We start from the raw sequence: 57,671 nt of genomic DNA on the forward strand, positions 1-57,671 counted from the left end.
GATTTCCTCCGCATACCGGCCCGGCGTGTTTGCGCTCGGCGCATGGGAAAAAGGCCATCCTACGAATACGACACGCTAAGTCGGGAATGGTGAGAGATACCGATACGTATTATGAATACAAAACACCTATTTATAAATTTATTGCTTATGAAAACAATTTTACGAGGAATTAGTATGAGGTTGTCGCTCATTGCGATGGTCTTATGTTTATGCGCCGCATGGCCGGGGCATGGACTGGCTTGGGGTATGGTCGGGTCGGCGGATCCGGCAGAAGGGGAGGTACGGTTTTACGCTCATCCGTATCCTGTATCTTATGGTTTTATCAGTAAATGGAATCCGGTAGCTGCTGAGTACATAGATTTTAGTGCCGAACATTTCACGGAAGGCATGGTCATGCGCGTGCAATTGGCGAACACGGCGAATCCGGACGGGGTAGTGTTCCGTTTCGGGGAAGAGTCCGAACCTGCGCAGGCGTTAGACAATGGCGGTTTTTGGGTGCCGGATGAGAATTTGTCTAAAAATGGAGATGATGCCCATCTTCATTTTAGAATGTACAGCTCGGAGGAGTGTACGGTGAAGTATACCGTAAGCGTATACCCGTCGCAAGACTTGACTGCGAATCCTTTGGCCTCCTCTACGCATGAGGTGCGATATCTGATGGAAGATAAGAGCCCTCGCATGGAAAGTCTGTCGCGTACATCCGGCGATCTGAACGAGGATATCCCTTTTGCGATCAACGTGACGAAGGCGGGTTTCCTGCAGGGGCAACACGCTAGGATGAAAATTTATCTGTATGGTCCTTCTGAAGGCTTGACTCTTTCCGGGCAGAACCTAAGTAAAGAGACTAGTCCATATAATGAGTCCAGATACGTATTAGATATCCCTTCCTTCTCCGCTACGCAATTCACGTTGATGGCTCACGCCACGGAGGAATGGAACGGAACGGTTCAAGTGGATATTTGTGATGCGGACGACAATAGGATAGTATATGGCGGCCAAGCACCGTTCGTTTTTCCGGCCAATAACTCACAGGACGATATCGCCGCTTTGAAAGCGATCGCCGAGGCCAATCCGCTGAACTCGGACTTGCGGAACTTCATCTCCAACAAGGATTACTTGAAAGACAGGGGATCGAACGATGGTTACAACGTGGGCGTGACATGGAACACCGAGTCCACGAGCCGGGTGAAAAGTTTCTTCATTAATGATGGAAGAACCCGTACGATCACTTCCATGGATGTATCGGCGTTGTCCGGGTTAGAGCAGTTGGACTTGCAGAATACCCGGTTGAAATCCTTGGATTTGTCCACTTTGACAAAACTTCGGAGCTTGAGTTTGTATGGTAATGATTCGCTTGCTTGGTTTACGGTGAAGCTCCCAAGCCCGTTACCGGAGAATTTCTGGATTGGTGGTAACACCACGATTATGGCCGGTACACCGGTAGACGATTATAACGCTTATGCCGCGAAGGGCGAGGAGATCGATCTATCCGCTTACGCTTCGGTGGGTGGCGTGAAATCGGTATATCAATGGTACCTTATTGATCGGGCTACTGGTGAACAGACGGAAGCAACCATGCTGGCGGTATCCGGCAAGGAAGGGGCTTTCGTATTTACCGGGAAGCCGGGTGAATATTATATGTGCGAGATTACCAATCCGAATTACGGAAATTGGAGGATGAATACGGTGCAGATCAAGGTAGCCCGTAACTCGGACAGCTACTCCCCTGCGGACATCGCCGGATTGAAGAAGTTGGCTGCCGATAACCCGAATATCACCCAATTAAAGGAGTTCGTGGACAGCAAGGGCTGGGAACGCGAGAATTGGAACTCGTATCAAGACGTGATTCGTACGGACTGGAGCACGGACGAGGTCGGTCGGTTGACACATCTAGCTATTGAGTTTGATTGGAACTCGAAGGATACGATCTCCCAACTGGACCTAAGCGCCTTCACCGAGTTGAAGTATCTCGAGTGCGAGCGTTTCATGAATATAGAGAAGCTGGATCTATCGAAGAATACGAAGCTGGAGCACCTGCATGTATATAGTAAGAATCTGGAGTCTCTTGACCTATCTAAATGTCCGGAACTGCAATATTTCGGATTTGGCACGCGATACAGGGGCGAGGGATCTTACCAAAAAACGAGGTTGGCGAGACTGAACTTGACTGGTTGCTCGAAGTTGACGGAGCTTTACCTAGAGCATTTATCTTTGACTTCGTTGGATATCTCTTCCTTTAAGCGATTAAATAGGCTGACCATCGAGTATTGCCCAGACTTAAAGGTACAAGGTTTCGATAAGGCTACGAGCTTGACCTATTTGGCCTTGCCGCATACGAAGCAGTTCGCCGATCTGATAAAGAACCTACCGGCGTTTATCCGTCATCTATATTTGCAAGATACGGAGTATGAGCTTCCTTCCGCGCATGTGGGAAAGAATCTGGAGTCGTTGGGATTGCCGGGATATGTGAAGAGTCTCGATCTGGCTCAGTACCCGAACTTGAGTAACTTGAATGCGGATGGATCTCTTTTGAGATATTCTACGGTAAAGAATTATCGGCAGATAAATTATAACGGTTGGGGGCACATAACGCTTACTTCCCCCTCGCATCCGGAGAGTATAGAATGGTTCGAGAACGGCGATACGATCGACCTCTCCTCGGAGGCTGTGATCGATGGCATAGAGACCGTATTCCTATGGGTAAACGCCAAATATGGGATAGAGGAGAAAGAGGCATTGAAGCCGGTACCAAACCGTCCGGGCGTATTCGTGCTGGACAGCAAGGAGGAAAAGTATGGAGACTACTATTGTAAGCTGATGAACCCGAAGTTCTGTAGAATCACGGAGATCAATGTACGTGACGGCTGGCAGATCGAGACCTCACGCATCCATGTGGAAACCACCGTCCCCCAAGTATTCGCCGAGAGCGATGTGGCTACCTTGGCACGTATCGTAGACGCTTCCAACAACAAGGAGCTGAGCGAGTGGTGGAGCAGCGGCGCATGGCAGACGAACGAGAACTCACAGTATGCGCAAGTGATCTGGAACGACGAGAACCCTCGACGTTTAGTGAAATTATATATGTATCAGATGGGCAATAGCTTCACGAAGGAAGTAGATCTGTCCGCCTTGGATAAGCTGCAAGAGCTATCGCTTTACGGCAACCGGGTAGAGAAACTAACCTTGCCGAAGAATAGCACGGTATTGAGCTCCTTGATGCTTGCCGGCAATACGCCGCTTTCTACCTTGATCGTCTCCATGTATCCCGCGTTGGAGTATCTGGATGTATCCAATACCGGCTTGAAGGCTTGCGATGTTTCCAATAATAAGAATTTGAGGGGGTTGTTCTTGAGCTGGACGGAGATAAAGCCGATAGAGGAGACTTGCCCGGAGATCGCCGCCTTATTGCAGACATATGGTGTTCCCAAGACTACTACCTCGATTGATTTGGATAGGTTCCCGGCTTTGAAGGCATTGCATACCTCCGGATCGGCTCTGGAGTTCAGCGGCGTACAGAACCCGAGACAGTTGGAATCCGCTGAAGGTGATGTGTTGCTTGCGGTAGGCAAGGCTCGTCTAGGTGGTTTCAGCCTTTATGGTGAGAAGATCGACCTGTCGGCTCAAGCCACGGTAGCGGGTACTGTCTCAGATTATATCTGGGCCGTGAATAACGATACGATAGATTTCAAGGATAACCAATATACGATAGCGGAGGAATTGATGCCGAATGACCTAGTGGTGGTTTCCGTGACGAATCCTTTATTCCCGGGCTGGAGAATAAGATATGTAACGACCGTCTACACCTGCGACGGCGACGCGAACCTCGACAAGTCCGTGAACGTGCAAGACGTGACCGCTACGGTAAGCTACATCTTGGAGGACAAGGATAACATGATCCCCAACTTCGGTTTTGCCGAGGCGGATGTGAACTATAATAATAATGTAGAGATCGCTGACGTAATTGGTATCGTCAACCTCATCCACGGCAAGCCGGTTACCAAGGCCGGTGCACTGCGTTCTGAGTCCGAGGTTCCCGTACAAATGGAGCTCGACGCTGACAACTTCTTGACGATGAATAGCCAAGTACCGGTAGCCGGTATCTATCTGGAGTTGGTGGGAGTCATCGACGAGATCCCGTTACTGGGCGACGCTGCTAAGTTCCTGCAGGCTTCCAGCTTGAACGGGGATACCTTGCGGGTGATCGGTTATAGCTTGGATGGCCGCACGATTCCTTCGGGCAAGAGCCGTATCCTGCGTATGCCGGCGGGCGTTACCTTGGTAGGAGCCTCCTTCTCCGATGCGAAGGCCAACAGCTTGAGGTCTGGTGGCGATGCGATCGTGACTTCCAACGCCCCGATCGAGGCGATCAGCCAATTGGCAGCCGTGTCCAATTATCCGAACCCGTTCCGTGGCAGCACGACCTTCCGTTATCAGTTGACGGAGGCGGCCAAATCCGTGACGATCCACGTATTCTCTGCGAATGGCGCTTTGGCCGTGGTATTGAACGGTCTGCCCGGCGAAGTGGGCGATAACCAATATTCGGCGGCTCTTACCTTACCGGCGGGCGTTTACTATTACCGCTTGACGGCAAAGACAGGCCATGGTGTGAAGGCAAGTAATACTAACATCTTTATCTGTAAGTAAATTATGAAAGTGAATCATATAAAACAATTATTCGTAGCCCTCTCCCTGCTGTTATCGGCGGGAACGGCTACTGCCGCCCAGTGGAAATTGGCGAAGACGAACCTGAACGCCGCTGGCAGTAAGGATACGCTCACGCTGGAGGTATCCGGCAATTCCTTTAGTTTTTCTTCCTTCCAGGTGGATTTCACCTTGTCCGAGGGTATCTTGCTAGATGGAACCCCGATCCTCGGCGAGTTGGCAAATGATCATGCTCTTACGTGGAGTAAGCAAAGTGACGGCAGCTTCCGTTGCGTGGTATACAGTGCAGGAAACAAGGATATGAAAGCCCCGGAAGGCCCTGTGCTCCGTATCCCGGTAGTGCTGGCGGCCTCTTTTGAGGGAGGAAAGTTCACGGCGAAAAACGGACTCTTGTCTAACAAGGCCTCCAATGGGCAGTCGGTGAAGGACTTGAGTGGAGCGACCCTTACAGCGTATAAGGAAAGAGCCCATCTGGTGGTGAACGTATCGGGCCAAGAGCAAGTGGTCAACCCGGCTATAGCCGCAGGATTGAGCTATACGACCATCCCGGAGGATAAGACGCTTACGGTCGCTTATTTTAAGGATGATTCTTGTAAAATAGCGGCTACCGACAATGACCGCAAGGAAGAGGGTATCCTGTATGTCAAGCTATCCTATGCGGGTGACACTGACTACGCTGAGTTCGAGGAGGTCTATGTCATGAGTCTGACGAGCAAGATCGCTATTGACGCAAGTAAAATCACGAAGCCGCAAACGACAGGTATCAAGGAGGGGCAATTGCTTTCAACTTCTTTACTGTCCGGTGGTAGCGTAAAGGATGAAGATGGATATACGATTGCCGGTACCTTCGTTTGGACGAACGGGAATGCGGTGATGCCGGCCGGGAAGCAAAGCTGTTCCGTCACTTTCTATCCGGATAACTCCTCTTATTACAATACAGCGGAGGTGTCTGTGGAGGTTGAGGTAACCCCTACGTATCTAGTCACCGCTACAGGGACAACAGGAGGTACCGTAAACGTATTGGGCAAGACCGAGGATGACGTGTACGTGAAGGGTCAAGAGATCTCCTTGGTAGCCCTGTCTCTGCCCAATTATAAGTTCGAGAGTTGGTCGGTAACGGGCGCGAGCGAGACCTTGCCGGCGAATGATTCCATCTTTGTTAAGGCGGATAATAATAAGACCTATACGGCGAACTTCTCCCCGATCATGCGTGCGGTAACGATCAATCATGTAGGCAACGGCAGTCTCTCGGTTACGGCCGAAGGTGCGAAGGTTGCGTCTGGAGCTTTCTTGCGACAAGGTACGATCTTGCAAATCGTGGCTACACCGGACGTGAACTCCCAGTTGGAATCATTGACTATAAACAAGAAGCCTCTAGAGGGTAACAAGGTGACGCTTACAGCGGATTTGGAGGTCAATGCCGCATTCAAGCCAAAAGAGGGGGCACTTGTCTCCATCGATAAAGATGTGGCGAACGGCTCTATCTTATTATATAAGGAAGACGGCAGTTTGATCGCTTACGGTTCTTCCGTTCCTGTTGGTACGAAGCTACGTGCGGTTGCGCTTCCGGATGCCGGGTATAGCTTGGATGGCAGTGTCACCTTATCGGGCGTGACCGGCCCTACGAACGACCTGTGGACCGTGACAGGCGATGTTACGGCAAAAGCTGCTTTCGGTGCGAAGAAATACATGGTGAAGGCCTCTGCCGTAAGCAGCAACCCGACTCAGACCGCTTCCGGTACGATCACGTTGGAGCCATCCGGAGAACAACCTTATGGTACGGAGGTTCGTATAGCGAGTGCCGAGGGACAGAACGGAGCGAGACTGCTTACCATCTTGGCGAACGGTAAGGAAATATCTCAAAATGATGTCTTGACCGTAACCGGCGACCTGACGGTGACAGCTGTATTCGATCCTCGGGTAAATATCGAGAAGACATACATCCTTTGGCCGTATCAAGAATACTACTACAGTGGCGTATCCCGCAACTTCGTGCCTTTCGCTTCGCAGACTTACGCTGGTTTCTCTTTTGAGGTCTTATATAAGAACACTAAGGGTGAGAAGACTGCTAAGGCAATCGATGCGGACAATTATACGGTCTTGTTGCATCGCGAAGAGGATGGTTTGTATAATGAGTTCAAAGGGGAGTATAAGGATGGCTTAGTGATCCATAAGTCCAAGGTCTCGGTAACGGAAGCGCCTACGAACGGAGGTAATCCGAAGACTCGCCCGGCAGAGGTGGACATCACAAGCACAACTACCAATGGCGTGACAAAATACGTGATTGAGCCTAACAGCGATGCGGCTAAAAAGAATTACGAAGGCACGGTTTACTATCATTCTACGAAAGATCCGGTAAACTTATCCTTTGGTGAGTCTATCCTACGTGCGGGAGGGGAACCGGTATCACCGATGGGCTACGTACGTGTCACTAATGGCGGTATGCCATACGACGCAACGGATGGTAAGGTTTCTATCCCCGCCGGTATAACGGTGACGCTGGAAGCTGTGCCTGCGGAAGGCGCTAAGTTCTCTCATTGGTCTGATATTGAGTCTAACCCTGTTGACGCAAAGAAGAACCCTCGGGAATATGTGGTAGCGGAAGGCTCTACGGGGGTTACTCCTGAATTTGTCGGCAAGGATAAACTAGAGTTCAAGTTAGCTCAAACCTCCTCCGTATATAACGGTGCGGCTCAACTCGTATCCGTGACAGGTACGGGCAACGAGGCTTGCCAGATCACGTTCTTCTTTGACGAGGCCTGTACGCAACCGGCTGTCTTGAAGAATGTCGATAAGTATTATGTACGTGTTTATCGTTCAGCTGATGCGAAGTATAAAGAATATACTGAAGTATTCCCCTATGCGATAGAACAAGCCGAACCTGCGATTACGAAGTGGCCGGATGCTTCCGATATCTTGCTCGGTCATACACTGGCCGAATCAATTCTACAAGGTGGAAATCCCGGTATCGTAGCCGGAACATTCGCTTGGAGCAAGCCGGAAACAGCGCCTACGGCCACCGGTCAGCAAGAGGTTACCTTTACGCCGACCGATCCGAATTACAAGCCGGTTAGTAGCAAGATAGAGGTGAAGGTTGTTTCCGCTACTTTCTTGGATCCGGTTACTCCTCCTGTAGACCCCGTAGATCCGGAGAATCCAGACAAGCCGGACCAACCGGATACGCCAACCGGCATCGAGTCCATCGAGGAAGGCATGAGCCTGTATACAGCCAATCAATCTATCTTCGTGAATATGCCTCAGCAGGTAGCCTTGAAGGTAGTCGATGTGTCCGGCATCGTTCTTTACGAAGGTTCGATTCTTGGCAAGGCTGAGATCCCGGTAGGGCATGCCGGAGTCTACTTCGTCCGCTGCGAGGCCTTCGGCGATTCGTTTGTACGGAAAGTCGTGGTTCGCTGATTCTGCCACTGCCCATCGTAAGGTGCTTATGATGGGCATTGTAAACACCTTATACTGCCCATCGTAACAACCTTACGATGGGTAGTGTTATTTCGTAAGGTATACGATCGTTTGGCTTACGGTTTATAATAAATAATAAGTAAAAAACTTCGGATTATATTTGCTGGTCTCGAAAAAGGCCGTATCTTTGCAACGTTGAAACAAAAACAATAAAGACAAGAACAATGACACGCAACTTGCAAAATAGTCTCATTATTTCTCTAAACATTATTCTACTCTGGGAACGGGATAGGAAGTGAGACTGTATGCTTTGCGAGCATTACGATATATGAAAGAGCCTTTCTCACTTCCTTGTGAGAGAGGCTTTTTTAGTTAGTATAGGATATTAGTAAATTAAGAATATAAGATTATGTCAGACAGATTATTTATTTTCGACACCACCTTACGTGATGGTGAACAGGTTCCGGGATGCCAGTTGAATACAGTGGAAAAGATTCAAGTAGCTAAGGCGTTGGAACAGCTAGGTGTTGATGTGATCGAGGCTGGTTTCCCTGTCTCCAGTCCTGGGGATTTTAAGAGTGTGGTTGAGATCTCAAAGGCCGTGACTTGGCCGACCATCTGTGCCTTGACCCGTGCGGTGGAGAAAGATATCGACGTGGCAGCTGAGGCGTTGAAATTCGCTAAGCGAGGACGTATTCATACGGGTATCGGTACTTCTGATTCTCATATCAAATACAAGTTTAACTCCACGAGAGAGGAGATTATAGAGCGTGCGATCGCCGCCACGAAATACGCTAAAAAGTACGTGGAGGACGTAGAATTCTACTGTGAGGATGCCGGGCGTACGGATAATGAATATCTAGCCCGTGTCGTGGAGGCCGTGATCAAGGCCGGGGCTACCGTAGTGAATATCCCGGATACGACAGGATATTGCTTGCCGGATGAGTACGGGGCGAAGATTAAGTATCTGATGGAACATGTGGATGGCGTACATAACGCGATCTTGTCCACCCATTGCCATAATGACTTGGGCATGGCTACCGCGAATACCGTACAAGGCGTGTTGAACGGAGCCCGTCAGGTGGAGGTAACCATAAACGGCATCGGTGAGCGTGCGGGTAACACGTCATTGGAAGAAGTCGCCATGGTTTTCAAGAGCCATAAAGAACGTGATATCATCACCAATATCACGACGAATAAGATCTATAGTACGAGCCGTATGGTTTCTAGCTTGATGAATATGCCGGTACAACCGAATAAGGCTATTGTCGGACGTAATGCGTTCGCTCACTCCTCCGGTATCCATCAAGATGGCGTTTTGAAGAATGCGCAAACCTACGAGATCATCGATCCGAAGGATGTGGGTATTGATGATAATGCGATCGTATTGACTGCTCGTAGCGGTCGTGCGGCGTTGAAGCATCGCCTGCATGTTTTAGGTGTGGATCTGGAGCAGGAGAAATTGGACAAGGTGTACGATGAGTTCTTGAAACTGGCCGATCGTAAGAAAGATATTAATGATGATGATGTTTTGATGTTGGTCGGGAAGGATCGTACGGCCACCCACCGTATTAAATTGGAATATTTACAGGTAACTAGTGGTGTTGGAGTACAATCAGTCGCAAGTATTTGTTTAAATTTGTCGGGAGTAAGAAGATATGAGGCCGCAGCTGGTAACGGTCCGGTTGACGCGGGTATCAAGGCGGTGAAAAAAGCCATTAGTAATAGTGACATGACGATTCAGGAATTCTTGATCCAAGCCATTAATAAAGGTAGCGATGATACGGGCAAGGTGCATATGCAGGTAGAGTATAACGGGGCTACCTATTATGGGTTCTCTGCGAATACCGATATTATCGCTGCTTCCGTGGAGGCTTTCGTGGACGCCATCAATAAGTTTATAGTAGACTAAAAATAGACAAGACAATGAGCAAGACATTATTTGAGAAAATCTGGGACAAACACGTGGTGGACACGTTGCCCGACGGAACCATACAATTGTATATCGACCGTCTGTATTGTCATGAGGTGACTAGCCCGCAGGCTTTCGCCGGATTACGTGTACGTGGATTGAAGCCCTTCCGTCCTGCGCAAATCACTTGTATGCCGGACCACAATATCCCGACATTGAACCAAGATAAGCCTATCGAGGACCCTATATCCAAGAATCAAGTGGATACCTTGGAAGAGAACGCGAAGTATTTCGGCTTGACGTATTACGGTCTTCAACATCCGAAGAATGGTATCATCCATGTGGTAGGTCCGGAGACAGGCTTGACGCAGCCGGGTATGACGATCGTTTGTGGCGACTCCCATACTTCTACGCACGGTGCCATGGGCGCTATCGCCTTCGGTATCGGTACGAGCGAGGTGGAGATGACCTTGGCTACCCAATGTATCATGCAGCGTAAGCCGAAAACGATGCGTATCACGATCGATGGTGTACGCAAACCGGGCGTTACGGCGAAGGACTTTGCTTTATACATTATTAGTAAGATGAGTACCAGCGGTGCTACGGGCTATTTCGTAGAGTACGCTGGCGAGGCGATTCGTAATACGACCATGGAGGAACGTCTGACGATCTGTAACCTTTCTATCGAGATGGGTGCCCGTGGCGGTATGATCGCTCCGGATGATGTTACTTTCGATTATTTGAAAGACCGTGAGTTTGCCCCAAGAGGCGAGGAATGGGAGCGGAAGGTGAGCGAGTGGCGTCAGCTATATAGTGATCCGGACGCTAAGTTCGATAAGGAGATCGTTTTTCACGCCGAGGATATCGACCCGATGGTTACGTACGGTACGAACCCGGGCATGGGTATGAGTATCAGCAAAGATATCCCCTCCTTAGAAAGCGTGCCCGAGGCAGGCCGTATTTCTTATAAGAAGTCTTTGGATTATATGGGCTTCAAGGCAGGCGAGTCTATGTTGGGTAAGAAAGTGGATTATGTCTTTTTAGGTAGCTGTACGAATGGCCGTATCGAGGATTTCCGTGCTTTCGCCTCTTTGGTGAAAGGAAAGAAGAAAGCGGATGATGTAACGGTTTGGCTGGTTCCCGGCAGTTGGCAGGTAGAGCGGGAGATTCGTGCCGAGGGGATCGACAAGGTTTTGGCCGAGGCCGGCTTCGTCCTTCGTCAACCGGGATGTTCCGCTTGTCTGGCGATGAATGAGGATAAGGTTCCGGCGGGTAAATATGCGGTCTCCACTTCCAACCGTAATTTCGAGGGCCGCCAAGGACCGGGTGCGCGCACCATCTTAGCGGGGCCGCTTGTGGCCGCCGCCGCCGCTGTGACAGGTAAGATCACGGACCCGAGAGAACTGATGTAAAGACTAATCTAATAAAGTAGCATAAGATGAAAACAAAATTCAATATAATCACAAGCACTTGCGTACCTCTTCCTTTAGAGAACGTGGATACCGACCAGATTATCCCAGCCCGCTTTCTGAAAGCGACTACCAAAGAAGGGTTCGGCGAGAACTTATTCCGGGATTGGCGATATGATAAGGAAGGTAATAAGATCGAATCATTCGTCTTGAACGATCCTACGTATAGCGGAAAGATATTGGTAGCGGGAAAGAACTTCGGTTCCGGTTCCAGCCGTGAGCATGCGGCTTGGGCGATCGCCGATTACGGTTTCCGTGTCGTGGTCTCCAGTTTCTTCGCCGATATCCATAAAAACAACGAGTTGAACAACTTCGTGCTGCCGGTTGTTGTGACTGAAGAGTTCCTCGCTGAATTGTTCGATTCGATTTACAAGGACCCGAAAACTGAGGTCGAGGTAAATCTACCGGAGCAAACGATCACGAACAAGGCTACGGGCAAAAGCGAGCATTTCGAGATCAACGCCTATAAAAAGGATTGCCTGATCAACGGATTGGACGATATCGACTATTTACTGGCAAATAAATCAAAGATAGAAGCCTTCGAGGCAGCACGCTGATTATGATAGAAATAATGGATACAACCCTCAGAGATGGGGAGCAAACTTCGGGCGTCTCCTTCGCCGCTCACGAGAAGCTTAGCATAGCGCAAGTGCTGCTGAACGACTTAGGCGTGAACCGGGTGGAGATCGCCTCCGCCCGTGTGTCGGACGGAGAGTTTGAGGCCGTGAAGCGTGTAGCCGCTTGGGCCGCCCGTTCCGGAAACCTAGACAAATTGGAGGTCTTGGGTTTCGTGGATGGTACGGTCTCTCTCGACTGGATTGAATCCGCAGGTTGCCGTGTCGTGAACTTGCTTTGCAAGGGCTCTTATAAGCATGTCACCGAACAGCTTCGAAAGACTCCCGAGCAACACGTTGACGATATTCGTACGGTCGTATTGGAAGCGGCGAAACGGAAGATCGACGTGAATATCTATTTGGAGGACTGGTCGAACGGTATCAAGCATTCCCCGGATTACGTATTCTTGGTAATCGATGCGTTGAAAGGACTTCCGATCTGCCGTTTCATGCTCCCGGATACCTTGGGAGTCTTGAATCCCGGAAATACCTACGAGTATTGCAAGATGATGGTGGACCGTTACCCTGATTTACGGTTTGACTTCCATGCGCATAACGACTATGATCTTGCCGTAGCGAATGTATATTCCGCCATCCGTGCGGGTATCAAGGGAATCCATACGACCGTGAACGGTTTGGGAGAGCGTGCGGGTAATGCTCCATTGAGCAGCGTCCTTGCCGTCATCAAGGATCAGTTGGGAGAGGAGACGAACTTGAGGGAGGAAAAGATAAACAAGGCCAGTCGTTTGGTCGAGACCTATTCGGGGGTGCATATCCCGCCCAATAAGCCGATTATCGGAGAGCATGTGTTTACGCAATGCGCCGGTGTCCATGCGGACGGTGATAGCAAGAACAACCTGTATTGCAACGACCTGCTTCCTGAGCGTTTCGGACGGGTTCGCGAGTACGCCTTGGGCAAGACCTCCGGAAAAGCGAATATCCGCAAGAATCTGGAAGCGCTCGGTATCGACATGGATGAGGGCTCGATGCGTAAGGTTACGGAACGGATCATTGAGTTAGGGGATAAGAAAGAAATGGTTACCCCGGAGGATCTTCCTTATATTATCAGCGATGTGCTTCATCATGATAATGCGCTGGAGGATCAGAAAATACGGATCTTGAACTATTCCTTATCCTTGGCCCAAGGGCTGAAACCGGTGGCTACCTTGAAGATCGAGATCAATGGCGAGGCTTACGAGGAATCGGCTTCCGGTGATGGCCAATACGACGCTTTCGTTCGTGCCCTACGCCGGATTTATTCCCGTTTGAACCGCCCGTTCCCGATGTTGACGAACTATTCGGTATCCATCCCGCCGGGAGGACGTACGGATGCGTTCGTGCAGACGGTCATCAGCTGGAATTATGCCGGGGTCGATTTCAAGACTCGTGGTCTGGACGCTGATCAGACTGAGGCGGCGATCAAGGCGACATTGAAGATGCTGAACAAGATAGAGGATTAATAATTAAAAAGGTAAAGGGTATGAAAAAGTTGACTATCGCGCTTGTAGCGCACGACAATCGTAAGGCGGAAATGGTAGAATGGGCGGTACATAACGCTGAGTTCTTGTCTCACCACCATATTGTTTGTACGGGTACGACCGGAAATTTGGTTCGTAAAGCTCTCGAGGAAAAAGGGGTGAACGCGGATATTGCTTGCATGCATTCCGGTCCGATGGGAGGCGATGCTGAGATTGCCGCTATGGTTGTCCGTAAGGAGATCGATTTGGCGGTCTTTTTGATAGACGACTTGAATCCGCAACCGCACGAGGCCGACATCCAGATGTTGCTTCGCCAGTGCCGTGTTCATAACGTACCTATCGCTTGTAACCGTTATAGCGCCGACTTGATGATTACAAGTACCCTGTGGGATGATGACACGTATTTCCCCACGGAGCCTAAGTATGTACATTTTAACAGAGAATAATAACAAACATTTACGATGAAACTGAATATAGCAGTACTTCCCGGAGACGGGATCGGACCAGAGATTTCCGTGCAAGGCGTGGAAGTAATGAGTGCCGTTTGTGAGAAATTCGGACATGAGGTTCACTATGAGTATGCCCTTTGTGGCGCTGACGCGATCGATAAGGTAGGCGATCCTTTCCCGGAGGAGACCTATCGGATTTGTAAGGATGCCGACGCTGTTCTTTTCTCGGCCGTGGGCGATCCTAAGTTTGATAATGATCCGACAGCGAAAGTACGTCCGGAGCAAGGTCTTTTGGCGATGCGTAAGAAGTTGGGCCTGTTCGCTAATATCCGTCCGGTGCAGACCTTCAAATGCCTATTGCATAAATCGCCGTTGCGTGCCGAATTGGTGGATGGCGCGGATTTCTTATGTATCCGTGAGTTGACCGGTGGTATGTATTTCGGTGAGAAATATCAAGACAACGATAAGGCATACGATACGAATATGTATACCCGCCCGGAAATCGAGCGTATCTTGAAAGTGGGCTTCGAGTATGCGATGAAACGGAATAAGCACCTGACGGTTGTTGACAAGGCGAACGTACTTGCCTCTTCCCGTCTATGGCGCCAGATCGCTCAAGAGATGGCTCCTAGCTATCCGGAAGTAACGACAGACTATATGTATGTGGACAACGCCGCTATGCGTATGATCCAAGAGCCGAAATTCTTCGACGTGATGGTAACCGAGAATACGTTTGGTGATATCTTGACGGATGAGGGTTCTTGCATCAGCGGCTCTATGGGCTTGCTGCCTTCCGCTTCTACCGGAGAGAGCACACCGGTTTTCGAGCCGATTCATGGCTCTTGGCCGCAGGCGAAAGGGCTGAATATTGCGAACCCCTTGGCGCAAATTCTTTCAGTAGCGATGTTATTCGAGTATTTCGACCTCAAAGAAGAGGGAGCCTTGATCCGTGAAGCCGTAGACGCTTCCCTCGATGCGAATGTCCGTACGCCGGAAATCCAAGTGGAAGGTGGAGCGAAATATGGAACGAAAGAAGTGGGTAGTTGGGTTGTCAATTATATCACGGAAAAGTAGTATAAATGGGCCGATTTCGCACCAGTAGTGGCGCAGGCTCACACGTATAGTGGCATCGGCTCACGCAAGTAGTGGCGTAGGCCAATACCACTACTCGCGTGAGCCGATGCCACTATACGTATAAAAACAGCCTTAACGAGCCATCTTCATCAACTCGTCGATAGTCGTTTTATCATATCCCATATCCTCAGCTTTCTTGAAGTCTAAGGCGGCCGATGCCTTCTCATATTGGGCGAGTTTTACTTTGCCTCGCAATACATATAAAGCGGCTGTCGGGGTACTTTCCACGAAAATGCGATTGATATCGGCCATAGCCCGGGCGTTCTTGCCCATCATGAAGTATAGATCGGCACGGCCCTCGTATAAGATCCATTCGCGGGGCATCTCGTTGATCAAGTAATTAAAGATGCGTTCGCTCTCATCGTAATTCCCCCGTAGCTTCTCGAGAATCGCATGTCCCAGACGTCCTTTCACGGATTTCTCGTTTACTTCCAGTATCTTATCGAAATCCTGCTCGGCCAACAGATAGTTCTTATGTTGCAAATGAAGCATCGCCCTGCAATATAACGCCTCTTGATGATGGGGGTTCAAGATTAACAGGGCATTGTAATCGTTCGTCGCTTTTTCGATCTCACCCATTTCCGTATATAAGCCGGCACGATTTTCCAGTATGGCCTCATTATTCGGATGGCGGCTTAGGGCGGCGGTATAGGAGAGAAGGGCATCTTCCAGTTTCCCTTGTCTACGCTGTATCGTCCCGAGATTCATGAGCAAGGCATAGTTATTGGGGTTGCCCGGTTCAAGGCGCATGGCGGCTCGTAGGCTCTCTTCGGCGGAGACTAAGTCGTTCTTGTCCAAGAAGTCAAAACTTTTCTCGACAAACTTCTCGTATGTCTGAGCGTGGCCATAGCCTATTGAAAGGAAAAGGGCGGCGAGTATCGCAAGGATTTTCATGCTGTCGTATTTAACGTGTTATTTGATTGATGCAAAGCTACGTAATTATTTCATGGTTTTACCAGATTAAAAAAACTTTATACCTTTGCTACATTTCATAATATTTTTGGAAGATCAGATTGTTATATAATTAATAGATTAACTAAAATAGAAGAGATATGGTATTATTAGCAGCTGCAGAAGCGAGTTCTAAATTAGAGGAAGCTATCAGATCCTTGGTTGAGCATGGCTCCCAATTGGGTTTTACGATTATTAAAGCCCTTATTGTCTTTTTGGTGGGACGATTGGTTATAAACTTACTAAATAAACTGGTTCGGAAGATATTGAGCAAACGGGATATCGATCCTTCTGTCAAGACTTTTGTGGGTAGTTTGGTGAATGTCAGTTTAACCATTTTATTGATTATTTCAGTCGTAGGGGCGTTAGGCGTTCAAACTACGTCGTTTGCCGCCTTGTTGGCTTCCGCCGGTGTCGCTGTCGGTATGGCATTGAGCGGTAACCTGTCAAACTTTGCCGGTGGATTGATCATCCTTCTTTTCAAGCCTTATAAGGTGGGTGATTATATTGAGGCGCAGGGCGTTGGCGGTACCGTGAAAGAGGTCCAGATGTTCCATACCGTATTAGGTACGGTTGATAATAAGGTCATTTATATACCGAACGGCTCTTTGAGCAGTGGCGTTGTGACTAATTTCAGTAACCAGACGACTCGCCGTGTAGACTGGACCTTTGGCGTGGAATACGGCAGCGATTATGAGAAAGTAAAGCAAGTGATAGAGTCTGTATTAGCGAAGGATTCCCGCATCTTGTCCGAGCCGGCCGCTCCGTTTATCGCCTTGACAGCCTTGGCGGACAGCAGCGTAAACGTGGTGGTACGTGTTTGGGTAAATAGTTCAGACTATTGGGGCGTGTATTTCGATATTAACAAGAATATCTACGCGACCTTCAATGAGGTAGGTATCGGTTTCCCATTCCCGCAACTAACCGTACACCAAGCGAAGGATTGAAGTTCGTGATAATCTATGACTTGTCCTTAAAAGGAATCTTTTTGTTCAAAAATCTTTGAGTTTCGTTAGATGAGCGGTTATTTTATAGATGGTTGAACAAAAAGATTTATCTTTGTGAATCGCAAATTAGAGATTAGACACAGAGTGTATATGATATTACGGAACTTTATTTTATTACTTTAGTATTTTTATTTGATTATATTTAAGTAGAATGATTTAAGGCTCATCCTTATATAGATTAAGGGTGGGCCTCGTTTTTTATAGTAGTGTGTAGAGATTCCACACTCTCGTGGGGAAATTTTCCACATTCCACGGTTTGTTCCACACTTTGGCAACCGAATGATTGATTCTTCGCTTTTGGTTAATTGTCGGATTTACAACTTGTTATTCTCTTGTCGTTTTTTAGGGTGAGTTTTGGCACGGAGATTGCACTCTATACTGCGAATTTATGATGTAAGAGAAAAAAGGTTTAGGTATTTAGGTTTTTAAGGTATGAAAAAGATTGTTTACGGGGCTATTGTCGCTTTATGTGGCTTATTTATTGCCCCTGATGTAGAAGCGCAAGCCGGGATGGCCGGTAGCGCTAAGGAAACAGTGGCACAGGATAAATTTTATCCGATCGAGGTAACTGATATGCCCCAAGTATTGCGTGATGCGGTAAATACTTCCTATGAGGGATGTATGGTGAAATCAGTTGAGGTGTCAAACAATAGCACGTTTGTGAAGTATAAGGTAGTATTACTTTCCAGAAATGGTAAGATATATAAGGTTTATTTCGATGACAGAGGTCATGTCGTAAAAGAACATGCTTATTTCGAGTAAGCCTGTGAAGATATTTATTGAGTAGATTAGATTTCCAGCCGTTTTGCCTGTGAAGGTGGAGCGGTTTTTCTCCAAAATATATAGTTTCATGATATTACTATATAAATACACTGTTTACATTTTTAGTAGTATAGTCGTCCTGTTCGTGAGAATAGGACGATTTTTGTTATAAGACGCTAAATCGATTGTTAATCTCATACGCCCTCAAAACCTTTTCTAAACAACCCCTGTTTAGACTGTGATTAATAAATAAAATCTATTTGATTATGGACAAAAAATGTACTCTTATTGCTGCGGCCCTGATGGTTGCGGGCGTATTCTCGGCTAATGCTCAGTCGAGTACGACCGTTCCGGAGGCTCAGTGGAAAGCCGGTAACTATTATTATTTAAAGACAGGTTCTTCCGTTTTGTCTTTAAGTGGTGAGAAAGCCGACTCAGTAATTGTTAAAACTTTGGCGTCAGACGCTACCAAAGCCGCTATTGATTCTGCCTTGTGGCAAATCACGAATGCGGGTACGACTCCTGCTGGTCCTGTGTATCAATTCAAGAACAAGAAGACACAGGCCGTTTTGTCGTTTGCGGCTTCATCTACGGCAAAGCCTGTTATCACATCGGGCGTGAATCAGTGGACATTCTCTGACGCTGCCGGTGGTAGCGCTATTCAGGCTTATTACGGAAACAATCAAATCTTGGCGTTGGATGTAGCTGGGACAGACTTGAGCTTAGGTTCTTCTGCTTCTTCTACGAAATTTACCGTAGAGGCTCCTAGCGACGCTATGTATTTGAGCGCAAGTGAGCTAGGGGATGGTTTCCAAGTCTTTCAATTGACGTTTGGAGGAAATTATCAAGGAAATATCTTCGAGGGTAAGAACTTGATAGCGAAGAATACGGCGGCTCCCGCTACAGGCGCTATTGCGAACGCTAAATATGTGACCTTGCAAATCCAAGGTGACCAAGTATTTAGTGATGGTAAAGCAAAATACTTAGGTGTCGATACATTGAAGAATGTGATCGCCGGTGCTACCGGTGTATATGGGGCTAAGTTTACGGCTGACTCCACCTATGACGCTAGTGGCTTGCATACACTGGGTAACGCTGATTTCCAGAAATTCTATTTCACGATCAACTTGAAGAACGATGCTTTGGCTATGTATGCCGCTGCCGCTCCGACCGTGAACGCAAGTCCGATGAGCTCCGTTCCGAACGTACGTGTCGTATATGCCAGCGTGATCGAGACGAAAGCCTTGACCGTATCTGACTTGCAGTCGGGTTCTACTCAACCTGCTCAAGGAGCCGCTCCTGTTATTACCGTAACGAAGGGAACTCCTTCTACGATCGCTACAGGTACAGGCGTATACTTCTTGAAGAGTGCGAGCAAGGGCGATAAGGGCGGACAATACGCTGTCGCTTACGATAAGAGTGCCGCTTCCGATAAGTTGGTAACCGCGGCAGGTTTCAAACCTTCTATTTATCAACCGAAGGGACAATGGTATATCAAGGAAAACAACGGGATGTATTCGGTTGTAGACCGTAATACGAATACGACTATTATTTCTAACGAGGAGATCTTCGCCGTTCAAGGTATGGCCAATACCTATACATTTGGGGGTAGCACCGATTCTATTACGGTGGAATATCAAGCGAATGTGGATTTAAAGGATAAGTTCTTGGGTACTCGTCACTTCTCTGCGGAGGAACTCGCTGATAATGGTTATGTATTGAACTTAATCTCCGGTACTCCGGGTGTAGACGATCTGTATGCGTTTACTTCTGATTCCGTATTGATGATTAAATCCGGTGACGCAGCGAACGCAGCCGCTCTTCGTATCGTGGTTAGCCAAGATTCCGTACAGAATGTAACGGATGGTTTAGGTGCCCGTGCTTTAGGTGATACCTTGTATCATGCGACTTATATGTTGAAAGAACGTTTCAGCAATGATTTGGTTGCCAGCGAGAATGGCGGACCGTTGAAATTATCTGATTATACCGCTCCGTTGGAATTCGTATTCAATACGGCTACGACCGGTGGCAAATACCAGATGGCTACAAGGGTAGGTGCGACCACTCAATATGTCTTTATGAACGTGAATACGGCGAACCTGATCCTTTCCGATAAGGTTAACTACTTCGACTTTGTCGCTGTAGAGGCTCCAGAGTACGCTTCTATCGACAATTCTCACAAGCGTTTCGGTACGAATGGTAAGTTCTTGACGATGAATCCGCTGAATTTCTTCGCCGAAGTGAAGAACGAAGGCCAAGATATCTTGAAGTCAACTTATGAGACTGACAACTTCTCTTTGTGGGTTCAAGAAGCCGATACCGTGATCGCTGGTAAACCGTTGTATTTCATCACGACATCGATCTATACGCCGGAGACAACTACCAAAGCTGTTTCTCCTCGCTACTATATGGTATCCTTGCGGGATTCTAACGAGACATTCGTTAGCAATGGCGCTACTTACTACCGTGTAGGCTTCAGCGATAAAGCGAATATCGTTCCGTTTTTGGATAACAACGCTTTGTTTGCCTTCAAGACAACTCAGGATGGTGGTTACTTATTGGAGAACCAGAAAGAGCTGAATCGCACCGTGGCCGCAGGCGAGTTGAAGACTCCTTATGTAGGTGTGGTAAACAATGTTGTGGTAATGTCTAATGTTGGCGTTCCATTCACGATCGAGAATGCTCCGACCCCGGTTTCCAACGAACAATTGGAAGAGGTTGCCAGCTTCACGGTAATCGCTGGCGAGGCTAGCGTTACGGTCTTGAACGCGGCAGGCAAGACGGTTACATTGTCTAACATCTTAGGTCAGACCACCGCTTCCGCTATCGCTTCTTCAGATAACTTCGTGATGCCGGCATCGAAAGGTATCGTGGTAGTTTCCGTTGATGGCGAGACCGCCCAGAAGGTCGTCGTTAAATGATGAATAACTGATAGTGGATATCAGTTTGTATACTAACACCGGGATTCCTACTGTATGGTAGGGGTCCCGGTGCTTTGTTTATAGGTAGGCCATTTGTATGGAGGGATTCTACTCCTCCAGTTTATTCTTTAGATAAGCGATCTTCTTCTCTGATTTCTCTTTCAAGGTGTTCATGCTCTTGATATCGCTTAATACGGTGGCGAGGTTGAAGGTGTTGACGATCGCTTTCTTGTCGGCGTCCGCCATATATATAATGTAAGGCTTGCCTCCTGTGTATTCCACCTTGATCCGCTCTTTCTCGTTATCGTAGATGAACTTGACGGCATCGACGCAGTGCTCCCCCTTGTAGGTCACTACCTCCGTGGTGCTTCCCATATCCTTGAAGCGGTAATTCAGTCCGCCGTCGTACGGGATGGAAGCGGTCTCGGCGAATTGGCCGTCTTTCAGGCTCAGCTTGATTCCCGTATGCTCGATGGGGCGTCCGCCGTAATATACGCTGGCCAGATACATCTCGCCCTCCTCGTTCACGCCGCAACGTACGTAACAACGTTGCACGTTGCGCTCGATCGTCTGCTGTTTCCAGATATAATTGCCGATTTCCTCGTAAACGGAATCCTTCTCGAAAGCGAAGCCTTTCTTCAATCCCTCTACTTCCTCCAGCTTGATCGGGAGTAAGCTGTCGCAGAAAGCGATGTTTCGCTCCGCCTCCTTTACTTCTACTTGGCGCATAAGCGTTAATCCCTGCTTCAGTACCTTTACTTCCTTGGGATAGAGCGCCCGGATACTGTCTATCTCGTTCTTCGCCCCGAAAAACTCGTTATTCTCGTACATGGCCCGGGCCTTGTCCAAACGGGCCTGAGCCGCTTTCTCGTCTCCGTTACAGCCCGTTAAAATGGCGGCAATGAGCGTTATACAGATCGCTAACTTTTTCATATCTTTCTCGTTCAATGTATTTGATACCGCAAAAGTACATGAAATTTGATTATCTTTGCGCTCTTTATTGGATTTGGAATACATAAATATGTATATAAACGAGGAAGAGATAGTAAATCATATATCCGCGAAGCCTTTCCATTTGATATCGGAGGCGGCGGAAGAGCTAGGTGTTGAGGTATATGTAATAGGCGGATATGTGCGGGATATTTTCTTGAACCGCCCATCCAAGGATATAGACGTGGTAGCGGTTGGCAGCGGTATCGAGTTGGCCAAACGAGTGGCCAAAAAGATCGGGCGTGGCGCTTATCTTTCCGTCTTCAAGAATTTCGGGACGGCGCAGGTGAAAGCCGGCGATCTGGAGCTGGAATTCGTGGGGGCGAGGAAAGAATCCTACAGCCATGACAGCCGTAAGCCTGTCGTGGAAGACGGCACCTTGGAGGATGACCAGAACCGCCGCGATTTCACGATCAACGCCTTGGCCCTTTGCCTGAACAAGGAGCGTTACGGAGAATTGGTCGATCCCTTCGGCGGGTTGGAGGATATGGACGAGCTTACGATCCGTACGCCTTTAGACCCGGATGTTACTTTCAGCGATGATCCGCTCCGGATGATGCGTGCGATTCGTTTCGCCACTCAATTAGGTTTCTTTATCGATCCCGATACCTTCGACGCCATCATCCGTAACCGGGAACGTATCTCCATTATCTCCAAGGAACGTATCGTGGACGAGTTGAACAAGATCGTCCTCTCGCCAAAGCCCTCTATCGGTTTCGACTTGCTGGATAAATGCGGACTGTTGCCATTGATTTTCCCCGAGCTTTGCGCCTTGAAGGGCGTGGAGACCAAGGAGGGGATCGGGCATAAGGATAATTTCGCCCATACCTTGATGGTGCTGGATCGTTTGAGCAAGACTTCCGATAATCTATGGCTGCGTTGGAGCGCCCTCTTCCACGATATCGCCAAGCCTGCCACGAAGCGTTTCGACCCTCGCTTGGGATGGACGTTCCATAATCATAATTTTATCGGCGAGCGGATGATCCCCGGTATTTTCAGGAAGATGAAACTCCCGATGAATGAGAAGATGAAGTACGTGCAGAAGATGGTAAGCCTGCATATGCGTCCGATCGCCTTGTCGGACGATGAGGTGACGGATTCGGCGATCCGCCGTCTGCTGTTTGACGCGGGAGATGATATCGACGATTTGATGAAACTGTGCGAGGCCGATATCACGAGCAAGAACCCGGAGAAGGTTCGCCGTTTCTTGAACAACTTCCGTAAGGTGCGCGAGAAGCTGGCCGATATAGAGGAAAAAGACCGTGTCCGTAACTTCCAGCCTCCGGTATCCGGCGAGGAGATCATGGAGACGTTTGGCTTGGCTCCCTCCAAGCCTGTCGGCGTGCTGAAAGAGGCGATCAAGAACGCCATCCTCGACGGCGTGATCCCGAACGAGTATGAGGCGGCCCGTCAATTCCTTATACAACGTGCGGAGAAGATGGGGCTGACGCCGATTCTGTGATCCGGGATAGTCCAAGGCCCAGTCTTACAGTTGGCACAGTCCCCTGTACGAAGTACTGCGGTACTTCCTAGAGGGTACTGTAGTACTTCGTACAGAGTACTACGGTACTTCGTGCACAGTACACTATCTAAGAATTTAATCGCTCTACCGTTTTCACGCCGTTTACCGCCTTGATCTTTTTCGTCAGCAAGTTTAATGCGGTCGTATCTCTTACCAATACGGTAAAGTTACCTTGGAATAATCCGTCTACCGAGTTGATGTTTAAGGAGCGAAGCGTGACGTTCGATTCCTTTCCGATCACGGAGGTGATGTTGGTGACGATCGCTATATCGTCCCGTCCGATCACCCGCAACGTAACCGTATAGCCATTGTCTCCCTTGCCGCTCCATTTCGCGCGGATGATCCGGTAACCGAAGCGGCTGAACATCTCTTGGGCGTTCGGGCAATCCATGCGGTGTATCTTGATACCTTGCGTGGAGACGAAACCGAAAACCTCGTCGCCATAAATCGGGTTGCAGCATTTGGCGAGTTTATATTCGATACCCGTCAGGTTCTTGTCGATCACCAAGACATCCTTGTTCGTCGATATCTCCTCCACCGGAGTCATCGTCACGAATTCCTCCGCGCTACGCACCTCGGTACGCTCGTTCGTCTCCGTCTCCTTGCGGAAAGCCTCCAGATATTCGTCGATTACTTGGTTGGGATCGAGGCGTTCCTCGGCGATCTCGATGTAGAAGTCCGTGACGGTCTTGAATCCTTTCTTCTTGATATAGCGCATCATGGTCGGCTCGTCCATGTCGATTTTCCGGTTCTTGAAGCGGCGCTGCAACATCTCTTTGGCGAATTCCACGGCCTTCACGGTCTCCTCCTTCAAGGCCTGCTTGATCTTCACACGGGCCTTGGAGGTGACGACGAAGTTCAGCCAATCCCGCTTCGGGCTTTGGGCGGGCGACGTGATGACGGATACGCTATCGCCGTTGTTCAAGGTGTATTTGATCGGAACGTTCTTACCGTTCACTTTCGCCGACACGCATTTGCTTCCTAGCTTCGTGTGGATGGCAAAGGCGAAATCGAGGACCGTCGCTCCCTTGGCCAGCTTGATAAGCTCGCCGGTAGGCGTGAAGACGTAGATCTCATCCTTATATAGATCCATCTTGAAATCCTGCATCAAGTCGAGCGGATTATTCTCCTTGGCCTCCAAGGCGGCACGTACGGTATTCAAGAACTCGTCTAGCCCGCTCTCTGCTTTCACGCCCTTGTATTTCCAATGCGCCGCTAGGCCTCGCTCGGCGATCTCATCCATCCGCCTCGTACGGATCTGCACCTCTACCCATTTATTTTGCGGCCCCATAACCGTGATGTGCAAGCTCTCGTAACCGTTGCTCTTCGGGATAGAGATCCAGTCCTTCATACGCTTCGGGTTGGGCTGGTACATATCGGTGACGATGGAGTAGACTTGCCAGCATTCCGAGCGTTCCTTCTCCAGCGGCGTATCCAATACGATCCGGATAGCGAAAAGATCGTAGATACCCTCGAACTCCACCTGCTGCTTTTTCAGCTTGTTATTAATGGAATGTATGGATTTGGTACGTCCCTTGATATCGAACTTGAATCCTGCCGCTGCCAGCTTCCGCTTGATCGGGGCGATGAACTCGGCGATATAAGCGTCGCGGGAGCGTTTCGTCTCATTCAGCTTCCGTTTGATGAAGTCATACTGTTTCCTGTCCGTATATTTCAAGGAAAGGTCTTCCAGCTCGCTCTTGATCGTATATAAACCCAGTCGGTGGGCGAGGGGAGCGTATAAATAAGAGGCCTCGGTAGCCAGCCGGATACGATCATCCTCTTGCATCTGTTTTCCCATACGCATGAGGCAGAGGCGGTCGGCGATCATAAGCAAGATCACACGTACGTCCTCGGCAAACGAGAAAAGCAAATGATGGAAATTCTCCGAGTTGACGGCAGTGTTCCGGGCATACAAGTCGGAGGTCTTCAAGAGGCGACGGATGATCAAGGTCACGTCCGCCCCGAATTTCTGCTCCACTTCCTCTATCGTGATCGCCTTCTTCAATACCGGGCGGTATAATAGAAGGGCGATGACCGAGGTACGTTTCAAGCCAATCTCCAAGGTGGCGATCAAGGCCGTGTCGATATTTCGCAATAAACCGTTGATACCATTCTTATCCCTGCCGTAGCAATCGAGGGCGACAACCCGCTTCATCAGCTCCTTCATCTTCCGGATATCTTCCCTCTCGAGGAAAGAGTAAAGGTTTCGTAACAGGAGCCTGTATTTGGAGAAGAACAGCTTCTTTTCCTCAGACGTAAAGAATCCAATTGTATCCATAGTTATATCATTTTTATTGCCCGGTTGAGGACAAACCGCAAAACATGCTGTAAAAATACTTTTTTCTATGGAATTTCAACACGTATCTTGCGGTTATTTTATACATTTGCGATACACATAGCGCATAAGTGCTTGTGGTGTTACTGATGAGATTATTCACATTAAATACTATACTATGTTAAACGCAAACGATTTAGAACAGCTGAAAGCCAAAGGAATCAGCGAAAAACAGATTGAAGAGCAACTCGCTTGCTTCGTAAAAGGTTTCCCTTTCCTTGAGATAGCGGCCTCCGCTTCGGTAGAAAAAGGTATTATGGTAATATCTAAAGAGGAACAGGCTTCTTATATGGATGCTTGGAACGCTTATCTGGCTAAAAACAAGAAAATCGTAAAATTCGTACCTGCCTCCGGCGCTGCTAGCCGTATGTTTAAGAATCTGTACGAGTTCCTTTCTGCGGATTATAAGGAACCGATGAACGCTTTCGAGAAGAAATTCTTTAGCGAGATCGAGAAATTCGCTTTCTATAAGGCTTTGGACAAGAAGTGCGTGGAGAATACAGGGAAAGATATTCCTGCGTTGGTAGCCTTGGGCGAGTACAAGGAGGTGGTATCCAATTTATTGGAGCCGAAAGGCTTGAATTACGGGCAGCTGCCGAAAGGCTTGTTGCTTTTCCATAAATATGCCGATACGGTTCGTACGGCGATGGAAGAACATTTGGCCGAAGGTGCCATGTACGCCAAGAATAACGCCGGAGAGGTGAATATCCATTTCACGGTATCTCCGGAGCATCAGGCTTTATTCGAGCAATTGGTTGCCGATAAATCTGGCGAGTACGAGGAGAAGTTCTCTGTGAAATACGATGTCTCTTTCAGTATCCAGAAACCGAGTACTGATACGGTAGCGGCCGCTATGGATAACACGCCGTTCCGCGATAAGAATGATAAGTTATTGTTCCGTCCGGGTGGGCATGGAGCCTTGATCGAGAATTTGAACGATGTGGATGCCGACGTGGTATTTATCAAGAATATAGATAACGTGGTTCCGGATAGCTTCAAATGCTCTACGGTTATCTACAAGAAGGTGATCGCCGGTGTCTTGGTAACATTGCAGGAGAAAGCCTTCAGATATCTGGAACAGATCGAGACCGGCAAATATACCCATGCCGAGGTAGAGGAGATGATTCATTTCTTGCAAGACGACCTATGTATCAAGAACCCGGATACGAAATTACTGGAAGACGCCGAGTTAATCCTGTATATCAAGAGCAAACTGCTTCGCCCGTTGCGTGTATGCGGTATGGTGAAGAATGTGGGCGAGCCGGGTGGCGGTCCGTTCCTGGCGGTGAATCCGGACGGTACGGTTTCCTTGCAGGTGCTTGAAAGCTCCCAGATCGATATGAGCGATCCGGCTAAGAAGGCGATGTTTGAGAAGGGTACTCACTTTAATCCCGTGGATTTGGTTTGCGCCGTTAAGAATCACAAGGGAGAGAAATACAACTTGCCGGATTACGTGGATAAGAATACGGGCTTCATCTCTTATAAGAGCAAGGATGGCCGCGAATTGAAAGCGCTGGAATTGCCGGGCTTGTGGAACGGTGCCATGAGCGACTGGAACACGGTATTCGTAGAAGTTCCTATCGAGACATTCAACCCCGTGAAGACGGTGAACGACCTGTTACGCCCCGAACATCAATAAATACCCAGTTGTAGAGACGGGGCGTGCCCCGTCCCTACAACTAGATCCTTATATTTTCGGTAATTCCCACGGTGCCCTGTATTCCTTGCACAATAGTTTATCCGCCTCCGTATCATGGAAACTCTTTCCATCCCACGATAATTTCTTACCCGTGCGATAGGCTATATTCCCTAATTGGGAGAACTTGGCGATATGTGCTCCGATCTCTACACTTGCGTTGCAATTACGATTCCGACTCTTGATACATTCCAGATGATTCTTTACGTGTAAGTTCAGTCCCCCTTCGCCGTATGAGTTCTTTAAAGGTACTGCCTCCATACGTGCCTGTCCGTTCACTTTCTCCGGTATCACTTCCCAGCCGCTACGGTCGATCACCAACGTACCGTTCTCGCCTACAAATCCCAAACCGTGATTGCGTCCGTAAGCGCCATCGTCGATACCGATCGCATGATCCCACATCACGGTGAAATCCTTGAATGTATAGATGGTTTGCAATAAGTCCGGGGTCTCGCAAGCGTCATCCGGATAACCGAACTTGCCTCCGGATGCCATGATGGATTCCGGTGCGGTAACGTTCATGCCATATAATGCGTAGTCTAACAGGTGAACACCCCAGTCAGTCATCAAACCTCCCGCATAATCCCAGAACCAACGGAATGTGAAATGAAAACGGTTCCGGTTGAATGGGCGTCGTGGTGCCGGCCCCAGCCACATATCATAGTCCACTCCGGCGGGCACCGCCTCGTCCGGCTTGACGGGGATAGAGGGGCACCAACCTTGATAAGAGAATACACGTACGGTGCGGATCTTACCCAGCTGTCCGCTATGTACGAATTGCATGGCGTCCTGCCAATGCGGATCGCTACGTTGCCATTGGCCTACCTGCACGACCCGGTTGTATTTCTGCGCCGCCCGTACCATAATGTTACATTCCTCGATACTATTTCCCAGCGGTTTCTCACAATACACATCCTTCCCGGCTTGGCAAGCGGATACCATTTGCAGGCAGTGCCAATGATCGGGAGTACCTACGATTACGAGATCGATATCCTTATTGTCTATCAATTTACGCCAGTCTTTATATAAATGCTTTACTTTCTTCCCGGTGATCTTCTCGGTCTCTGCCGCCCGGTTGTTTAATACGCTCTCATCGATATCCGACAAGGCGATACACTCTACTTCCGGATTACGAAGGAACGCTTTAAGGTCTTCGAATCCCATGCCGTTACATCCGATAAGCCCGACGCCTATCTTGTCGTTTGCGCCCACACCGGCACTCCCAGCTTTAATGAAAAAAGGACTGATGGAAAGTCCGGCACCGAGCAAGGCGGTCTGCCGGAGGAAATCTCTTCGTGTTGTCATATGGTCTATACAGATTTAAGTATACGCGATATTAGTAGTATTTTATGACAATCGCAAATATATAAACCTCATTCTCTTGGAATCTCGTCATTTCCGTAGGTGTGAGAAAAGGGCATTGTAAAAAAAGTTATTAAAATATATAGGAATACTACGTATCGCATAATAGATTACCTTTGTTCCCCGTTATAGGTATTTGAAAGAGACCTATATGAATAATAGGGAGGTGTGATCCTTTTTCAATATGAATTATAAAGATTTTGAAGTATGAAGGTACAAAGTTTTGTTTTATGCTTTTTATTGACGTTACTCTCCGTCTCTTGTATCCGGGAGGAGGCGCCCAATGCGGAAGCGGATATCTTATCGTGTACGGTAGATGGCGATATATTGAAAGCCGAGCCGGAGATCGACAACGAGTCCGTGACGCTGACCGTGAAAAGTGATGCGGATATTACAAACCTAGCCCCGGTATTCACCTTGACTCCCGGCGCTACTATCAAGCCGGCTAGTGGCACCGCTTTTGATTTTACGACACCGAGAACCTATACGGTTACTTCCGAGGATGGCCATTGGACGAAGACCTATACGGTACGTTGCATCGTCTCTGGTGTGAGCACGGAATATCATTTCGAGCATATAACGATGGAGCCGAAGAATGAACGTTATCAGATATTCTATGATTTCACGTCGAATGGAGATTCCGTGACATGGGCGAGTGGTAACGCCGGTTTTGGCTTGACGGGTGTGCCCAAGACTCCGTTGGATTATCCCACCATGCAAGACGATAACGGATATGTCGGTAAATGCGCTAAGTTGGTGACCCGCAGCACGGGTAGTTTCGGTAGCGGATTCGGTATGCCTATCGCCGCCGGAAACCTTTTCATCGGTACGTTTGATTTGCTGAACGCTATTCCGGACGCAAGGAAAGGCACGAGATTGGGACGTCCTTTCGATCATGTGCCGACTTACTTGAGTGGTTATTATAAATATAAAGCGGGAGAGTCGTATAAAGTGAATGGCGAGGAGGTAAAAGGTAAGAAAGACCAATGTGATATCTACGCCATCTTCTATGAGACGGATGAGAATGTGAAATATTTGGATGGTTTCAACGGGTTGACAAGCCCGAACCTGATATCCGTTGCCCGGATCAGCGATCAGAAAGAGACGGATGAGTGGACGCGTTTCTATATCCCGTTCGTGGCTAAGCCCGGTAAGGTGATCGATAAGGATAAGCTGGCGAAAGGTGGTTATCAGTTATCCATAGTCTTCTCTTCGAGTTTGAAAGGTGATGTCTTCGAGGGAGCGGAAGGTAGCACGCTTTGGATCGATGAGGTTGAGATAATCCAGTCCGGTGAGAACTAAAAAAACAGAGGATATGAAAAGATATATAGTATTAATAGGTATACTGTGCTTGTCGGGTGTCATTACGTTGAAGGCGCAGCAGGAAAGAAACCAAGGAATAATCTGGTCTTCCCTAAGGGGATTGGAATATACGGTAAAGGCCGGTATCAATATCGGCGGAACCGCTCCGGTGCCATTGCCTCGTGAGATTCGTGCGATAGATAGTTATCGCCCTACGCTTTGTGTCTCCATAGAGGGCGATATCAAGAAATGGTTCGGCGAGAGCAAGGAATGGGGTATGATGATCGGTCTCCGTCTGGAGAATAAAGGTATGGAGACAAAAGCGACGGTTAAGAATTACAGCATGGAGATCATTGGCTCCGGTGGCGAGAAGCTGAAAGGAAACTGGACCGGCGGCGTGCAGACGAAAGTGGAGAACTCTTATTTCTCGATACCGGTCGTGGCTCTTTACCAATTGAATAACCGGGTGAGTTTCTCGGCGGGACCATTTGTCTCGTTCGCTACAAACCGGAACTTCTCCGGCTACGTATACGACGGATATCTGCGTGAGATCAATCCTACCGGTACGAAGGTGGAGTTTTCTGGTGACAACCGTGCTTCCTATGATTTCTCGGATAACTTAAGAAAGTTTCAGTGGGGAGCGCAGATCGGTACAGAATGGAAAGCGTTTAAGCACCTTATCGTATACGCTGACTTGACATGGGGATTGAACGATATCTTCCAAAAGGATTTCGATACGATTACCTTCGGGATGTATCCGATCTATCTGAACGTAGGCTTCGGATATGCGTTTTAGGAATTGATATGAATCAAAATAAGGCTATCCCGGACAAGGATAGCCTTTTTTATTAAAAGATTATTATGGAAATAAATTATTTTTTATAACTTTGGGGCAATCATTCTCAGACCAAGTTACATTTTATCTTATATTATTAACAAAATTACCATGAAAGAAAACACTAAGAAGGGCGTAAGCCGTAGAGAGTTTTTGGGTCTTTCCGCACTAGGATTGGCTAGTTTAACAATTCTTCCCAGTTGGGCCATTGATGGAGTCCGTATCGCCCCGAGCGATCGAGTCGTTTTAGGTTTTATCGGCCTAGGTCAGCAAGCATTATCAGACTTTAAAGGATTTGCCGCATGTCCGGGCGTACAGGTTGCCGCATGTTGTGACGTGGACACGATGAAAACAGAGCGTTTCAGAAGACGTGTCGCTGAATGGCAAGCCTCAAAGGGAATGAACCAACGTTGTGATCAATATGAGTTTTACGAGGATTTGCTGGAGCGTAAGGATATCGACGCTATCGAGGTCGCTACCCCGGACCACTGGCATGCCTTGGCTACCATTCATTCTTGTCAATCTGGAAAAGACGTATATTGTCAGAAACCGTTGGCTTATACGATCGCTGAAGGTTTGGCTATGGTAAAAGCCGTACGTAATAATAAACGTGTGCTTCAAGTAGGTAGCCAGCAACGTTCCAGCAGAGAGTTCCAAGCTGCGATCGATATGGTTCAGAATGGAGCCATCGGTCATATAGAGAAAATATATGCACGTGTAGGTGAGCCTCCTACGCCGCTGAGCTTGCCGGAAATGCCGGTTCCCGCTAATTTGAACTTCAATCAGTGGATGGGTCCGTTGAACGATCCGAAGATCCATTATCATCCCGATTTATGTCCTCCTATTTCTCTGGATCCGGAAGAGAACGAGAAACTATGGGGCGCATGGCGTTGGTTTCAAGAGACTGGTAATGGTTATACCGCTGACTGGGGCGCTCATATGTTCGATATCGCCCAAGCCGCTATCGGTATGGATGGCTCTGGTCCGGTTGAGTTTACACCTAAGGGATACAATGGCACGCAATATTCAACCATGCGCTATGCGAATGGTATCGTAATGACTGAACAACCTTATTTGGAGGATAATCCGGATGCGCAGGGTATTAAGTTTGTCGGTGATAACGGTTGGATCGAGGTAGCTCGTGGCTACATCAACTGCTCTGATCAGTCTAATATCCCCTCCGACCTGAAGAACTTGATCGAGAAGCGCCCGAGAATGATGACTCCGGAAGAGCGTAAGAAGATGTATGAGGAATATATGAAGAAGCTGAAAGACAGTAAAAAGAAGGGTAACGATGCTGGCAATTATGAGACTAGCGCTCCGCATATGCAGAACTTCATCGACTGCGTTCGTTCACGTGAGAACCCGATCGCTCCGGTTGAGGTAGGTTGCAGTACGAATACGCTTTGCTGTTTACAGAATATTGCCCGTGAGCTAGGCCGTCCGGTTAAATGGAACCCGGCTACATTAAGCTTCGGTAATGATAAGGAGGCGGCTTCCCACCGTTTGTACTGGTATCAATATCGCAACCCGTATTCATTGCCTTATTTCTGTAAATAAGCCTATTTAAATAGAATGATGTTATGAGTAACAGACGGGATTTCTTAAAAAATATCTCTCTCTTTACCGCTGGTGGATTGCTGGCTGGTAAAGCCGGTTCCGTAAATGCGGCGAACGCTGCGTTGGGAGTTGTGGATGAGGTCCATGCCGGCAAAGAGATTGGCTTGCAGATCTATTCTTTATCCCAAGAATTATATAAAGGCGACGTGGCCGCTAATCTTCGGAAGGTGAAGGATATGGGATACTCCAAGCTGGAGTTGGCGGGTTATGGTAAAGGCGCTATCGGAGGTGTTCCTATGATGGACTTCAAGAAAATGGCGGAAGACGCTGGCTTGAAGATCATTAGCTCGCACGTGAATCCGGTAGACACATCTATCTCTGACCCTTTTAAGGCTATGATTTTCAAATACTCGAAGGAGGTTACCCCAAAGATCATGGAGTATTGGAAAGCTACGGCTGCCGATCATGCGAAACTAGGCTGTAAATATTTGATCCAGCCGATGATGCCGACGATTACTACGCACGATGAGGCTAAACTTGTTTGCGATATCTTCAATCAGGCCTCGGATGTTATCAAGGCAGAGGGCATCGCCACTGGTTTTGGCTATCATAATCATAATATGGAGTTCAATCGTGTCGCAACGAAAGAGCAACAGGAGAAAGTGAAGGGAAATCCTTTCGCTGCCTTCATGAAAGTCGGAGACCAGATTTATGACTTGATGCTGAAAGATACGGACCCGAGCAAGGTTTACTTCGAGATGGATGTTTATTGGATTGTCATGGGACAAAACGATCCTGTCGAGTATATGCAGAAACATCCGGATCGTATCAAGGTATTACATATCAAGGATCGTGCCGTATTCGGCCAAAGTGGTATGATGAACTTTGAGATGATATTCAAGCAAATGTACGCGAACGGAATCAAAGACTATTTTGTAGAGTTGGAGCAAATGCCGGACGGACGTACTCAATTTGCGGGTGTGAAGGATTGTGCCGACTATTTGATCAAGGCTCCTTTTGTAAAATGAAGTAACAATCGATAGATCGTAAGCCTCGGGGTCAATAGACTCCGGGGCTTTTTTATTAGATGAAAGGCAACATAAACGGGTCTATTTTGTTTTTATAAAAAGAAGTTTATATCGCAAAAATAAAGGAAAGGATGAGTTCTAGGATAAGGAAGATATTGAAACATACGGTGATCGCTGTTTTATCGCTGGCTGTATTGTTCCTAGTTTTGAATCTTTTCCTGACAGGTCGTTTGGAGCGGTACCTGAAAAGAGAACTGATAGAGCGTACGGCGAATGCTACGGATGGTTTTTATCGTCTTTCTTTCGATAAGCTTTCTATTAGCTTCTTCAAGGGAGAACTAAGGCTAGAGGGTATTTCATTGGAGCCGGACTCTAAGGTCTTTGAACATTGGGCCGCCTTGGATAGCTTGCCCGATACCTATGTAAGTACCCGGATTGAGGTGATAGATTTTAAGGGAATTAATTTGGTATGGCGATGGAATTACCGGCAACTCCATTTCAATACCTTTGAGATCCGCTCGCCGGAGGTTCGTGTATACGGCTCTTCCGGATCAAAACCGTTAGTTTCCGGACTGGCGGCAGATACGGTAGAGCATGCCGAATCGAAGACGTTGTACGAGGTGATCTCTCCATACATAGATGCCCTGAGCGTAAAGACCTTGAACTTGGAAAATGCCAGTATCTCTTATAATGTGGAAAACCAAGTCTCGCCGATTATCTATACGTTGAATAACGTAAGTTTCCATGCGTATGGTTTTATGTTGGATTCTACCTCTTCACGGAGCGGGAAGCTGTTGTATTGCGATAACTTCGATTTTGTCACGAACCAGCCGCAAACCTTGTTGGTAAATAATGATTTTAAGTTGGAGACGGATAGTATATGCCTCAGTACCCAAGATTCCATTATCTATATCCAAAAAATCCAATTGCTTCCGCAAGAATTATTGTGGGGGGAGACCAATCGGAAACCAACGAATTATCTGGAAGGGAAGGTACAAACTGTAGAGATACAAGGGATTCACTTTAGACGGGAAGATGCCTTGAACTATTTGTCCGCCCGTAATTTTGAGATACAATCTTCGGATATAAAGGTGTATGACTTGACTCGGGAGAAGAAGCAGGCGAATGCCGATGCGGATTCTTTGGTGCAAGCCTTATCGTTATATGATGTGATCTCTCCGGTACTACATAGTATATCCGTGGATCAAATACGAATAGAGCGAACCGCCCTTCACTATTCCTTAGCCTTGAAAGGGCAGATAGAGGACTTCTCGATCCCTGAGTTTAATTTCCATGCGGAAGGTCTTCTGATCGACTCCTTGGTAGCTCCGGGCGAGGAACTGAATTATTTTCGTTCCATTGCGTTTGAGGCGAATGATATACAAGGGATCATGAGGGCTCGTAATCATCGGTTCGATATCAAGCGTTTGGCGATGAATACGGCCTTAGGCTCGTTTCATATAGATAGCATGCGACTACGTCCGTTGTCTGTTCGTTCCCACAATGATTATTTGTCGGGAAGTATCGATACGATCCGGATAGACGGGTTGGCGTACGACAAAGGTGTTAGCGCAGATTTACTGAAGGTTCGGTCGCCTCGCTTGGTTTATTATAAAACGCCCTCCGTTGAATCTCCGGATAAAGGGAAAAGCACATCTGTAAATAGCCGTGTGGATGTGGAGAGTTTGTTAAATCCTTTCCTTCGGTATCTTTCCATCCGTAAGATCCAGATTCGGAATGCAAATGTGACATTGGAGGATCGTGAGATAAATGACACGACCCGGTACCGACTCAACGGCCTTGATTTCTTTGCTACGAATTTCTTGGTGGATGAGCAAACGAACCGGAGTGGACAATTGTTTTTCAAGTATGATCATTTTGGTCTTAGTTTCCGGGATTTCGATAACTACTTACCGGGAAAGGATCTGCGTGTGACTATAAGAAAAGGTTCGCTATCCACCGTAAACGGCTTTTTCCGTCTACAGGATGTGACCCTGGCCGCTAAAAAGGACTCGATACGTTTTTCAACCCCATTGATTTCTTTAGCGGGAATCCGGATTCCCAAGAATAGCATCTATCAGATCGGGTTTGACCGATTTGATTTATCCGATGGTGATTTTTCTATGTCTTGGGGATCGGATACGACAATATTGCGGACTGAGAGCCAAAAGGATATCCAATTGGCTTTGGAGAATGTGTTTGTGGATTTGAAGAAGAAGACGTTTCAATTAGGTGATCTTCAGCTACAGACGAAGGATATCGATATACCGTTGGATAACGGCTTCTACCGTTTGAAAATCGGGGGGCTGGATTTGAGAAAGTCAGGTTTGAGGTTGGATCACGTACATTTAGTCTCGCCTTATTCTAAAATGGAATTCGCTTATAAACAGCCTAAGCATCAAGATTGGTTTGACGTGAAGGTTGGGAACGTAAGATTGAACGACGTGGATATTCCCGGATATTTCTCAACCAAGGAATTACGTTTGGGGGGACTCTGGATAAACGATGTCTTACTACAAAACTTAAAGAACCGGAAGATCCCGGTGGAGCCTCATATCGTTCCGATGATTTATGAAGGTTTACAAAAGGCTCCGGTCCGTTTCAAGATAGATACCGCTTCCGTTGCCAATTTCTCCGTGGTTTATGAGGAATTACCCGTTAAAGGCGATAAGCTCGGTAAGCTTTATTTTACCGATATGAACGGCCAATTTTCAGGTTTGACCAATATCGTTTCCTATCCGGAGCAATTCATCACATTGCATGCGGACGGGAACCTGATGGGATCGGGGCATTTCACGGCTACATGGCAACTCCCCGTGGATTCATTATATGACCGCTTTCTATTGGATGCCCGTTTGGATAGCCTAGACTTGCTTTCCTTAAATGAGATCGTAAAACCTCTGGCGCCGGCGGAAGTAGTGAGCGGTTGGGCGCAGGATGTGGTCTTTCATATGGATGCCTCAAGCCGGAAAGGACGGATACGGTTAGACTTCCCGTACCGGAAATTGAAAGTGGCTTTATTGAAAGAGAAAGACGGAGAGACCACACAAAAAGGTTTCTTGTCGAGATTGGCGAACTTAGTTCTACGGGATAATAATCCGGCTCATCCGGAGCGAAAAGATAGTAAATTGCGTAAGGTCGATATGGAAATTGTGCGAGATCCCTATCATTCCGCGTTTAACTATCTATGGCAGATGCTAAGACCAGCCTTGGTGGAATCAGTCGGAGTCTCGAAAAAAGAACAGGATGCGGCCTTGAAAGTGGCAGGTTTCTTCACGAAGGTAAAGCGCTTTTTCGGTCTCGATAAAAAGAAGGATAAGCGGGAGGAGATTGATACAAATAATAAGGAAATAGAACCTTTAAAAGAATAAATAATGGAATATACAGTAAATCACTATCCGGAGAAACATCGTTTCGAGGTAGTAGAAGACGGCTTGACAGCCTATGTGGAATATCGTTTAAGAGGAGATGCCTTGGACATTATCCATACCATTGTCCCAAAAAACTTGGAAGGGCGTGGGATTGCGGCGACTCTTGTTGAAACAGCTTATAAATACGCAAAGGAACAGGGGTTGCGCCCTTTGGCTACCTGTTCCTATGCGGTTGTGTGGTTAAAACGCCATCCGGAGTTTTAATCCTTGATCGTAATACCTAACATTCTAGCGATGTCCAGTGCTTGTAAGGAGGTTACGGTAGCACCTTTCAACTCTCCTCCGGGAATCGAGCCAATACGTATACCGGCGATCTCGGAGGAAGTAAGATCGATCCCTTTCAAAGAGGTCCGGTGAAACTCGGCCTCTACTAAATTACAATGTTCGAATTCTACGTTCGTGAATTGGCAATTGTCCAATCCGCCTCCTCGTAAAAAGCATTGATTAAAAGATACGTTCCGGAGTTTGCTCATGGAGAAGATTACATAATCTCCTTTGCAATCCCGGATGGTAGTATGATTAAAGATTGATTCGGAGAAATTCGTTCCGGTAAGTTTACACCCAATGAACTCTACCCGGTAAAAGCCACATCCGGATAAATTTATATTTGATAGGTCACAGTTCTTAAATACCACATCGCTAAACTGAGATTTACGATAATTGCAAGCAATGAAACCACAATTGGTGAATAAGCAGGAATTAACGGATAGGTTCTGTTTAGATACGTCCTCGACGCATAATCCATTGAAAGAACATTCTGTAAAATCATCCTCTTGTCTGGATATACAATCCATCCAGTCCACATCCTCCCGTAAGTTTTTTACCAATCTAGGCGCTGTTATTTTCAACATGTTATTGTTTCCTATTTTAATTTAGATGGTAAAGATAACGGATTTGGGCTAAATAAACGATATCTTTACTTTATAGTTCATTTTAGCAATATCGGAAAAGTGTGTTCGGGATAATTCTTCTATTTTTGCCTTGAAATCCTAAGAATCATGCGAATAAAGACAACGACAAAGACAGAGTATCAACAACGTATGAATGTATTGGTTGAATACATAAATAATCACTTAGGCGAGGATATCGATCTAAATAAGCTGGCGGAGATATCCGGATTCTCTCGTTGGCATTTTCATCGGATCTTTGCGGAGTTCTTAGGGGAACCGGTTGGTACGTTTATCGTTAGGATGCGGGTCGAGACGGCCGCTCGGCTTTTGCGTTACACGGAAATACCTGTCAAGGAGATCGCCTATAAGGTAGGATATGACGTACCCTCTTCTTTGTCTAAGGTTTTTCGCCAGTTTTATGGGATTTCTCCAAATGAATATAGAAACAATAAAGATTATGTAATTATGGAACCGAATAGAATAATGCCCGATATGGAATTGAAGGTCGAGGTAAAAGATTTACCCGGCAAACAAGTAGCCTACATTCGTCTAAACGGAGGGTATAAAGAAATCGATTATCTGGGAACTTGGATGCGCTTGCTCCAATTCGCCAAGGAGCAAAACATCCAACCATTGAGTTTTTCACCGATCTGCTTGTACCATGATGATCCGAAAGTAACCTCACCGGATAAGCTGCGTACCGATATTTGTATGGAAGTCGCTCCTTCGGTTTGCCCTAAAGGGGAGATTGGTACGAAAAAGGTATTGGAAGGCCGTTTTATGGTCGCTCTTTATAAGGGAACCTATCAGCAATTAGGAGCTGTGTATGATACGCTTTACGGTAAATATCTCCCCGAGATGGGTCTTTCCTTACGGGAAGTGCCTAGCGGCGAGATCTACTTGAATGATCCTTGCAATACGAAGCCGGAGGATTTATTGACCCAGATTTATGTGGCGATAGAATAATAAGAGCTAGAGAGGTTTCTGAAGTGAATAAATGAATTAATCTTGATTGCCGTCTTCTCTAATTAGCGGCAATCAAGATTTTTAATATTTTAGACGCGATTGTATGATGTGATAACTTATATACTTGCTTTTACAAATTCATTATCGATCCAATAAGTCGCTTCTTCGGAAGTGAATTTCAATATACAATAGCTCGGATCTATTACTCCTCCAGGGAAATGAGCGAACATCCAGTCAGACCAAAGGGCTTTCTTGATTTCCATATCGGAAACGATCTCGACCTTACCTGTTAACACGATACTGTCTCCTCCTTCCATAAAGCAAACTCCGGCTTTCGGGTTGAGTTGGAATTGTATCGTCTTATCAGAGAACGTGCCTGTAGAGAACCATATTTGGGAAATACCATCCGCTTTTATTTTTCCCATAGGAACCGGACGGGGATAACCATCTTCCGTAACAGACGCAAGCATAGCGGTGTCACATTCCGTTAATATGGAAATTGCTTTTTCCTCGATTAGCTTGAGGTCTATCATTTGGACGGGTATACATAAATCGATCATACATTTATCTTGTGGATGTTGATCGAGGGGGATGCTTTGATAGATCTCGAATGATTTGCCTGCGCAAGGTTTGCATTGGTGTTTGGATGTAAGCGTGTACATCAAGCTCCATGCGGCGGGTATTTCATCCGTTCCTATCTCAAAATGCCCGATTGCGTAAAGTCCTCCGGATAATAATCCTTTTGAGATCTCATTTTCTCCCTCTACCTCTTGAGGCACTGTTAAACCGATATCCACACTTAACTCCTTTCCTTCGTGTTGGTAAACTGATATAAGTTTATTTGCCGGACCGTTTATAAGTCCTTTTGCCCCGGCCCATTGCATAAGCTTTCTGATAGAGCTTGGGATCAAGCTCATATCTCCTTGATGATGAAGATACACGATGTGTGTAGCATGTAGTTCTTTTAGTTCAAAAGTGTAATTCATAAGATTCTTATTTGTAAAAGTTCAATAGTGCAAACATACGGAATGACTATTCTTTCTGGTTGTAAAAAAACGACTTTTTATATGATAGATTCTTGCGATTTTATTTTTAATCAAATATAAGTAAGCGGTTCATCCGTAGGATTTGGTAAAGTCAGGAAGTAAGAGGGAACGTCTCCCGCTAAACGCTTGAATTCTTTGATAAAGTGGGAATGGTCATAGTAGCCGCAATCTAAGGCGATGCTGCTTAAGTCCGTGTGTGGGGCGTTCCTCAGTACTTCTATGGCATATTGGAATTTTATGATCCGGCTGAATTCTTTGGGAGTATATCCGGTGGTATCCTTGAACTTACGTTGGAAATGCCGCTGGCAAATGCAAATCTTGTCGATCAAGTTTTGTACGGGTAGCTGTCCGCGAGACTGTTTTATAAATGAGGTGGCGTATATAATTTGTCTGTCTACTTGAATGGATTGGGTGAGAAGGCGTATAAGATAGCCTTCGATAATGCGGATACGGACGGAATCGTCCGGCTGTTCGCAAAGCATCTCGGCAAAGGCATTATCGAATAAAAGGTTAATATCTGAAGACTGGATGCGAAGATCGGCAAACTGTCCCAAAGGCTCATTCGTGAAAGCTGCCAGCCCACAGGGGTGAAAACGAACCCCCAGCATGTGCAGGGTATTTGTCGTGGCAGTCAGATCCGAATAAACCCGCATAGGACCAACGAAATAGGAACGATAAGGTTGCATGATCATCGAATGCTCGTCCGTAGGGACGGTCATGTTACCGATTGAGAAGATAAAGTCGGTGCATCCGTCCGCGAGGATCTTAAAACGTGTCCCGATGTCGGTAAAGCCTTTGAACACCCAGAACTTGTCGATAAAGGGCACTAAGGCTGCGCAGGGGGTAAATTCGTGATACATAGTGCTTCTTTCGCTTGTTTTATACGGCGAAGATACTATTAAAAAATCATAGTTATGAAATTTTCAAAACATAGTTATGAGTTGAACAAATCATAACTATGTTTTTTTATTTGTTTTTATAGGAGTGGGAGATAGTCGGCATATCCCTCTTCTTCCATCTTTGCTTTAGGGATAAATCTTAATGACGCGCTATTGATGCAGTATCGTAACCCACCTTTGTCGGCTGGGCCATCATTAAAAACGTGCCCTAGATGTGCATCTCCTGTTTTGCTGCGTATCTCAATCCGTTTCATCCCGTGGGAAAGATCCGTTTTTTCCATCACCAAGCTCTTGTCTATCGGCTTGGAGAAACTAGGCCATCCGCAACCCGAATCAAACTTATCGGTAGAGATAAACAAAGGTTCCCCGGTCGTGATATCTACGTAGATGCCTTCACGCTTTTCATTCCAATATTCATTCTTGAAAGCTCTTTCCGTAGCGTTTTGCTGTGTTACCGCATATTGCTCGGCGGTGAGTTTAGAGCGCAATGTCTGATCATCCGGTTTCTGGAATTTCTTTTGCGATACAGGCTTGTTCGAGGCTTTCCCCTTATTAGCCTTTCGGGCGAAATCGAATAGATCCGGGCTTATGTGGCAATAACCGTCCGGGTGTTTATCTAAATAATCCTGATGATAGTCTTCTGCCGGATAGAAATTACTTAATGGCTGAATCTCTACGACGATGGGCTTGGTATAATTCTTGGCCAATGCCTCCACGGTCTCTTTGATGATCGGCAGATCGTCCGTATTCGTATAATAGATGCCGGTACGATACTGTGATCCGATATCGTTGCCTTGCCGGTTGATACTTGTCGGATCTATCGTCTTGAAGAATAGTTCGATCAATAACTTCAAATCGGCTTGTCGCGGATCGTAGCTAACTTCCACTGTCTCGGCGAATCCGGTATTATCGTTACACACTTGTTCGTAAGTCGGGTTTTTGATACTCATCTTCCCGTTCGCGTAACCTACTCGGGTATTCGTAACGCCATCGATTTGCTTCATGAAATGTTCTGTTCCCCAGAAACATCCACCGGCAAAATAAATTTCACTTTGGGTATTCATTCTTGTTGTTTTTGAAAGTTGATCACTCATTGTCGTTCTCGCGATTGCTAGTCCGTTTGATACTAGCAAAGCTATAAATAAAATTAGATGTTTCATATACTTTTTCTTTATTATCGTGAAGGGATGAGATCCATTATATTATATAACCAGAATAGCAGGAAATGGTTCTCCACCAAAGGCTTGATCCCGGCGGCCTCGGTCGGGGTGAATTTAAAGAAACTGATAATTGATTTCATGTTCTTGTTCATCTTAATGTTTAATCTATAATCCGTAATTTTTGTTCTTTGATAATTTAGTCTGTCGTTATGAGAAAAACTGACAAGATTTGTCGCGGGGGTATTTGCCCTTTTGGTGATGAACTATCGGGATTTGTTCGCTACCGATGTGATATCCTCATTTATGAAGCCGGTCGATGAGCCAATCGTGGTGTTAGGGCCTGTTCTGCAGATATTTCGCGGGATACTGTTGGCTTTGGTGTTATTGCCTTTACGGAAGGTGTTTTTTGAGGAAAAGAACGGCTTAATGAAATTAGGCGTAATAATCCTAGGATTGTCCTTGCTATCAACCATTGGGCCGACAATGGGATCCTTTGAAGGATACATATATACGAAAATACCCTATATGTATCAAATGTTGGGTTATCCGGAGGCGATACTATACGTGTTGTTGTTTATCGGGATATTGCATGTCTCGATAAAATATGCTCACAGGAGAATAATCACCTTGTTATCTATATTGATAATGGCGTTGATATGCTTTTTGGGGATAATGAGCTTTGTGATGGCGTGACGTATCTTAAATAATGGGCAATATCTCCGCCCAAATATGCTTCTTTAAATCCACGCACCCGTTCTTTTTGAAAGCGATGCCTTCTTTTTCCAGCAGTTCCCTTTGTTCCGTCCAATTGGGAGCCAATCTCCCTTGGCTGTTTACTACCCTGTGGCAAGGCAAGTTCAGCTCTCTCGGGGCGTTGAACATGGCTTGCCCTACCATGCGGGAACATTGTGGCCTCCGGGCGAGTTTGGCTAACTGCCCGTAGGTAACCACATTTCCCTCCGGTATTTCCTTTACGATGTTGTAAACTTCCGTGTAAAAATCAGCCTTCATCGATTCTCGCTTTTATCTTGCCCCATGCGTGCGTATCGAGGCTACACATACGCATCGTCTCGCACATCTCCTTGAAGCGAGACATCGGGATCGTGAAACTCAATACGTTGCTTTCCACATAAGGGCGGGCCGAGGGATCGAAGAAGCCAAGGAAAGCACGGTGCCCGCCACGCCGGTTCTCATTGACGGCTTGCGTAATGGTTGCGCTACATCCCGAGCCAAAAGGCGTGGAGATGGCCTCGGGCGAGTTATTGTCGAAAAACGCCCACGTGACCAAGCCGGACAGGATATCCGGGGTAGCGAGGAACAAAAGCCCTTCCACATCCTCGAAGGAAGTAAGCCGGTCGATTCTCGCGAAATGGATATATTGCTTGGTCGCCCTTTGTACATCTATCTTCTTGATGCCTTCCAGAACCATCTCGGGTGTTTGCTTATATCGTTCTTTCAAGGAAACGAAATTAGGTACATGTTCCGGCATGGGAGTGAATCCGGTATAGAATTTCCCACCTCCGCAACCGATGCTTTCTCCGCTCATGCTGATAATCTCTCCGTTCCTTATGGCGGGAAGCGCTTTAAACAGGCAACCTTGCGTCTTCCTTAATTCTCCCGATAGCGTATCGGAATACCAGAAGGCGATCGGTAATTCCGCTTTGCCGGAGAATGTCTCCTGATAGTTGTCGATAAACGTTTGAATGTCCATATACGATTGATTTAGGTTGATTTATACTTACCAATCGATTTCCGGGATGCCTTTACCCCGTAAGAAATCATTAGCCTTACTGAAATGCTTACAACCGAAGAAACCATATTCGGCGGAGCGGGGAGATGGATGTACGGTCGTTAGGACCAAATGTCGGCTCGTATCGATAAGGGAAATCTTGGCTTTAGCGTAACTGCCCCATAACATGAATACTAGATTTTCCCGTTCGTCGCTTAATTTCTTGATAATGGCATCCGTGAATGTTTCCCATCCTCTGTTCCGGTGCGAACCTGTTTGGTGGGCACGGACTGTGAGAACGGAATTCATCGGGAATACGCCTTGGCTTACCCAACGATCCAAATTCCCGGAGGAAGGGATCGGTTTTCCGAGATCATCGTGGATCTCTTTGAATATATTCATCAAGGAGCCGGGAATCGCCACGCCCTCGGGTACCGAGAAGCAGACCCCATAGTATTGCCCCGGATTTGGATAGGGGTCTTGTCCCAAGATAACGACTTTTACCTTCTCAAACGGGCATGCGTTAAATATATGGAATATCTGGGGCCCGGGAGGAAGTACGTGCGCTTGCTTATATTCGTTTTTGACAAATGTCACCAATTGCTCGAAATAAGGCTTGTCAAATTCTTCTTGCAGACGTTTTCTCCAACTTTCATCTATTCTAACATTCATGGTGTTTTTCTTATTCTTCCACCAAAGGTACGGAGAAAAGCTTAAAATTCGAGGATTTTGTGTAAGTTTGCCTTCCGATTTGAATTTAAATAAGAAAACATGATAAGTTACCTTCAGATAGATAAGCTGACCAAGAGCTTCGGTGATTTGGTTCTTTTCGAGGATATAACGTTCGGAGTCGCGCAAGGACAGAAGATCGGGTTGATCGCTAAAAACGGGACGGGTAAGACTACCTTATTGAATATTATCGGTGGTAAGGAGGATTACGACTCGGGTGAGGTGGTTTTCCGGAAAGACTTGCGGGTCGGGTATTTGGAGCAATCACCTTCCTACCCGGAAGAACTGACCGTGCTACAGGCTTGCTTCCACTCGAAGAACGAGACTGTCCGGTTGATCGCTGAGTACGAGGAGGCGATGGCGAAAGAGGATCACTCGAATCTGGAGGACATCCTTACCCGCATGGATAGCTTCAAGGCGTGGGATTATGAGCAGAAAGCGAAACAAATCCTCGGGCAGTTGAAGATTCATAACTTCAATCAGAAGATCGGGGAATTGTCCGGAGGACAGTTGAAACGGGTTGCCTTGGCGAATGTCTTGATCACGGACCCTGAATTGATTATCTTGGATGAGCCGACGAACCATTTGGATCTGGAGATGACCGAATGGCTGGAAGATTATCTGAGTCGGGCCAATATCAGTATCTTGATGGTGACGCACGACCGTTACTTCTTAGATCGTGTTTGTAGTGAGATCATCGAGATCGATAATAAGCAAATCTATTCGTATAAAGGTAATTATAGTTATTATTTGGAGAAACGCCAAGAGCGTGTCGAGGCGATGAACGCCGACGTGGAGCGTGCGAAGAATCTTCTCCGTACGGAACTGGATTGGATGCGCCGCCAGCCGCAGGCACGGGGCACGAAAGCGAAGTACCGTATCGATGCCTTTTATGAGCTGGAAAAGAAAGCGAAGCAACAACGGGATACCGGAAAGGTGAACTTGGACGTGAAGGCTTCTTACATCGGTTCGAAGATTTTCGAGGCGGTGAATGTAAGCAAACGTTTCGGTGACTTGAAGATTACGGAGGATTTCAACTATATTTTCGCCCGTTACGAGAAGATGGGTATTGTCGGGAATAACGGTACGGGCAAATCTACCTTTATCAAGATGCTGATGGGGGAGGTGGCTCCCGATAGCGGCCATTTCGATGTGGGCGAGACCGTTCGCTTTGGCTATTATAGTCAAGAGGGCTTGAAGTTCGATGAGCAAATGAAAGTGATCGACGTGGTGCAGGCGATCGCCGAATACGTGGATTTGGGTAACGGACAGAAGATGGGAGTGTCCCAGTTTTTGAACTATTTCCTGTTCACGCCGGAGAAACAGCATAATTACGTTTATAAATTGAGCGGTGGCGAGAAGTGTCGCCTCTATTTATGTACGGTATTGATGCGTAGCCCGAACTTCTTGGTGCTTGATGAGCCGACCAATGATCTGGATATCGTGACCTTGAACGTATTGGAGGAATACCTTCGTAACTTCAAGGGGTGTGCTATCGTGGTTTCCCACGACCGTTACTTTATGGATAAGGTGGTAGATCACCTGCTGGTTTTCCGGGGTAACGCTGATATCAAGGATTTCCCCGGCAACTATACGCAGTACCGGGATTGGAAAGATGTGCAAGACCAACTGGAAAAAGAGGCGGAGGCTGCTTTGCAAGCGAGACAAAACTCGGCTCCGGAGAAACCGTCTCGTCCTGTCAATGAGCAAAAGAAAAAACTCACTTTCAAGGAACGGAAAGAGTTCGAGGCCCTAGAGGAGGAGATACCGGCTTTGGAGGCGGAGAAGGCGGAGTTGGAGACTGCGATGAGCAGTGGTACTTTGCCTACGGACGAGCTTATGGCTAAATCTCAACGGATCACCCAAGTCATGGAAGAGATCGACGAGAAAACGATGCGCTGGCTGGAGTTGAGTGAGCTGGCATAAGTAATAATGAGGAATGAGCGAGACTAAACCTGTACTTTGGAACCGGAATTTCGTCCAATGTTGTATCTCTTACTTCTTGATGAATTTCGCCTTTTATATGTTGATGCCTACCATGCCGGTCTATCTGGTAGAGGAATTGGGCATCAGCACGTCCGAGGTGGGGATGGTCTTGTCTAGCTATACGATCGGGTTGCTGTGCGTGCGCCCGTTCTCGGGATATCTGGTGGATTGTTTCTCCCGCAAACCGTTATATGTATTCGCCTTCACGATATTCGCCTGTTTGTTTGCCGGTTATTGGTTTGCTATGACAGTCTATACGATCATGGCGGTTCGTTTCATCCAAGGCGGGTTTATGGGACTGACCTCAGTCTCTGGCAATACGATTACGATAGACGTGATCCCTTCCAAGCGAAGAGGAGAGGGCATGGGCTTTTACGGATTGACGATCAATCTCGCCATGTCTTTGGCTCCTTTGGTGGCGGTCGGGCTGTACGATCGGCATGGTTTCTTCTGGATCATAGGGGTCGCTTTGGTGATCGCGTTGGTCGGGATCGGCTCCGTCGGGCTGATCCGTTATCCGAAACGGGAGAAAGTGCCTCGTCCGGCCTTCTCGTTGGATCGTTTTATCTTGGTAAAAGCGCTTCCTGCGGCCTTGGCCTATTTGCTGGTCGCTATACCTTATGGGATGTTGCTCTCGTTCGTGGTATTATATGGTAAAGAGATCGAGGTGCCGAACCCAGGCTATTTCTTTATATGTATGGCGATCGGTGTAGGGACGGCCCGTTTGATTTCCGGGCGGTTGGTGGACCATGGCAAGATCCATGTCGTGTCCATCGTATCCTTGGTTTCTTTAGCGATCTCGTTTTCCGTGTTCGCTACCGTACATACATCATTTGTCTTTTTCGCTTGCGCCTTGGCGATCGGTATCGGTTTTGGCGTGAGTGTACCGGCTTTTCAATGTCTTTTCGTGAATGTCGCTCCGCACCATATGCGCGGTACGGCCACTTCTACCTACTTGACCTCTTTCGATTTCGGGATGGGGATCGGGATGCTGTCCGCCGGCTTTATCGCTACCCATACCAATCTGGCTACCGCCTACGGAGTCGGGGCGGTTTGTTGCCTTCTTTCCTTATTCGTCTATATCCGCTTGGTAAAAGCCTCGTACGAGAGGAATAAGCTGATTTCTTGATCCGCTTGATTCCCGGTTTCGTCTAAACCTACGGCGTACTTCGTCGATTCTTCCTTTTCTAGCGGGAAACCTCACCCTATATTTGTATCAAAGATCACAGAGAAATAGGTTTTTAAGGTTTAACAAATGAAAGGAATAGGTAGTATGAAACGTTTAGTAATGGCTATGTCAGCCTTGTTGGTAAGTGTGACAATGAGTTTCGCGCAGGAATCGAGCTTACATAAAGAACCGTTTGTAGTCAATGTGGGCCAATTGGTAAGCTATCTGGAATTACGTCCTAGCCAGATTAATGAGGTAGGGATGATCAACGATTATTTTAGGGAAAAGCAAAGCGAGGGCTTGAGGGGAAGCCATAAAATGCGGGATAAACGGATGCGGCAAGCCGTATTTGGCAACTTAAAGTTGATGAAAAAGGCGTTAAGCACCGATCAATATCGGAAATACGTGGCTTTGATCAACGTAACGAACAATAATAACCGGATGATGAGCGGGCTTTCCTTCCCCGATGTTTATCTAGCCGATAAATAAGTAAAGGATAGATGTAAAGTATCAAGCTATTGCATAAAAAGTATCTTGTGACTGTATCTATTCTATAAACCACGTCGTGGTCTGTATAGATCATGTCGTGGTTTTTATAGACCACGCTGTGGTTTGTATAATCCACGACGGAGATTATAGAATAGATACGGTATCGTATAAGAATACAGCTAGGCTTGTATAAGAATATATCTAGGCTTTTGTTTGTTTATAAACGGTGTCTATGATGAAATAGATAGTGTTTATCGTAATATGTGTTACAAAATGATTGCTATATGCCTTGATATATATCAATAACGTCAATTGTTTGCAAAAATTAACCGTATTGAAGAACAATGTTATAAAACATACTGTTATATTTGCAGTAACAAAAAGAGAAAGATAGAAGATGCGGAAACGCCGCATTTATTAGTTAAGGTCTTAGTTTAGGTTTAAATTTTAGGTATTATGAGACGTTTAGGTATGATGGTAGTCGCTTTAATGATGGTAGCGACAATGAGCTTCGCTCAAAAGGTTAGTGATTCAAAGAGTATGAGTTTCGATAAGCTAAGCAGATATTTGCAGCTTGACGCAAACCAGATCGCTGAGGTGTCAGAGATTAATACTTACTTCGAGAATCAATTAGGTCAACCCCTGTCTGCGGAAGCGCTTTGCAATAACGCAAGACCGGAAGAAACTCGCAACGCATTGTTGTGTAATTTGAAACTGATGAAACGTGCATTGACTAAAGATCAATATCGTAAATATGTAGCGTTGATTAATGTGACTCGCGCTAATCAGGAAGATAAGGTTTCTAATCCGCTTTTGGACAGCTATTTGGCTGAGAAGTAATTAAGCCAATGTGATTGGGCTATGTGTTTTTAAGGTTTTTGTTTAGGTTTAACAATTTAAGGTTTTTAGGTATTATGAAACGTTTTGGAATGGCAGTCGCAGCCTTATTGATGTGTGCGACAATGAGCTTCGCTCAGAAACCGAGTTTGAGTAGAGAACCGTTTGTGGTAAGTACAGAGAAGTTAGCGAACTATTTGCAATTGACTCCGAGCCAGTTGGACGAGGTAGCTAACATCAACGAATATTTCATCGAGATGCAGAATGCGAGCGTAAAAGCTAGCGCTAAATTGCAGGATAAGAAAATGTATCAAGCGGTTTACGGTAACTTGAAGTTGATGAAGAAGGCTTTGAGCCCGGATCAATATCGTAAGTATGTTACTTTATTGAACATCACGAACAATAACAACCGTACGCTGGGTGTTAATACGTTCCCGGAAGTGTACTTAGCGGATAACGCAAGTAAGTAATTTATACTATATAAGAGTGTGTCCCCCACTATTTCCTGTCAAAAGGTAAATAGTGGGGATACTTTTTTTTAAGGCTCGCGTATAAATCGAAGAAGATTGTGTAAGTTTGCGGCGTTTTACAAATAACGCTTAATTCGAGTCATGACAACACAACAACTTTTAGTCCCTTCTAATGCTACTTTGAAGAGAAATGTAATGGACTACTCCTTAATCGTGGTAGGTTCATTTTTGCAGGCACTTAGTTACGTGCTTTTCCTAGCGCCTTACAAAATCGTACCGGGAGGTGTGTATGGTATCTCTATCGTAATCCACTATGTGACGAAAGATTTGTTCCCGTTCTTCCCGGATGGTTTGCCGATGGGTGCGACGGCGCTTTGCTTCAATATCCCGTTGATGATTTTGGCGATGAAAAAGATCGGATTGTCTTCCGGCCCGAAGACGATCGTTACTTTCTTGCTGATCTCTATATTTACCGACTCATTATCTTATTTCCTTACCGATCCATTGGTGGAGAACGATGCCTTTATCGCCGCCTTTTACGGTGGAGCTATTTTAGGATTGGGTGTGACTTGTATTTTCCGGGCGCAAAGTACGAGTGCCGGTACGGATGTATTGGCACGTGTGATCGCTAATGACTCCAACTTGAAGGTCAGCAATATGATCATCGTATTGGATTCTGCGGTCGTATTGTTGGGCTTGATCGTATTTAAGGATTGGGCGGTACCTTTGTATTCTTGGTTTACTATTTTCGTATATGGAAAAATCGTGGAGATGTTCCAGACGGAGAATCCGAACCGTGCCGTCTTCATTGTCTCTCGTAAGACACAGGAGTTGAAGACCTTGATAGTCGATAAAATGGGTATGAGGGGTACTTTTATTCACGGTAAGGGAATGTATCAGGGAAATGAGACTGAGATTATATTCACGATCGCTGAACGAAAAGATATGCCCCGCTTGAAAGATGAGGTGAAAGAGATCGATCCGAATGCCTTTGTTTCTACGATGCACGCTAGCAAGGATTCGCCACGGCCGGGTATTTAATAGAATTAAGAATTATTCCGTATATTTGTGGGTAGGCTAATATTAATATCGGTTTTGAATGATGGATAGAAGAGGTTTTTTGAAGAATGCTACGCTTGTGAGCGCTGCTTGTTTGATGGATTTCAGGGAGGCTTTGGCGTGGGGCGCTAAGGATGCTGAAGTAGGAAAAGCATGGAAAGGATGGAAAAAGGGGCAGTTCCAGATTCATCTGATTTATACCGGGGTGTCGGAATCGATGTTCTTGATTTTCCCCGACGGTACAACGATGCTGCTTGATTGTGGTGATCATAATGCGGTTGGGCGCGGTAAATTGGCTGTGCCGGTGCTTCCCAATCCCGATCGGCATGCCGGGGAGTGGATCTCACGCTATGTCCGGAGAGTGAACCCTCAGAAGGATTATGTTGATTATATGATGTTGACGCACTATCATTCAGATCACGGTGGCAACAATAAATTCTACGCTCGTAAGGAGACGAGGGATGGTAAGGATTACTACCTAAGTGGATTCTCTCAGGCTGCCGAGTACCTTACGTTTGGCAAGGCTTTTGACCGTTGCTGGCCCGACTACAACGATCCTCTTCCTTTGACCCAGGAGGCAGCCGATGCTTTTGAGCACATGAAGGATTTTTACGACTATATGTTGGCTCATAAGAAGATGGAGATTGAGAAGTTCTGTCTTGGCGAAACCAACCAGATCGCCATGAAGAAAGACGCTACGGCATATCCGGGATTCTCGGTAAGAAATATCTGTGCCAACGGCCGCATTGCCGATAAGGAGGGGAATATACGTGACCTCTATGCGGAGCGCAAGAAATCCAATCCGGTTAAGTTCAGTGAAAACGGAATGAGCCTGGGCATGATCTTTACCTACGGCGATTTCAAATTCTATACGGCGGGAGACTTCTCTGATGGCTGGGAGTTGCCTAATGGAAAGAGATTCGAGATAGAGGATGCGATAGCCGACGTGGTTGAGCCGGTGAGTGTGGCGAAAATCAATCACCACGGACACATGTCAATGACTGATAAGCTCGTGGCTGCGTTGCGTCCGCGTGTTGTTGTCAACAACGTGTGGGATCAGCTTCATACACTGCCTTCGGTCATGGAGCGTTTTTATAACCGGAATCTTTATCCCGGCGAGCGCATCGTGTGTCCTACCGTGTTCCCTGCAGAACGTCGTGCCGAGGATGCCGGACAGCCGTGGCTTGATATACTTAACCCCTCGTCGTTTGATGCCGGTCATGTGATTGTCAATGTCGAGGAGGGAGGTAAGGACTATTCGGTTACTTACCTCACTGCCAATGATGAGTCGATGACTGTAAAGAGCGTGATGCGGTTCAAGTCATAAACGGCTTGAATTTGGTGTCAACTGTCAACTAAAATGCCTATCTTTGCATCATAAAAACGAATAAATATAGAATAATAATGCCCAACATCTCACAAAGAGGAGTCGAAATGCCCGCTTCCCCGATCCGGAAGCTGGCTCCATTGGCCGATGCTGCCAAACAGAGAGGAGTTCATGTGTATCACCTGAATATCGGTCAGCCCGACCTTCCCACTCCGCGAGCGGCACTCGATGCGATCCGTAATGTCGATCGTACGGTGTTGGAATATAGCCCTAGTCAGGGATATCGCAGTTATCGCGAGAAGTTGGTTGGATATTATAAAAAGTATGATATTAATCTTACGGCTGACGATATTATCATCACTACCGGTGGTTCGGAGGCTGTTTTGTTTGCCTTCTTGAGTTGCTTGAATCCGGGTGATGAGATTATCGTACCGGAACCTGCTTATGCCAATTATATGGCATTCGCTATCTCGGCAGGAGCCGTGATCCGGACAGTGACGACTACGATAGAGGAAGGATTTTCTCTTCCGAAAGTGGAAAAATTCGAGGAGTTGATCAATGAGCGTACCAAAGCGATCCTGATCTGTAACCCGAACAATCCTACGGGTTATTTGTATACGCGTCGTGAGATGAATCAAATCCGGGATATCGTAAAGAAATATGATCTTTATCTTTTCTCAGATGAGGTATACCGGGAGTTTATCTATACCGGTTCCCCGTATATCTCGGCTTGTCATCTGGAAGGTATCGAGCAGAACGTGGTATTGATCGATTCTGTCTCCAAACGCTATTCGGAATGCGGTATCCGTATCGGTGCGTTGATTACGAAAAATGCCGAGGTGCGTAGTGCCGTCATGAAGTTCTGCCAAGCTCGTTTAAGCCCGCCTTTGATCGGACAGATCGCTGCCGAGGCTTCTTTGGATGCTTCCGAGGAGTATGCCCGTGAGACTTATGACGAGTATGTGGAACGGCGTAAATGCTTGATCGATGGCTTGAACCGTATTCCCGGCGTTTATTCTCCCATACCGATGGGCGCTTTCTATACGGTGGCTAAACTTCCGGTGGATGATGCCGATAAGTTCTGCGCTTGGTGTCTGGAAGAGTTTGAATACGAGGGTCAGACGGTCATGATGGCACCGGCGTCGGGTTTTTACACAACACCGGGACTTGGTAAGAATGAGGTTCGTATGGCCTATGTTTTGAAAAAGGAAGACCTGGCGAAAGCTTTGACGGTGTTATCAAAGGCGTTGGAAGCTTATCCGGGAAGAATGTTATAAATGAATTTAGAGCTATTTATCGCCGAAAAGATACATTTCAGCAAGGAGGGGGATCGTGAGGTTACTCCTCCCGCTGTTCGTATTGCCATGATCGGGATCGCTTTGGGATTGGCGGTGATGATCCTTTCGGTGGCGATCGTGATAGGCTTTAAGAAAGAGGTCCGGAACAAGGTGATCGGTTTCGGCTCGCATATCCAGATCACGAATTTCGATAGTAATTCTTCCTATGAGTCGCAGCCGATAGCGGTTAGCGATACTTTATTGAATGCGCTCGATGCATTCCCCGGTATTCGCCATGTCGAGAAATTCGCAACGAAGCTAGGTATCTTGAAGACTGACCAAGACTTTCAAGGTATTGTCTTGAAAGGGGTGGATACGGATTATGACTGGACTTTCTTCAAGGATAATTTAAAAGAGGGCGAGATCTTTACGATCCAGCCGGATAAGAACTCTACGGATGTTATTATTTCCAAGTATTTGTCAGATCTGCTAGGACTAAAGGTAGGGGATTCTTTCCTGACTTATTTTGTGCAAGACGATGTGCGTGCCCGTAAGTTCACGATCACGGGGATTTATGAGACGGGTTTCCTTGATTATGACAAGATGTTCGTAATCGCCGATATTAAGCAGATACGTCGCTTGAACGGTTGGGATAAAGATCAAGTAAGCGGACTGGAGTTGCAAGTGGATGACTATGATCGTTTGGACCAAGTGGCCGAGGATATTTATTTCGATCTGACGGAACGGCAAGACCGAAATGGTAATACGTTTTACGCCCGCTCGATCAAGGAGTTGAACCCGATGATCTTTAATTGGCTGGATGTGCTAGACATTAATGTGGTGGTTATCTTGGCGCTGATGCTTTCCGTCGCAGGGTTTACCATGATCTCAGGATTATTGATCATAATCTTGGAACGTACCAATATGATCGGAATCCTAAAAGCCTTGGGACAAAATAATAACAGTATTCGCAAGATTTTCTTGTATGTCTCTTTCTTCTTGATCGGCAAAGGAATGTTGTGGGGGAATATCATCGGTATCTCTCTTTGTTTGCTTCAATCTCATTTCCATATTATCCAATTAGACCCTTCTATTTATTATTTGGATGCCGTGCCTATCGATCTGAGTCTATTTTCACTGTTCCTTTTGAATATAGGGACATTGGCCGCCTCCATGTTGATGATGCTGGGACCTTCCTATTTGATTACGAAGATTGATCCGGCCAAGAGTATCCGTTTTGAATAAAAGCCGTATCTTTGGCATACGTTCTAGTTTTGCCGGATTGATATGACAGATCTTATCTCTAAAGAAAAGCGTAGCTATATCATGTCTATGATTAAGGGCAAGAATACAAAGCCCGAGATTATAGTCCGTAAATACCTGTTCCATTGTGGCTTTCGCTTTCGTGTGAATGTAAAGCGCCTTCCCGGTACCCCTGATATCGTATTGCGTAAATATAAGACCGCTATCTTCGTGAACGGCTGTTTCTGGCATGGGCACGAGGGTTGCCCGGAATTTCGTCCTCCCCGTACCCGGGTAGAGTGGTGGACCGAGAAACTAAACCGGAATAAAGCTCGGGATGCCCGTGTACGTGAGGAATTACGAGCGATGGGCTGGAATACGATGGTGATTTGGGAATGCCAGCTTAAACCCAAAGAACGGCAAGCTACTTTAGAAAATGTCGTCCGTTTATTGGAAAAGACGTATGTGGAATCTACCTATCATGCGAAGTTTACCCCAGCCTACCCGCTACTAGAGGAGGAAGAACTTCCCAAAGTGGCGGAAGAAGAGATATCCTATGAGAGTGCTCATCATTATTAATTCTCCAACCGGAACGTATAATCCTTCCTACTTCTGAAAAGCCGGTAAATACGGACATATCCATTGAATATGGGTTGAATAAACTCCAGCAGGAATAACCAACCGATAGTAGGGCTTTGTTGAAGCATTCGAGCCGATTTGCCGAAAACGATTGCCTTGATTATAAAACGTATCAAATATAATAATACGGCGATCAAGGAGATTAGCCAGTTGCCCTGTAATCCGATCACAACCGTAGCGATAACCGATACTTGGAAAAGGAAGAAACAAGTGGATTCGAGATGATAGAATGTCAAGGCGCTTCCTTTGTAATACCGTTGAGTGGCGGCACGGGAAACCTTCATCTCTTTCCAGATTCCAAAACGTTCGATTTGATCCATTTCCGTTAGGCTGTCCGGAGTGTAGATTACTTTCGTATTCTCCTTGGTCGAGGCTTCGTTGATGAATAAGTCATCGTCTCCCGCATGCAAGTTCAAGGATTGGTAGTAACCTTTATGCTTGAAGAATAACTCTTTCCGATAAGATAAATTTCGTCCGTTTCCGGTATATGGGTGATGGGAGAGGGCGGAAGATAGATAACGTAAACCCGTCAATAAGTTATCATAGGCGATCAACTTATGAAAGAATCCCTTGTAGTTGCTGTATTTGCAGTAGCCCAAGACAATACTGGTCTCGGGTGTGTATCCACCAACCATGGCAGATAACCATTGATCGTTGAGCGGTTGGCAATTCGCCTCCGTGAATAGAAGAATATCGTATTTGGCCGCTTTCGCGCCTAGGGTAAACGCCAGTTTACGGCGGCTTAGGTAACGAGCGTCCGAGGGGACGTAAGTATGATACAAATGTTTATACTCATTTTGAAAAAACTTTAGTGTATCGTCAGTATCGTCGCTCGAGCCATCGTTGATAACGACTACCTGATATTCAGGGTAATCTTGTGTAAGTAACGCAGGAAGGTGTTTCTTGAGGTTCTCAGAATCATTTTTAGCGTATATGATGATGGATACGGGGAGTTTATTACCTTCCTCTAAGGTATCATCCGTTCGTCTTGACGCACGTAAAGGGCGGGCATAAGCGATCAGATAATAAAGAGATAAGATAACGAACCCTATTAAGGTGATTCCCAATAGGAAAAGCTCTGTATTATTGAGTAGAAACATAATAATGTGCCAATGTGATTAATATGCCAATGTGCCAATATCATTAATGAGCCAATATGATTAATACGCCAATGTGCCAATAAGCTACTCAAGGTATTTACATTGGCACATTGATCAATTGGCTCATTATTTTATCGTATCGGAATAATAGGCTTTCGGTAAATGACGGCAGTTGTATTGGGAGGCCATGACCTCGCCATAAGCGCCGGCGGAACGAAGGGCGATCAAGTCGCCACGATGAGCCTTATTCAACTCTACATCCTTACCGAATACATCCGATGACTCACAGATCGGGCCCACTACATCGTAAGTCTCTACTGCCTCATCGCTGCTGATGTTCTCGATACGGTGATAAGCGTCGTACATCGCCGGGCGGATCAATTCCGTGAAACCTGCATCAAGGATAGCGAATTTCTTCGTCTCTCCTTCCTTGACATATAATACCTTAGAGATTAATGTTCCGCATTGAGCGACGATCGAACGTCCCGGCTCAAAATGTACCTGTTGACCCGGACGTACTTGAAGCAGTTTATGAATGGCTGCGAAATAGTTATCGAAAGCCGGGATCGATAAATGATTCGGGTGATAGTAATCGATACCTAGTCCACCTCCGAAGTTTAGGTTCTCCACTGTAACCCCATGAGCTTCCAGTTCTTCCTGTATCTCGTTGAAACGAATTACCAAATTGCGGAAGCTAGACATATCCGTGATCTGTGAACCGATATGGCTATGGATACCGATCAACTTCACATGCTTCATCTCCTTTAATTTATCCAGTACGCCTCCTAATTGGCTAAGGTTGATACCGAATTTATTCTCCTTCATACCCGTCGTGATCTTGGCATGCGTATGGGCATCCACTTCCGGGTTGATACGAAGGGCGATAGAGGCTACTTTATTTTTAGCGGCCGCCAGCTCATTGATGATTTCCAGCTCAACGGCAGATTCCACGTTAAAGCAGAAAATATCATTGTCCAGTCCTAGGTTGATCTCCCAATCCGCTTTGCCAACACCGGCAAAGACAATCTTATCGGCAGGAAAACCGGCATCTAAAGCTGCCTGTACCTCGCCGCCACTTACGCAGTCTGCGCCAAGGCCGTTTGTCGCTATGATGGAAAGGATACGGGGATTGGCATTCGCTTTCACGGCATAATGCACGTGGTAACCATATTTCCCGGATTCGGTTTTTACTACGTCTAATGTGTCTTGCAATAGCTTGACATCATAATAATAAAAAGGCGTAGAAAGCTGCTTGAACTTTTCTACAGGAAATGTTCCTTTGAGCATATTATACGAAATTATATAAAGATAAATAAGGGCAGTCTGTAAAAGGCCGCCCTCGTTTGTTTTTATTTGTTGTTAAATAAATGATCGCTTAGAGCTTGCAGCGCTCTCTGCTTGTCCGAGGCCTTGATCAGCAAGGAGACGTTGTAGTTGCTTCCTCCGTAGGAGATCATACGGACCGGGACATCCTTCATAGCTTGTACGATACGAGCCTCGAAGCCGATGTTATCCCATTCTAGGTCGCCAACCACGCAAACGATAACCATATCCTCGTCTACGGTCACGGTTCCGTACTTCTTCAAATCGTCAACGATCTCTTCCAGATGCTTGCGGTTATCGATCGTAACGGAGACACCCACTTCGGAAGTCGTAACCATGTCGATCGGAGTCTGGTAGTTCTCGAAAGTCTCGAATACCTTACGCAAGAAACCTGTAGCTAGCAACATACGTCCGCTCTTGATCTTGATAGAGGTAATATTGTCTTTGGCGGCGACCGCTTTGATCTTACCTTTTTCGATAGCGTTTGAGATCAAT

At 46.7% G+C, this 57,671-nt stretch carries 45 protein-coding genes (1 of these 45 only partly in view); 30 read left to right on the forward strand and 15 right to left on the reverse strand.

Features of this window, described 5'->3' with window-relative positions:
• Positions 1-147 precede the first annotated feature (147 nt).
• From HMPREF0999_RS08875 to leuB, 8 genes are all read left to right on the forward strand, one after another.
• Positions 148-4,644, forward strand: coding sequence for a T9SS type A sorting domain-containing protein (locus tag HMPREF0999_RS08875; protein ID WP_009275744.1), 4,497 nt, complete (start codon positions 148-150; stop codon positions 4,642-4,644).
• Positions 4,645-4,647: 3 nt separating this feature from the next.
• On the forward strand, positions 4,648-8,079 hold the full coding sequence (locus HMPREF0999_RS08880; RefSeq protein WP_009275745.1) for an InlB B-repeat-containing protein: 3,432 nt from the start codon (positions 4,648-4,650) through the stop codon (positions 8,077-8,079).
• A gap of 409 nt (positions 8,080-8,488) precedes the next feature.
• Entirely contained in the window at positions 8,489-9,991 is a 1,503-nt protein-coding gene (locus HMPREF0999_RS08885) for a 2-isopropylmalate synthase (protein ID WP_005854473.1), read from the forward strand.
• A 14-nt stretch (positions 9,992-10,005) separates the two neighbouring features.
• Positions 10,006-11,403, forward strand: a complete 1,398-nt coding sequence (gene leuC, locus HMPREF0999_RS08890; RefSeq protein ID WP_005854474.1) for a 3-isopropylmalate dehydratase large subunit — start codon at positions 10,006-10,008, stop codon at positions 11,401-11,403.
• A gap of 26 nt (positions 11,404-11,429) precedes the next feature.
• Positions 11,430-12,017, forward strand: coding sequence for a 3-isopropylmalate dehydratase small subunit (leuD, locus tag HMPREF0999_RS08895; protein WP_005854475.1), 588 nt, complete (start codon positions 11,430-11,432; stop codon positions 12,015-12,017).
• A 2-nt stretch (positions 12,018-12,019) separates the two neighbouring features.
• Entirely contained in the window at positions 12,020-13,534 is a 1,515-nt protein-coding gene (locus HMPREF0999_RS08900) for an alpha-isopropylmalate synthase regulatory domain-containing protein (protein WP_009018114.1), read from the forward strand.
• A gap of 20 nt (positions 13,535-13,554) precedes the next feature.
• Complete coding sequence (locus HMPREF0999_RS08905; protein WP_005854477.1) at positions 13,555-13,998, forward strand: methylglyoxal synthase; 444 nt, start codon at positions 13,555-13,557, stop codon at positions 13,996-13,998.
• 15 nt (positions 13,999-14,013) lie between these two features.
• Positions 14,014-15,075 carry a 3-isopropylmalate dehydrogenase gene (gene leuB / locus HMPREF0999_RS08910; RefSeq protein WP_005854478.1) on the forward strand — a complete coding sequence of 354 codons (1,062 nt, stop codon included), beginning with the start codon at positions 14,014-14,016 and terminating at the stop codon, positions 15,073-15,075.
• 132 nt (positions 15,076-15,207) lie between these two features.
• Here the strand turns inward: leuB and HMPREF0999_RS08915 are convergent, their stop codons facing one another.
• Positions 15,208-16,029 carry a tetratricopeptide repeat protein gene (locus HMPREF0999_RS08915; protein WP_005854479.1) on the reverse strand — a complete coding sequence of 274 codons (822 nt, stop codon included), beginning with the start codon at positions 16,027-16,029 and terminating at the stop codon, positions 15,208-15,210.
• A gap of 158 nt (positions 16,030-16,187) precedes the next feature.
• Here HMPREF0999_RS08915 and HMPREF0999_RS08920 point away from each other — a divergent pair, with 158 nt between their 5' ends.
• The 3 genes from HMPREF0999_RS08920 to HMPREF0999_RS08930 all read left to right on the forward strand — a co-directional run bounded on the left by HMPREF0999_RS08920 (position 16,188) and on the right by HMPREF0999_RS08930 (position 20,776).
• Positions 16,188-17,033, forward strand: coding sequence for a mechanosensitive ion channel family protein (locus HMPREF0999_RS08920; RefSeq protein WP_009275746.1), 846 nt, complete (start codon positions 16,188-16,190; stop codon positions 17,031-17,033).
• Positions 17,034-17,525: 492 nt separating this feature from the next.
• Positions 17,526-17,855 carry a hypothetical protein gene (locus HMPREF0999_RS08925; protein WP_009018116.1) on the forward strand — a complete coding sequence of 110 codons (330 nt, stop codon included), beginning with the start codon at positions 17,526-17,528 and terminating at the stop codon, positions 17,853-17,855.
• Between the two features lie 266 nt (positions 17,856-18,121).
• Positions 18,122-20,776, forward strand: coding sequence for a DUF6383 domain-containing protein (locus HMPREF0999_RS08930; protein ID WP_009275747.1), 2,655 nt, complete (start codon positions 18,122-18,124; stop codon positions 20,774-20,776).
• A 108-nt stretch (positions 20,777-20,884) separates the two neighbouring features.
• Here the strand turns inward: HMPREF0999_RS08930 and HMPREF0999_RS08935 are convergent, their stop codons facing one another.
• A complete protein-coding gene (locus HMPREF0999_RS08935) occupies positions 20,885-21,709 on the reverse strand; it encodes a hypothetical protein (RefSeq protein ID WP_011966674.1) in 825 nt (274 codons plus the stop codon).
• Positions 21,710-21,797: 88 nt separating this feature from the next.
• Between HMPREF0999_RS08935 and HMPREF0999_RS08940 the strand changes: the two genes are divergently transcribed.
• Positions 21,798-23,228 (forward strand): CCA tRNA nucleotidyltransferase, encoded by a 1,431-nt coding sequence (locus tag HMPREF0999_RS08940; RefSeq protein WP_009275748.1) that lies wholly within the window; start codon positions 21,798-21,800, stop codon positions 23,226-23,228.
• A gap of 127 nt (positions 23,229-23,355) precedes the next feature.
• Here the strand turns inward: HMPREF0999_RS08940 and HMPREF0999_RS08945 are convergent, their stop codons facing one another.
• Positions 23,356-25,569 (reverse strand): RelA/SpoT family protein, encoded by a 2,214-nt coding sequence (locus HMPREF0999_RS08945; protein WP_009275749.1) that lies wholly within the window; start codon positions 25,567-25,569, stop codon positions 23,356-23,358.
• A 175-nt stretch (positions 25,570-25,744) separates the two neighbouring features.
• On the opposite strand from HMPREF0999_RS08945, the gene HMPREF0999_RS08950 reads away from it, so the two are divergent.
• Complete coding sequence (locus HMPREF0999_RS08950; RefSeq protein WP_009275750.1) at positions 25,745-27,265, forward strand: DUF4301 family protein; 1,521 nt, start codon at positions 25,745-25,747, stop codon at positions 27,263-27,265.
• Positions 27,266-27,313: 48 nt separating this feature from the next.
• Here HMPREF0999_RS08950 and HMPREF0999_RS08955 read toward each other — a convergent pair whose 3' ends face one another.
• Positions 27,314-28,627: a Gfo/Idh/MocA family protein gene (locus HMPREF0999_RS08955; RefSeq protein ID WP_009275751.1), complete on the reverse strand. Its 1,314-nt coding sequence runs from the start codon at positions 28,625-28,627 to the stop codon at positions 27,314-27,316.
• A gap of 264 nt (positions 28,628-28,891) precedes the next feature.
• Between HMPREF0999_RS08955 and HMPREF0999_RS08960 the strand changes: the two genes are divergently transcribed.
• The 6 genes from HMPREF0999_RS08960 to HMPREF0999_RS08985 all read left to right on the forward strand — a co-directional run bounded on the left by HMPREF0999_RS08960 (position 28,892) and on the right by HMPREF0999_RS08985 (position 37,044).
• The gene (locus HMPREF0999_RS08960) at positions 28,892-29,986 is read left to right on the forward strand and encodes a PCMD domain-containing protein (protein ID WP_009275752.1); all 1,095 of its coding nucleotides are present in this window, start codon (positions 28,892-28,894) and stop codon (positions 29,984-29,986) included.
• A 13-nt stretch (positions 29,987-29,999) separates the two neighbouring features.
• Positions 30,000-30,782: a porin family protein gene (locus tag HMPREF0999_RS08965; protein WP_008780069.1), complete on the forward strand. Its 783-nt coding sequence runs from the start codon at positions 30,000-30,002 to the stop codon at positions 30,780-30,782.
• Positions 30,783-30,932: 150 nt separating this feature from the next.
• Entirely contained in the window at positions 30,933-32,381 is a 1,449-nt protein-coding gene (locus tag HMPREF0999_RS08970; RefSeq protein WP_009275753.1) for a Gfo/Idh/MocA family protein, read from the forward strand.
• A 23-nt stretch (positions 32,382-32,404) separates the two neighbouring features.
• Entirely contained in the window at positions 32,405-33,409 is a 1,005-nt protein-coding gene (locus tag HMPREF0999_RS08975) for a sugar phosphate isomerase/epimerase family protein (RefSeq protein WP_009275754.1), read from the forward strand.
• Positions 33,410-33,540: 131 nt separating this feature from the next.
• On the forward strand, positions 33,541-36,780 hold the full coding sequence (locus tag HMPREF0999_RS08980) for a hypothetical protein (protein ID WP_009275755.1): 3,240 nt from the start codon (positions 33,541-33,543) through the stop codon (positions 36,778-36,780).
• Positions 36,781-36,783: 3 nt separating this feature from the next.
• Positions 36,784-37,044: a GNAT family N-acetyltransferase gene (locus HMPREF0999_RS08985; RefSeq protein WP_005864416.1), complete on the forward strand. Its 261-nt coding sequence runs from the start codon at positions 36,784-36,786 to the stop codon at positions 37,042-37,044.
• Here the strand turns inward: HMPREF0999_RS08985 and HMPREF0999_RS08990 are convergent.
• Entirely contained in the window at positions 37,041-37,691 is a 651-nt protein-coding gene (locus HMPREF0999_RS08990; protein ID WP_005854501.1) for a pentapeptide repeat-containing protein, read from the reverse strand. The genes HMPREF0999_RS08985 and HMPREF0999_RS08990 overlap by 4 nt on opposite strands.
• A 147-nt stretch (positions 37,692-37,838) precedes the next feature.
• On the opposite strand from HMPREF0999_RS08990, the gene HMPREF0999_RS08995 reads away from it, so the two are divergent.
• Positions 37,839-38,696, forward strand: a complete 858-nt coding sequence (locus HMPREF0999_RS08995) for a GyrI-like domain-containing protein (RefSeq protein ID WP_009275756.1) — start codon at positions 37,839-37,841, stop codon at positions 38,694-38,696.
• 116 nt (positions 38,697-38,812) lie between these two features.
• Here HMPREF0999_RS08995 and HMPREF0999_RS23310 read toward each other — a convergent pair whose 3' ends face one another.
• The 7 genes from HMPREF0999_RS23310 to ung all read right to left on the reverse strand — a co-directional run bounded on the left by HMPREF0999_RS23310 (position 38,813) and on the right by ung (position 44,202).
• Positions 38,813-39,682, reverse strand: a complete 870-nt coding sequence (locus HMPREF0999_RS23310) for a GyrI-like domain-containing protein (RefSeq protein ID WP_009275757.1) — start codon at positions 39,680-39,682, stop codon at positions 38,813-38,815.
• Positions 39,683-39,792: 110 nt separating this feature from the next.
• Positions 39,793-40,602 carry a helix-turn-helix domain-containing protein gene (locus tag HMPREF0999_RS09005; RefSeq protein WP_009275758.1) on the reverse strand — a complete coding sequence of 270 codons (810 nt, stop codon included), beginning with the start codon at positions 40,600-40,602 and terminating at the stop codon, positions 39,793-39,795.
• Positions 40,603-40,718: 116 nt separating this feature from the next.
• Entirely contained in the window at positions 40,719-41,801 is a 1,083-nt protein-coding gene (msrB, locus tag HMPREF0999_RS09010; RefSeq protein WP_009018127.1) for a peptide-methionine (R)-S-oxide reductase MsrB, read from the reverse strand.
• A 14-nt stretch (positions 41,802-41,815) separates the two neighbouring features.
• Positions 41,816-41,953 (reverse strand): DUF417 family protein, encoded by a 138-nt coding sequence (locus tag HMPREF0999_RS22450; RefSeq protein WP_005854511.1) that lies wholly within the window; start codon positions 41,951-41,953, stop codon positions 41,816-41,818.
• A 547-nt stretch (positions 41,954-42,500) separates the two neighbouring features.
• Entirely contained in the window at positions 42,501-42,812 is a 312-nt protein-coding gene (locus tag HMPREF0999_RS09020; RefSeq protein ID WP_005854515.1) for an MGMT family protein, read from the reverse strand.
• Positions 42,802-43,512: a DUF169 domain-containing protein gene (locus HMPREF0999_RS09025; protein ID WP_005854517.1), complete on the reverse strand. Its 711-nt coding sequence runs from the start codon at positions 43,510-43,512 to the stop codon at positions 42,802-42,804. Before HMPREF0999_RS09025 ends, HMPREF0999_RS09020 begins: the two co-directional genes overlap by 11 nt.
• Positions 43,513-43,539: 27 nt before the next feature.
• Positions 43,540-44,202, reverse strand: a complete 663-nt coding sequence (gene ung, locus HMPREF0999_RS09030) for a uracil-DNA glycosylase (RefSeq protein ID WP_005854520.1) — start codon at positions 44,200-44,202, stop codon at positions 43,540-43,542.
• Positions 44,203-44,301: 99 nt separating this feature from the next.
• Between ung and HMPREF0999_RS09035 the strand changes: the two genes are divergently transcribed.
• From HMPREF0999_RS09035 to HMPREF0999_RS09080, 10 genes are all read left to right on the forward strand, one after another.
• A complete protein-coding gene (locus tag HMPREF0999_RS09035; protein WP_009275759.1) occupies positions 44,302-46,185 on the forward strand; it encodes an ABC-F family ATP-binding cassette domain-containing protein in 1,884 nt (627 codons plus the stop codon).
• A 13-nt stretch (positions 46,186-46,198) separates the two neighbouring features.
• The gene (locus tag HMPREF0999_RS09040) at positions 46,199-47,374 is read left to right on the forward strand and encodes an MFS transporter (RefSeq protein WP_005854524.1); all 1,176 of its coding nucleotides are present in this window, start codon (positions 46,199-46,201) and stop codon (positions 47,372-47,374) included.
• 144 nt (positions 47,375-47,518) lie between these two features.
• Complete coding sequence (locus tag HMPREF0999_RS09045) at positions 47,519-47,902, forward strand: hypothetical protein (protein WP_005854526.1); 384 nt, start codon at positions 47,519-47,521, stop codon at positions 47,900-47,902.
• Positions 47,903-48,358: 456 nt separating this feature from the next.
• A complete protein-coding gene (locus tag HMPREF0999_RS09050) occupies positions 48,359-48,742 on the forward strand; it encodes a hypothetical protein (RefSeq protein ID WP_005854530.1) in 384 nt (127 codons plus the stop codon).
• 74 nt (positions 48,743-48,816) lie between these two features.
• On the forward strand, positions 48,817-49,209 hold the full coding sequence (locus tag HMPREF0999_RS09055; protein ID WP_005854532.1) for a hypothetical protein: 393 nt from the start codon (positions 48,817-48,819) through the stop codon (positions 49,207-49,209).
• A gap of 141 nt (positions 49,210-49,350) precedes the next feature.
• On the forward strand, positions 49,351-50,250 hold the full coding sequence (locus HMPREF0999_RS09060) for a YitT family protein (protein WP_005854534.1): 900 nt from the start codon (positions 49,351-49,353) through the stop codon (positions 50,248-50,250).
• Positions 50,251-50,308: 58 nt separating this feature from the next.
• Positions 50,309-51,595, forward strand: a complete 1,287-nt coding sequence (locus HMPREF0999_RS09065; protein WP_005854536.1) for an MBL fold metallo-hydrolase — start codon at positions 50,309-50,311, stop codon at positions 51,593-51,595.
• Positions 51,596-51,672: 77 nt separating this feature from the next.
• Entirely contained in the window at positions 51,673-52,872 is a 1,200-nt protein-coding gene (locus tag HMPREF0999_RS09070) for a pyridoxal phosphate-dependent aminotransferase (RefSeq protein WP_005854538.1), read from the forward strand.
• A complete protein-coding gene (locus HMPREF0999_RS09075) occupies positions 52,873-54,117 on the forward strand; it encodes an ABC transporter permease (protein ID WP_009275760.1) in 1,245 nt (414 codons plus the stop codon). It begins immediately after the preceding gene.
• Positions 54,118-54,159: 42 nt separating this feature from the next.
• Positions 54,160-54,693 (forward strand): very short patch repair endonuclease, encoded by a 534-nt coding sequence (locus HMPREF0999_RS09080; RefSeq protein WP_008780092.1) that lies wholly within the window; start codon positions 54,160-54,162, stop codon positions 54,691-54,693.
• Here the strand turns inward: HMPREF0999_RS09080 and HMPREF0999_RS09085 are convergent.
• The 3 genes from HMPREF0999_RS09085 to HMPREF0999_RS09095 form a co-directional block, all read right to left on the reverse strand.
• Entirely contained in the window at positions 54,690-55,853 is a 1,164-nt protein-coding gene (locus HMPREF0999_RS09085; RefSeq protein ID WP_009275761.1) for a glycosyltransferase, read from the reverse strand. The genes HMPREF0999_RS09080 and HMPREF0999_RS09085 overlap by 4 nt on opposite strands.
• Positions 55,854-55,979: 126 nt before the next feature.
• A complete protein-coding gene (gene lysA, locus HMPREF0999_RS09090) occupies positions 55,980-57,140 on the reverse strand; it encodes a diaminopimelate decarboxylase (protein ID WP_009275762.1) in 1,161 nt (386 codons plus the stop codon).
• Positions 57,141-57,202: 62 nt separating this feature from the next.
• Positions 57,203-57,671 carry the final stretch of an aspartate kinase gene (locus HMPREF0999_RS09095; protein WP_005854548.1) on the reverse strand. The gene runs 848 nt beyond the window's last position, so only the last 469 of its 1,317 coding nucleotides appear in the window; its start codon lies off the right edge, out of view; the stop codon is at positions 57,203-57,205.

The organism is Parabacteroides sp. D25 (assembly GCF_000307475.1).
In the GTDB taxonomy this organism is placed as follows: Bacteria; Bacteroidota; Bacteroidia; order Bacteroidales; family Tannerellaceae; genus Parabacteroides; species Parabacteroides distasonis.

Excerpts from the sequence above, each read along its gene's own strand:
- HMPREF0999_RS08875 (WP_009275744.1), top strand. The coding sequence starts at position 148 with ATGAAAACAATTTTACGAGGAATTAGTATGAGGTTGTCGCTCATTGCG.
- HMPREF0999_RS08880 (WP_009275745.1), top strand. The coding sequence starts at position 4,648 with ATGAAAGTGAATCATATAAAACAATTATTCGTAGCCCTCTCCCTGCTG.
- HMPREF0999_RS08885 (WP_005854473.1), top strand. The coding sequence starts at position 8,489 with ATGTCAGACAGATTATTTATTTTCGACACCACCTTACGTGATGGTGAA.
- leuC (WP_005854474.1), top strand. The coding sequence starts at position 10,006 with ATGAGCAAGACATTATTTGAGAAAATCTGGGACAAACACGTGGTGGAC.
- leuD (WP_005854475.1), top strand. The coding sequence starts at position 11,430 with ATGAAAACAAAATTCAATATAATCACAAGCACTTGCGTACCTCTTCCT.
- HMPREF0999_RS08900 (WP_009018114.1), top strand. The coding sequence starts at position 12,020 with ATGATAGAAATAATGGATACAACCCTCAGAGATGGGGAGCAAACTTCG.
- HMPREF0999_RS08905 (WP_005854477.1), top strand. The coding sequence starts at position 13,555 with ATGAAAAAGTTGACTATCGCGCTTGTAGCGCACGACAATCGTAAGGCG.
- leuB (WP_005854478.1), top strand. The coding sequence starts at position 14,014 with ATGAAACTGAATATAGCAGTACTTCCCGGAGACGGGATCGGACCAGAG.
- HMPREF0999_RS08915 (WP_005854479.1), bottom strand. The coding sequence starts at position 16,029 with ATGAAAATCCTTGCGATACTCGCCGCCCTTTTCCTTTCAATAGGCTAT.
- HMPREF0999_RS08920 (WP_009275746.1), top strand. The coding sequence starts at position 16,188 with ATGGTATTATTAGCAGCTGCAGAAGCGAGTTCTAAATTAGAGGAAGCT.
- HMPREF0999_RS08925 (WP_009018116.1), top strand. The coding sequence starts at position 17,526 with ATGAAAAAGATTGTTTACGGGGCTATTGTCGCTTTATGTGGCTTATTT.
- HMPREF0999_RS08930 (WP_009275747.1), top strand. The coding sequence starts at position 18,122 with ATGGACAAAAAATGTACTCTTATTGCTGCGGCCCTGATGGTTGCGGGC.
- HMPREF0999_RS08935 (WP_011966674.1), bottom strand. The coding sequence starts at position 21,709 with ATGAAAAAGTTAGCGATCTGTATAACGCTCATTGCCGCCATTTTAACG.
- HMPREF0999_RS08940 (WP_009275748.1), top strand. The coding sequence starts at position 21,798 with ATGTATATAAACGAGGAAGAGATAGTAAATCATATATCCGCGAAGCCT.
- HMPREF0999_RS08945 (WP_009275749.1), bottom strand. The coding sequence starts at position 25,569 with ATGGATACAATTGGATTCTTTACGTCTGAGGAAAAGAAGCTGTTCTTC.
- HMPREF0999_RS08950 (WP_009275750.1), top strand. The coding sequence starts at position 25,745 with ATGTTAAACGCAAACGATTTAGAACAGCTGAAAGCCAAAGGAATCAGC.
- HMPREF0999_RS08955 (WP_009275751.1), bottom strand. The coding sequence starts at position 28,627 with ATGACAACACGAAGAGATTTCCTCCGGCAGACCGCCTTGCTCGGTGCC.
- HMPREF0999_RS08960 (WP_009275752.1), top strand. The coding sequence starts at position 28,892 with ATGAAGGTACAAAGTTTTGTTTTATGCTTTTTATTGACGTTACTCTCC.
- HMPREF0999_RS08965 (WP_008780069.1), top strand. The coding sequence starts at position 30,000 with ATGAAAAGATATATAGTATTAATAGGTATACTGTGCTTGTCGGGTGTC.
- HMPREF0999_RS08970 (WP_009275753.1), top strand. The coding sequence starts at position 30,933 with ATGAAAGAAAACACTAAGAAGGGCGTAAGCCGTAGAGAGTTTTTGGGT.
- HMPREF0999_RS08975 (WP_009275754.1), top strand. The coding sequence starts at position 32,405 with ATGAGTAACAGACGGGATTTCTTAAAAAATATCTCTCTCTTTACCGCT.
- HMPREF0999_RS08980 (WP_009275755.1), top strand. The coding sequence starts at position 33,541 with ATGAGTTCTAGGATAAGGAAGATATTGAAACATACGGTGATCGCTGTT.
- HMPREF0999_RS08985 (WP_005864416.1), top strand. The coding sequence starts at position 36,784 with ATGGAATATACAGTAAATCACTATCCGGAGAAACATCGTTTCGAGGTA.
- HMPREF0999_RS08990 (WP_005854501.1), bottom strand. The coding sequence starts at position 37,691 with ATGTTGAAAATAACAGCGCCTAGATTGGTAAAAAACTTACGGGAGGAT.
- HMPREF0999_RS08995 (WP_009275756.1), top strand. The coding sequence starts at position 37,839 with ATGCGAATAAAGACAACGACAAAGACAGAGTATCAACAACGTATGAAT.
- HMPREF0999_RS23310 (WP_009275757.1), bottom strand. The coding sequence starts at position 39,682 with ATGAATTACACTTTTGAACTAAAAGAACTACATGCTACACACATCGTG.
- HMPREF0999_RS09005 (WP_009275758.1), bottom strand. The coding sequence starts at position 40,602 with ATGTATCACGAATTTACCCCCTGCGCAGCCTTAGTGCCCTTTATCGAC.
- msrB (WP_009018127.1), bottom strand. The coding sequence starts at position 41,801 with ATGAAACATCTAATTTTATTTATAGCTTTGCTAGTATCAAACGGACTA.
- HMPREF0999_RS22450 (WP_005854511.1), bottom strand. The coding sequence starts at position 41,953 with ATGAACAAGAACATGAAATCAATTATCAGTTTCTTTAAATTCACCCCG.
- HMPREF0999_RS09020 (WP_005854515.1), bottom strand. The coding sequence starts at position 42,812 with ATGAAGGCTGATTTTTACACGGAAGTTTACAACATCGTAAAGGAAATA.
- HMPREF0999_RS09025 (WP_005854517.1), bottom strand. The coding sequence starts at position 43,512 with ATGGACATTCAAACGTTTATCGACAACTATCAGGAGACATTCTCCGGC.
- ung (WP_005854520.1), bottom strand. The coding sequence starts at position 44,202 with ATGAATGTTAGAATAGATGAAAGTTGGAGAAAACGTCTGCAAGAAGAA.
- HMPREF0999_RS09035 (WP_009275759.1), top strand. The coding sequence starts at position 44,302 with ATGATAAGTTACCTTCAGATAGATAAGCTGACCAAGAGCTTCGGTGAT.
- HMPREF0999_RS09040 (WP_005854524.1), top strand. The coding sequence starts at position 46,199 with ATGAGCGAGACTAAACCTGTACTTTGGAACCGGAATTTCGTCCAATGT.
- HMPREF0999_RS09045 (WP_005854526.1), top strand. The coding sequence starts at position 47,519 with ATGAAACGTTTAGTAATGGCTATGTCAGCCTTGTTGGTAAGTGTGACA.
- HMPREF0999_RS09050 (WP_005854530.1), top strand. The coding sequence starts at position 48,359 with ATGAGACGTTTAGGTATGATGGTAGTCGCTTTAATGATGGTAGCGACA.
- HMPREF0999_RS09055 (WP_005854532.1), top strand. The coding sequence starts at position 48,817 with ATGAAACGTTTTGGAATGGCAGTCGCAGCCTTATTGATGTGTGCGACA.
- HMPREF0999_RS09060 (WP_005854534.1), top strand. The coding sequence starts at position 49,351 with ATGACAACACAACAACTTTTAGTCCCTTCTAATGCTACTTTGAAGAGA.
- HMPREF0999_RS09065 (WP_005854536.1), top strand. The coding sequence starts at position 50,309 with ATGATGGATAGAAGAGGTTTTTTGAAGAATGCTACGCTTGTGAGCGCT.
- HMPREF0999_RS09070 (WP_005854538.1), top strand. The coding sequence starts at position 51,673 with ATGCCCAACATCTCACAAAGAGGAGTCGAAATGCCCGCTTCCCCGATC.
- HMPREF0999_RS09075 (WP_009275760.1), top strand. The coding sequence starts at position 52,873 with ATGAATTTAGAGCTATTTATCGCCGAAAAGATACATTTCAGCAAGGAG.
- HMPREF0999_RS09080 (WP_008780092.1), top strand. The coding sequence starts at position 54,160 with ATGACAGATCTTATCTCTAAAGAAAAGCGTAGCTATATCATGTCTATG.
- HMPREF0999_RS09085 (WP_009275761.1), bottom strand. The coding sequence starts at position 55,853 with ATGTTTCTACTCAATAATACAGAGCTTTTCCTATTGGGAATCACCTTA.
- lysA (WP_009275762.1), bottom strand. The coding sequence starts at position 57,140 with ATGCTCAAAGGAACATTTCCTGTAGAAAAGTTCAAGCAGCTTTCTACG.